Here is a 57,671-nt window from a genome sequence, read left to right as displayed (position 1 = left end):
ACTCTGGTATCCCTAAAGGAAAGGACCTTTCGGGTAAGGACACGATTACTGTTCCGATGTTACGTGTCGCAAATGTTCAAGATGGATATTTGAACTTGGACAATGTTCATGAGATAGAAATTGAACCGCATGAGCTTGTACGATACTCACTGAGGGCTGGCGACGTTTTAATGAATGAAGGTGGGGATAACGATAAGTTGGGCAGAGGGGCTGTATGGCCAGGGCAGATCATACCCTGTATACATCAGAACCATGTTTTCGCAATACGTGTTAATAATATCGAACCGGAGTGGCTTAGCTGGTTAACTAGCTCAAGTTATGCAAAGTACTACTTTTATTCCGTATCAAAGCAGAGTACAAATTTGGCCTCGATATCCTCAAGTAATGTAAAGGAAACCCCACTGGTTCTACCTCCGAAAAATGAACGAGTGGAAATAATGCGCTACTTGGATGAAAAAATAGCAAAATTATCTGGTATAGAGAGTCAAGCTGCCCTGCAAATAGAATTACTCCAAGAGCGTCGCACAGCCCTGATTTCCGCCGCTGTCACCGGCAAGATCGATCTGCGTGGCTGGACACAGCCAGCAGAAGAGGCAGCTGTATGAGTTCAATGCCGCCAACCGAGGCGACTGACGCTATCGCACCAGCCAGCAATGACGAGCAGTATCGCTGGCTGACCGAGCTGATCTTCGATAGTAAGGAGCTCGATAAGCTGGGGGGCATGGTCTCCGAGTTCAACCTGTTTGAAGCGATGGGGATGGTGCGTCAGGAGATCCGCCACTCCCATTTTCTCGGCACCCTCTTTAATCCCCGCGAGCCCCATGGTTTGGGCTCGCGCTTCTTTGAGTCGCTGCTTTCAAGGTTGCTCTATGACTTGCCGGATCGGCGAAGTGGCGATGTTTCCCTGCTTGATATCGATCTCTGCGATTACGACGACCTGCAGGTATTTCGCGAGCAAGATCGTATCGATCTGCTGCTGGTGAGCGAGCAAAACCGTCAGGTCTTTGTTATCGAGAACAAGATTGATGCCGGTGAGCACGGCAATCAGCTGGAACGGTATGAGCAGGCCGTACATCGCCGCTACCCCGAGCACCGCAAGGTCTTTGTCTTCTTGACCCTCGACGGCAGCGAGGCCAGTCGCGACGGCTGGTTAAACCTGAGCTATGCCCTGGTCATCGAATGTCTGAGTGAACTGGTCACCGATTATGGCCACCAGATCCCGCCATCAGCTCGTATCGGCATCGAGCACTACATCACCCTATTCAAGCGATATTTTATGGAAGATACCGAGATTGCGGAGCTCTGCCGCCGCATTTACAAAAAGCACCAGAAAGCCCTTGATCTGATTTTTGAGCACAGACCTGCTTATGGTGATGGCCGAACCGAGCGTCGGGATTGGGCGAAAGATGTTATCGCTCTTGTCGCAGAGCAACACGGTTGGGAGCTCGATAGTGAGACAAGAACCATGGTTCGCTACGCCCATTTGCCGTGGGATGACGGGAAGGGGATGCGTTCTTCAAACTGGACCAAAAGTGGCCGCGTTGTGCTGTTTGAAATCCAGAGCAATACCGACAAGCTGGAGCTGAAACTGCTGATTGGCCCAAGCAGTGATACTGCGTTGCGTGACCATCTGTTTGGCTGTGTTGAACAGAGTAAGGTCGCCGCTTTGTCGACGCGAAAACTGCGGCAAAGCCCGCAATGGAGCCAAGTCTACTCACTGCGTCTGCTCGATAAAAAACACACTGTCGATGAGCCTGACGAAGAAGCGTGCAAAAAACAGATCGACAAGAAGCTACAGCACTTCTGGTCACACGACTGGCCCTTGCTGAAAGTGACCATGGACAAGGCGATTGAGACGTTGCCGTGATGGGCATACAAGTTGATTAGTTGAGTAGAGAGGGATGCGATGATACGGGAGCTGGTTTGCAATCAATGCCAACAGGTAGTTCGTGAGGATGAGCTGTTTGTCCACTTGGTGACCAAACACAATTGGAAAGCCGCTCGTCGAGAGCTTTCTCCCAGTCATAGCGAACCAATACCACTCACCACTCGTGAGCCGCGGACGTTTGCCCCCCGATTAGGGCCGATGAAGCCCAGCATTAGCTCTGCTGCGTTTGTTCCAAAAAAGTGTAAGTTTTGCCAAAGACCGGTAGACCCCGCTCAGTTAGTGCAGCATCTAATGGAGTGCGAAAAGAGCCAAAAGGCGAAAGCAGCAGCGAGAAAAAGCAAGAGTTTGGCACCTATTGCGAATGACCGAATGCTTTGCCCGCACTGCAACACTGAGGTCGGCAAAAAGAACCTCAACAAACATATCAAAAAGATGCATCCCTCTATCGCAACCCAAAGTCAGAAAGAGGGGGCTGCCCCTTCGTTGTTTCAGGCTGCACCGGGCCAATGTATCTGTCCTTACTGCAAAGTCAGCGTTGGTAAAAAGAAATACAAACTGCATCTGGAACAACGCTGCCCGAAAAGACCTGTGGGTGCATCAGGCGTGAAGTTACCAAATACCTGTCACGATCCCGATATTGCAGCCTATTTCGCACGTACCGCTGCACCTGAAGAGATCGGCCGATTTGGTAAACCACAAGCCAAAATTCGGCACGGCACTTATGGTTTGTCAAACATGGAATATGACGCTTGGGGAAGGAACGAGTAAGCGATATTGGTTGACCATCTTTATTTATGACTGGAATAACAATGGATAACAAAGCACGGGAAAAGGCGTTTCAAGACCATATTATCGAGCAGCTGACAGCTTCGGGTTGGCTGGTGGGTGAGTCGTCTCACTACGACAAAGAGCGAGCACTCTATCCGGAAGACTTGATCGCCTTTGTGCAAGAGAGCCAGCCTGATGGGTGGCAGAAATTCTGCAAGACCTACGGCGAGAAGCCGGAACGCCACCTGCTGGATGGTGCGGTGCGTCAGTTGAAACGCAGTGAAGGGGGAACCCTGTGGTTGCTGCGTAACCAGATTGAAGATCGCGGCCATCGGCTCAAGGTGGCCAGCTTCAAGCCGGATCATGACTTGAATCCCGAGTTGCTGGCTCGTTATCAGGCCAACCGGCTGCGGGTGGTGCCCGAGTTGGTCTATAGCCCCCATGGCTATGATGGCCGTATCGATCTGACCCTCTTTTTGAATGGCATCCCGGTGGCGACACTGGAGCTCAAATCTTGCTTCAAGCAGTCGCTGGAGAATGCCAAGAAGCAGTATCGGGAAGATCGCTTGCCCAAGACCAATGGGCGCGATGAACCACTGCTGAGTTTTCGCCGCGGGGCGCTGGTGCACTTTGCAGTGAATCAGTTCGAGGTGGCGATGACCACCAAGCTGGCGGGCGACTCGACTTTCTTCCTGCCATTCAATCAGGGCACCCGTGAGGGGGGGGCGGGCAATGATCAGCCCTTGCCAGTGAATGGTGAGGAGGGCATTGCTACCGGTTATCTGTGGCAAGAGATCCTGCAACCGGATAACTTCCTGCGGATACTGAGCCGCTATCTGCACCTTGAGGTCAAGGTAGAAGAGGATGAGCTGGGGCGGCAGAAGAAGAAAGAGACGATGATCTTCCCTCGCTATCACCAGTGGAAAGTGGTTCAGAATTTGTTGGCCACGGTGGGGCAAGAGGGGGCTGGTCAGAAGTACCTGATCCAGCACTCGGCAGGGTCTGGCAAATCCAACTCGATTGCCTGGCTGACTCATCAGCTGGCCTCGCTATACCTGGATAAAGGGGAGAAGCTGTTCAATTCGGTGATTGTGATTACCGATAGAACGGTGCTCGACAGTCAGTTGCAAGAGACTATCGCCCAGTTTGACCATGCTGATGGGGTGGTGAGCCGCATCAACCGTGAAGAGGGAGATGGCTCCAAGTCAGCACAGCTGACCGATGCACTGGCCAGCGGCACGCCCATCATCATCGTCACCATTCAAACCTTCCCGCACGTACTCAAGGCTATTCAGGAGTCGACCACGCTGAAAGGCTCTCGCTTTGCGGTGGTTGCCGATGAGGCTCATTCAAGCCAGACCGGCAGCACGGCGCGTCAGTTGCGTGAAGTCTTGATGGCCGAGCAGCTGGATGGGGAAGAGGAACTCAGTGGCGAAGATGTGATGAACATGACGCTGGCCGCTCGTGGCGGCAGCCAGAACATCAGCTATTTCGCCTTTACGGCAACCCCGAAGGGTAAAACGCTGGAGCTGTTTGGCCGCCCAGCGAACCCGGCGATGCCGCTTGGCCCGGATAACAAGCCCAAGCCATTTCATGTTTACTCCATGCGTCAGGCGATCGAGGAGGGTTTTATCCTCGACGTGCTGAAGAACTACACCAACTATTCGCTTGCCTACAAACTCGCCATGAAGGCAGAGGAGGCAGATAAGGAAGTGGATGCCAAGAAGGCTCGCATCAGGCTATCCAAGTGGGTGCGGCTACACCCGCACAATATCGGCCAGAAAGTGGCGATCATCGTTGAGCATTTCCGCACCAACGTGGCCAATCTCCTTGGAGGGCAGGCCAAGGCGATGGTTGTGACGTCGAGTCGGCTGGAGGCGGTTCGCTACAAGCTGGCGTTCGACAAGTATGTAACAGAGCAGGGCTATGGTGCTATTCGTGCCATGGTGGCGTTCTCTGGCGACATCGAAGAGGAAGGGCAGAGCTTTAACGAGCGGAACATGAACCCCGAGCTTAATGGGCGGGACATGCGTAAGGCATTCGATACCCAGGACTATCAGGTGATGCTGGTGGCCAACAAGTTTCAGACCGGTTTCGATCAGCCCAAGCTGTGTGCCATGTATGTGGACAAGAAGCTGACAGGAGTGGATTGCATCCAGACCCTTTCTCGCCTCAACCGCACCTATCCCGGCAAGGAGAGCACCTTTGTGCTCGATTTTGTGAATGATCCGCAGGATGTGCTGGAGGAGTTCCAAAAATATTTTGAGACAGCTACCCTCGATACCGTCTCCGATCCCAATCTGGTCTATGACCTGTTCCATAAGCTGAAAGCGACGGGCATCTTTACCTGGAGCGAGGTGGAGGCGTTTAGCGATGCCTATTTCGATCCCAAGCGTGGGGCCGAAGCCTTGCCCGGTTATATCAAACCGGCTGTCGAACGGTTCACCAAACGTTACAAGCTGGCCAGTGAAGCTGTGAGGGAGTGTCGCCAGATGCTCAAACGCATCGAGCGGGAAGGCGGGTCTGCGACTGATAAGGTAAATGCCGAACGGCGGGTCAAAGAAGCGACCGAAGCCCGGGGCGAGCTCGATCTCTTCAAGAAAGATCTCAATAGCTATGTGCGGTTCTATGAGTTTGTCTCCCAGATCACCGCCTTTGATGACGAATCATTGGAACGGCTCTGCGTGTTCGCCCGCCACCTGCTGCCGATGTTGCGTCAGGAGGTGCTGGAGGAGGACGAGATTGACCTCTCCCAAGTGTTGCTTAGCCATTACAACCTCAAGGCCAAGCGAACTCAGGATCTCAAGCTCAAAGCTGATGCAAGTGGCAATGGCTTGCAGGGCATTTCGGCGCTTGGCAGTGCTAAAGCAAAAGAGGAGAAGAAAGACTTCCTCTCTCACATCCTGGAGCAGTTGAACGATCTGTTCGGCACAGAGGTGACCGATGGGGACAAGCTGGATTGGCTACAGGGGATGGCCAGCAAGATTGCGGAAAACCAGCCCTTGATGGATCAGGTGCGAAATAACCACCGCGACGCCATCATGCTGGGTGACTATCCCAAGGCGGTTGATGCGGCCGTGATCGAGCGGATGGATATCCAGAACGGCATGTCGCTGGACTACCTCTCTCGACCCGAGGCGGCCAATATCATCCAGGGTTTGATCCTGGACCTGCTGTTCAAGGGATTTGGTAAGCCATTGCAAGGGAAGCTATGAGTAGCGTGAACTGGAAAGACCTGTTGGCCCACCTCAAGGTGGTGGTGCCAGCAGGCAGCGTGACCAGCTATAAGGTGCTCTCGCGGCATTTTTATGGCCATGACCATGGTACTCAAGCTATTGCCTCCATGCTCAAGGCTGCCGTGGCAGCAGATGCTTGTCATGCTACATGGACCAACCGAGTGGTAGGGGCTGATGGAAGCGTCGTTGATGTAAACGGACAGGCGGATCAGCTGAAGGAAGAAGGTTGGCTGTTGCCACTCAAAGAGGTGAGAGAGTGAAGGGACAAGATGGCTTTTGCCTACCAAACCGAATCCATGATATCGGTTCTTTAGTGGTTCAGACCAAGGAATGGAGCTCTAAACCCTCGGTTGAAGATCTCTGGATGGCCTATCTTCTTGCTCGGGTGCCTGCAGAACGAACGAATGATGAAATTCATGCTCTACAGTCATGGTTTTATCAAGAGGTTGAGGAGCAGGGGTATGAGCTCTTGCTCATATAGCCCCTTGTTCGACTCATAAATGTCGCAGTGGCAGGAGTGCTTCGGCGCCTGCGGTTGTGATGTGTGGGGGGGGGGATTGAACTTAAAAGGCGTTATGCGCTGCGCATTTTCAGGACGAGTTTCGCATTATTTTGGAGTCGGTCAAGCAGGATGCCAAGTCGTGCTAGGCACTGTTTTAATCCAAAAAATCATGTTCTCTTCAAATAAATACGCCACTCTAATGCGATACCATGCAAGAAATTACAATTTAATTGGGTGGTTGATGAATAAAACAATTTGGGTATTGCTGATTTCATCACTGCTTATCTCAACAACTCTCCATGCTGAGAGTTGTGAGAAGAAATGGGCGAAGTATTACGCAGGTAAATCTTGGTTTGAGCCATGGTGTGACACGGAATCCTATAAAAGAAGGCATCAAGATGCTTACGCTGATGAATACATACCTAGCGCAGGTGAAATCGAAGCCATGCACGCTGAGCAGGAGGCCAAGACAGCCCAAGCAACCAAGACAACCCAAGCAGGCAAGATAGCCAAAGCAGCCAAAGAAGGAGATGCCACCGCGCAAGCCAGCCTTGGCTGGATGTTCTACAAGGGGGGGCAAGGGGTGGCCCAGAACTATGATCGGGCCGTGGTATGGTGGCGCAAGGCAGCAGAGCAAGGGGATGTTACCTCGCAGGCCAACCTCGGCATAATGTACGCTAATGGACAAGGGGTGGCGCAGGATTACAAGTTGGCTTACGTCTGGAGTTCGGTAGCTGCCGCCAATGGTGATTCTGACGCGGTCAAGACCCGTGACTTAACAGCTTCTATGTTGACTCCAACAGCATTGAGCGAAGCACAAACGTTGGCCGGCCAGTATTTTGAAAAATACCGCTCGCAGCAGTAATCATTGGATGGGGCGGGGCAGTCCAACTTTAAGGCAGGATCGTCTATTGGGGCGGGCGCAGTCCACTTTACAAAAGCGATCTGATACAGCCCTCGCTGAAGTGATCCAATGCCGCCCCAACTGATGGTGGCCAAATTCACTGCGCCACGACAATCAAGCCAATTTGGTGCCTCGGTCATAGTTGTCATAGACCCATTTGTATAAACTGCCTGCTATCTCACTGACAGGCTGGCTTTTTCCGATGATGTGCATCCATCGTCACACCTTGTTGCCACTTCCTCGTGCCGCTCGTACCCTGTGCGGCCTTGGCTGCTTGTCGGATGTTTACTGCCCATTTTGATGGCCCCTTGCTCAATGCCAAGGGTAACACCGGAGAATTGCATGGTTGATCACCCCGCCCTCTGCCAGGCCCTACTGGCCGCCATTCCCGAGGATGGCAGTAGCATCGGCAATCAGGCCCTGTATGCCGCGCTGCAAAGCCAAATCAGCGATTTGACTGAGCCCGCCTTTCAAGCAGCCCGCGATGAACTGCTGGCGCAAGGGCAACTGCGCAAGGGATGTGGCCGGGGTGATGCCGTGCTGAAGGTGTTGGAAGGGGATACGGTTGCCGATACCCTCCTCGCTTGGAAAGCCGACGGCGAGACCGCGCTGGCTTACGAGGATATGCCGGGCTTCTGCCGCAGTGTGCCGCTTAGCGAAATTGTCGAGCACGGCCATGTGCTGGCCCCGGACAGCTATGTCGGTGTTGAGGAAGTCGAGGACGACGATGAGGACTTCGCCGACACGATGAGCAGGCTCACACCTGCCGCGGCGCTCATCGATAGCGTCACTCGCTCGCAGCTTGAGCACGCTTTAGACGGGCAGCGGCGTGGCCTGAAGGTGTACGAGAGCCTGAGGAGCCTGAACGAGATCATCGGTACGCAGTACGGCGACCGCGTCCTTTTCGAGCTGCTTCAGAACGCCCATGACGCGCACGCCGTCGGCGAGAAAGGCGAGGTTGCCATTCACTTGGTGGTCGCCAACGACGACACGGGCTTACTGCTCGTTGCCAACAAGGGGCGCCCCTTCTCCGACTCGAACTTCGAGGCGATCCGCAACATCGGAACGAGCGATAAGGAAATCGGCGAAGGGATCGGAAACAAGGGCCTCGGCTTTAGAAGCGTCGAGGCGCTCACCAACGACGTCCACATCTTTTCCGCTGGCGCGCAAATACCGGCTCCCATGTTCAACGGCTACTGCTTCCGGTTCGCATCAACCGAAGAGATCGCAGAGCTCTTGGAGGAGATTGGTGCTTCTCCGGAGGTGGCCGCTAAGGTCGCTGCCGACATTCCACGCTACCTCGTCCCCGTCGCCGTTACTGAGCAGTCGGACGACGTGCGCCGCCTCGCCTCGCTGGGGTACGCGACGGTCGTCTGCCTGCCACTGGCTTCGTCGCGCGAGGTCGAACTGGCAGAGAAGCAGGTGGCCGCGCTGACCAACGCGGCCGCGCCAGTCCAGCTCTTTCTCGATCGCCTCGCGTCGCTGGAGGTCTCGATCGTTCGAGCCGGGGTCGAGGTCGAAAAGGCGACGCTGTCCCGCGCGGTTGAACCGCTCTTGCGGGACCCAATGTCGAGCATTCGAATGCAACGCGTCACACTGAGCGACGGAAGCGCATTTCTCGTTGTCAGGCAGACGCTACATAAGGACGCCGTGCTCGAGGCAGTCGCGAAGAGCATTCCGGCGGCGCCGCCACTTAAGCGCTGGCTTACCTGGAAGGGCGACGCTGTCGTTTCGATCGCCGTGTGCCTGGATAAGGCAGTCTTGCCGCGCCTGTACAACTTTCTTCCGATGGACGACCACGCAGTCTCGCCGATGGCCGGCCACATCGACGCGCCGTTCTTTGCGGACATCGACCGGCGCACCATCAAGCCCGACCTACCGCTGAACAAGCTGCTAATCGAAGCCGCGGCCGACACTGCGGCGAAGGCTTGTCTTGCGATCGTCGATGAGGGCTTAGCTGTGCCGCCAAGTGCTGTTGTCGACATGGCCGCCTGGTCGGGTCCGAGGATGGTGACGATCGTCGAAGCATTTAAGGCGCTCGGACGGCCGATCACAGACGCCGCGATTTGGCCCGCTACGTCTAGCGCAGGCGTCAAGTGGGCGTCACTGAGAAAGCTCTACGCATGGCCGGACGTCCGGACCAGGCAGATGACACCGTCGCGGCTCGAGTCGATCGCCAATGCCCATATCCTTGCCAGCGTATCCGATGCTCAGCTGTCCCGGATCAGGGCGCTCGCATCCGCCGTGTCCATGCCGCTCGAACTCCACGTGGAACGGCTGTGCGAGTGGGTCGAGGCGACGGCGGAGTATCTTTCGTCGAAGAAGAAAAAGGCCGTCGCATCGGCCTGGCGCGACTTCTACCAAGACGTGCTCTCAATCTTCGTCGCGTCGAAGATCGACCTGGCCGCGTTGGCGGGCAAGAAGGTGCTACTCGGCGACAACAACAAGCTTCTCGTTGCAACTGCGAACGGCCTGGACGACGCACCGCCCGTGTTTGCGCGGATGATGGGCACGCGCGGCAGGCGCACCCAGGGACCTCCCAACCCTCCTTCGGCCATTGCGCGCAAGTTCCGGTTTCTGAACCAGCATGTCGAGGTCCCCGAAGACGTCATCAACAAGTTCGAGAAGGCGCGCCTCCTTCGACACTACGACCCCGTCGAGGCACTTGCGGCCCTCAAGGGGGCGCTGGAGTCCGGAACGGACAACCAGCGGCAGGAAGCCCTTACGTGGGCCTTTCGTGTCTGGCTCGCCACGGGCGACAAGTCAGTCGAGACCGCGCTTCGTCAGGCCGATCTGTGCGTGCCGTGCTTAGGCGGCTGGATGCGCGCCGAAGACGCCCTAATGTCCTCGTCGTGGAGCGCCCTCGGACGAACGCTCGAGCAGTATCTCGACGAGGCCGCACCGGTTTCCCTGGACTGTAAGGAGCAGCGCAACCGACTCCTGATCGCCTTCTCCAACTGGCCGCGCGCACGTGCCGACGATAGGCGCGAGGACTGGATTCGCTTCTTGCAGATTCTCAGAGTCCCGGACGGACTGGAACCCGTAGCTGCCACCTTGCGTCATGCGGGCACGCCGAACGGCTACTGGAACTCGTTCCTCCGCGTGGGCAACCCCAAGCTAGGGTTCGATGAGACCTGGACCAAGTACGCCTCTGTGCACAAGCTGCACTACCCGCAGACCGAGTACATCATGCACGACGAGGCGTGGAGAGTGCCGGGCCAGCTCGAGCATGATCACCTCCCGAACTCCGCAAAGGAGGCGCTTTCGAACCTACTGGTCGCCTATCTGAGAACCCATGAACAGAGGCACTTCAAGTTCGACATCCGGACTTGGCGTGGGCATCAGTCCGTCATTCTTCCGACGCCCTTGTACGTCTTTCTACAACATGGCCGGTGGCTAGCGAGTGCCCGCTCTGACGAAGTCGTCTTTGCACGACCTTGCGACAGCTGGTCCACAACGGTGGCCCGTCAGCATCCCCCGCGCTTCGTGGCGCGGTTCAAGTCCGAGCCCGGCGCCCGCGAGGAGCTGCCCTCGATCCTCTTCGACCCCAAGATCGGTCTTCGTGACTGGTCTGATCAGTCTAGTGCGCCCGGCCGGTTGGCGTCGCTCGCTGCTGTGCTCCCGGATCTTTCGGCCGCGGAAAGGCGCGACCTGCGCGACCAAGTCCGCCGCGCATGGGCCGACGTCGTGGAGAGTCGCAGTACGCTGCCCGCTTCGCTTCAACTGGTAGTGGAGCGGGCGGGAAGCCTCGAACTTCTGCAGGGACGCGAGCAAGACCCGCCAGTCATCTACGTAACGAGCGAGCCTCAGGCCTTCGCCGCGCGCTCCCTGAACGACGCAGGCGAGGCGGTGCTCGACGTTGGGGGGACCGAGGCCCCTCTGATCTGCGAACTGCTCAAGGCCACCGGCCGCTTTTCTCCGCGGCTAACGGACTCCGGCGAAGTGCAGCTGGTCGTCGACGGCGCCCCGTTCGAGGCGTCGCCCGGCGCCCCCCCGCTGGTGGCCGGCGAGCTGTCCTGGCTGAGCGACGTTGCCGTCCTCGCGCACGAGCACCTTGGCGACCCTCTGGAGACGCGGACGCTGCCCTCTGACGAGCTCGACCGCCGGCTTCGCGCGATACGCGTCAGGTACTGTGGAGAATTTGCCCTCACCATCTCGGGACTCGAGATACCGGTGCGCGGCAGGGAGCGGGTGCACGCCGTACAACACGCCCGCACCCCGACGCTGCTCGTGAGGACTGATGGTCTCATCGACCTGCCGCTACTGCTCGAAGCGTCGCAGGCGCTCACCAAGCTGCTCGGGTCGCGGCGCAACACGCTCGAGCTTCTGCTGGGAAGGTTGCAGCGAGATGGCTACTGCGGCTGTGCGGCGGGGCCGTCCGAGGACATGCTGGCCAGGGCCATTGGCAGAGACGTCAGCGTCGTGCGCGAGCACTTCGCCGCGACGAAGGGCGGCGTGCAGCGCCGCGTCGACGCGGTGCTGCCGGTCGTGGCCTTCCTCAAGGACATGAAGGCCGCGGAGCGGCTTCGCGAGAGGCATGCCCAGCTCGGCCCCGCCCTGCAGCTTCGCGCCTGGCTTGTGGGTGAGCTCCAGGCAGAGTTGGTCTACCAGCTGCTCGAGGTCGTCGCCGAGACCGACGACCAGAGGGCAATCTGTCTGCGGCTTAACCTGGACTTCGCCGCCTTCGGCCGTACACTCGCCGAGCTCGGCTACCCGCCGATGAACGACGAGACGGACTTCCGCCGCCTCTTCAGCACGTACCTCGCCGAGTTGGCCCCCTTGATACGCGCTCGGCTGAGGCGAGCCTTTTTGCCCGCTTGGCGGGCCGCTGCGCCGCTCGACGAGTACGTGATCCTGCGAACGCTTGAATTCATCCAATTTGATCCGCAGTGGCTGCTGCAGTTGGAGCAGCTCGATCAAGCCCGCGTCGTCGCCTACGCGGATCTGGCGGTGGAGGCAAGGGTCGGGGCCGACGACCCCACCGTCGAGCTTGAGGCCTTGGAGGCCGTTGTAGCAGCCAACCGGAAGCTCGTGACGGCGCGCCACGCGGACCTGACGAACCTGATATGCGCCTGGTGCAGGAAGAACGGTGCCCAGCAATCGACCAACGCGGGTGCGGCCGATGCCCAGCAGCTCGTGCGCAAGCTGGACCAGGCAGGCCTGTTGGACTTCGAGGTGATCGCGCCAGGTGCCTTGCCGGCGCTGCTGCGTCGCGCCGGCTGGTGGCCAGCGAACATGCCAACCACCGAGGCCCTGCATGACCTAGGCCTGACGGCGGAGGACTTGAAGCAGGAGGAGCAGGAGGCTCGCGAACTCAGCCTGAAGGCTGAGGTGACGCGCCGTAGCATCCTTTTTGCTGGACGCTCGCTGGATACCGGAAGCCCTAGGTTCATCCAGGAGTTCGAAAACCTCGCGGACGCGGCCATCGCTCAAAGCAACGAGTGGTTCACCCGCAGTCGCGTCCGTGTCGCTCGCCTGCTTCAGCAGGAGGAAGCAGGCAAACCGTGGCTGGGATCCAGCGGAGGCGGTGGGGGTAAGGGCGGAACCTGGCGTAACCAACTGTCCGACGCAACCCGCACGTCGATGGGCATGGCGAGTGAGTGGCTGGTGTGGAAGCTGCTCTTCCGGCTCCATCCCAAGGAGATGTCTGACGAGTGCTGGGTCTCGTCAAATCGTGAAAAGTTCTGCACCGGCCCGGCAGGCGACGACTCCTTGGGCTACGACTTCCGGGTCGTGACCGCGCGCCACGAATACCTATACGAGGTCAAATCGGCGCTCGACATTGGCGGCGAGTTCGAGTTGTCGGCACGAGAGCTTGAGGTTGCTGGCAGTGCAAGAGAAGACCGAAAGCGCAGGTATCGCATCCTGTACGTACCGTTTGTATTCGACCCGACCCACTGGATGGTGATGACCCTGCCCAACCCAGTCGGCACCAAGACGCGCGACCAATTTCGCGTCGTGCGAAGCGGATCTGTTCGGTACAGATTTGAGCTGTGCTAGACCCTACTCGGCCGTTGTGGGGGGTTAAATCAGTGCAGCGCCACACGGGCATCTATAAGAACCTGTTTACGACCTCCTGAGCAGGAGAACCAGAAAGGCCGAGTGGATGAACTGCAAGCTGGTTTTGATTTTGCGCTCGCAGTTCTTCCACAACCGCCTGTTCTTTTCCAACTAGGCGGCATCACCTTGAAACTGTGCAGCTCACTGCGTTTGGCTATCTGCACCCGCAGGCTGGGTAAAGCGGGCATTGGAACAAGTGATAGCCTGGCGCGGCAAACCGGGGGTTATACGCTGTGACAATGGCCCGGAATACATCAGCGACGAGCTGAAAAAGTGGGTACAACAACAGGGATCACGCTGGGCTATATCCAACCGGGAAACCCGCAGCAGAGCATTACTATGGTTTGGCTGACCGTAATGACATGGAGCCTGTGATGTCCAAAAAAGATGATGGCGATAACCGTTCTCGTCAGTTAGACCCTGAAAATGATGCCTATTGGCAGAGTCGGGGATATGACGAACGTTCCGATGAGGACGAAGAGTAACGTAAACGCGAGGGGGTCAATGAGCCCCCGTTCTAACCGGCCAACCGTGTGGCTGCCCTTCCCAGCCAGCCATATATGACAGGTACCCCTAGTCGTGTGTGTGTGATTTTGGTGGGTAATAATGTGCAATGTGTGCAAACCAGCCTAACCCACAGCAAACCGGAGATAACTCAAACCCTCTTGATTCAAGGCTTTACGAGTCGTACTATCCTTGTGAAACCGCAGTTTCGGGATTCAAAATCCGCCGGTGAATAACCGTGTCGGTTCGAGTCCGACCCCGGGCACCATCAAATTCATGACAAAAGGCCATCAGCAATGATGGCCTTTTGTTTTTTGGCGTTCCTGCGCATTGGAGCGTTACTGTTGAGCTGGCAATACTTCCCGTTACCTCTTGGTATCCCTTCTCTTTTGCCGCTCTCCGTTATTTCCTTTCCTTGATATAGCCGCTGACGGCATCACCGCCAGCGGTCTGTTTCTATTGCGGTTTTCTTTCATTTCCTTGCTACGCAGTAGCATGGTCGCGCGCTATCCCAGCAGGGCAAACAGCAGGGTACCGAGGGTACCTGCGAGCGTCAGCGCTATGATGGCTCTGGGGGTACCGTGCAGCTTGGTCCACATAAACAGGCTGGTGAGGGCGAGCAGCAGCAGAGCCAGGGCGGCGAGGTCGCCAAACAGCTGCCAGCCGAGGCCGGTGCCCATGCCGCGGTGCAGCCGGTTGAGGCTGGCGGCAAAGTTGGCCAGTTGCAGGTCGGTACGTACCAGCAGGGTACCCTCAACATAGCTGGCAGCCACGCTCTGGCTGAGGGTGACGCCGCGCATTTCCCACTTGGCGGGCAGGATGAGCAGGCCGTTCGGGGTGGGCAGAGTCTGGGCCGGGGTGATCATGGTTCGCCCGTCGGCAAAGGTATCGGGATAGCGCTGTTGCAGCAGGCTTTTCAGCTGCTCCGGGCTGGCGAGTGGCGCCTCGAGCACTATCTCTTCACTCGATTTGTCGGTGTGGGGGCCGGGGATGGGCAACACTGCACGGTGTTGCAGCCAGAGACCGGTGATGCCGTACATCAGTATCAGGGCTAGGGTAAAAAAACCGGCCCAGGCATGGAGGCGGCGTACCCATTTGTTGTTGTGAAGGGGAACTCTTCTGTGTTTCATCGTGGTTGCTTCATAAAAAACTGGCCAGCAGGGGCTGGCCAGTCGGGGTGGTTGTCACAGAGATCAGAAGCGGTAGGTACCGGTCAGACTCAGCTGACGGGGCGTACCCGGCATGATCTGGGTGGCACTGGTGGCGCTGACAAAGTACTCGTGATCGGTCAGGTTTTCGGCGCTCAGCTCGGCTTCCCACTGCTGCCAGCGATAACCGGCGCGCGCATCGAAGCGAGCGTAACCGGGCAGTGTGGTGGTGTTGGCGTTGTCGGCGAAGCGATCGCCCACCGCCGTTACGCCGGTTTCGCCGAACCAGCCCTGCTCGCCACTCTTGTAGCCGAGATAGAACTGGCCATTCTGGCGGGAGACGTTCATCGGGCGCTTGCCCTGCAGATCCGCATCCGCCTTGACCTGCTCCGCATCCTGAATGGCGAAGCCGCCACGCAGGTAGATCTCTTCGGTCAGCTCGGCGCGCGCGCTCAGCTCGACACCCTCGGTGCGCTGCAGGCCGGTGAGGATCACCTTGGTGGGATCCAGCGGATCCTTGGTGCGCTTGTTGTACATCTCCAGTCGATAGAGGGAGAGGGTGGTCGCCAGCTTGCCGTTCAGCCAGTCACTCTTCACGCCACCTTCGTAGAGGCGGGTGTGCTGGGGTTCCAGCCCGTTGTTCTTGTCGCCCGGGGTGATGCCGATCAGCTCGCCGCCCACCGGGGTGAAGGTCTTGCTGTAGGAGGTATAGAAGGCGTGATCCTCGAGGGGATTCCACACCAGACCGAGGCGCGGGCTCAGGCTGTTGACCGAGACGCTCTCCTCCTTGTTGAGGTCGTAGCGGCGACTGGTGACGGTGAAGTCGTCACGGCGCAGCCCGCCAACCAGATGCCAGTCACCCAGGCTGAGCTGATCCTGCAGATAGAGGCCATTGCCGCGCACCTTGTGTTTGGCGTCGCTGGAGAGCTTCATGGCGCCATTGTAGGTAGGCAGTGAGCCCGGGTCGTAGAGGTTGCCGGACGGGATGGCGGTGGCGTTCTGGTAGAGCTTGGGTGTGCGCTCCTGCCAGTTCTGCTCGAAGCCGGCCAGCAGGCGATGTTCCACCGGGCCGGTCTGGAACAGACCTTCGGCCTCGGTATTGCTGATCAGGTTCTTTGCTTTCAGATCCTGCTGCCAGCGGGAGCGGGTCACCTGATCCCCCTTGACGCTGGTGACATAGGTGTTGTCGAACTGGCTGTCGAGGGTGGAGTAACCGAGCTGCTGGCGCAGTTGCCACTGATCGTTGATATCCCAGGAGAGGCGGGAACGGGTGGATTGCGCCACGTCATCGATGAAGTCACGGCTGGTATCGCTGTAAACATACTCCCGCGGCACATCGGCCGGTCGGCCATTGACCCCGGGAATGCCGCGATCCGGGGTGCGGTCATGTTCGTTGCGCTCGTACTGCACCAGCCAGTTGAGGTTGTCGCTGATCTCCCAGTTGGCGGAGGGAGCCAGCAGGGTGCGTTTGCTCTTCACGCCGTTGCGGAAGCTATCTTTGTCCTCTTGCGCCATGTTGAGGCGCAGTTGCACCTGCTCACTCGCCTCGCCATTGAGGTCGGCGGCCAGTCGCTGACTGTCAAAGCTGCCGACCCGGGCGGTGACGCTGGACTCCTGCCCTTTCTGCGGCTTCTTGCTGACCCGGTTGACGATGCCCCCCGTGCTGCCGCGGCCGTAGAGCACGGCGGCCGGGCCCTTGAGCACTTCCACCCGCTCGATGTTGCCGAGATCCCGGGTGTACTGCATGTCGTCGCGGAATCCGTCGAGATAGAAGTCGTTGCTGGCGCTGAAGCCGCGGATATTGACCCCGTCGAAGCGGGTGTCACCGCTGGCGTTGACACCGGGGATGCCGCTCAGGGCTTCACTCAGCGTCGGTTGGCCGAAGGCGGTCAGCTCGCTGGCCTTGACGCTGTCGATGGTCTGGGGAACCAGCTTGGCTGGTGTATTGGTACGGGTAGCGGTGGCAACTTCCTGATGCTGGGAGCGTTTGCCAACCACTGTCATGGTTTCATCGGCGGCCTGGGCTGTGAAGCCGGTGCCCAGCAGTGCCAGCGAGACCAGGGTTCTGCGAAAGTGAGGGTGCTGCATATTCAATATTGACTCTTTGTATGTCGACCTGACGGCTCGAACATATTGATTTAATTATAATTAGCCTGACCCGCTTAAGCGGGATGCCAATGATATTGATTTTCATTTGTCTGGCAAGGTGAAAATGGATAGGGGTATTGGAGGCGGGTTGTGCGGTCGGGGGGAGCTCGGCTGAAAAGCAGAGCCATTGCAGCAAACCGCGCGAACGAAGCGAGGGAAAAAGGGCGTAGCGGAAGAGAAAGGGACAAAACGTGAAGAGGCATCCGGCCCGATAGGACGGGCCGGATATCGGACTCAGTTGGTGCGCAGTAGTCGGCGGGTGAGGGGCTGGGCCGCCAGCAGGCGATAGGCCAGCAGAGATGCTCCCAGCAGCAGCGGCACCTTGGCAATCTCCCACGGGATGGATGCGCCCTGCGGGCCAAACACGAAGAGCCAGAGCACCAGCATCATGTGCAGGCAGTAGATCCCGAGCACTTTGGGGGCCTGACGTTCAAGCCAGCTGCCTTTGCCCCACTCGGGGTTGGCCAGCAGCAGGCCAAACAGGCCGAGGGCCCAGGGAAGGGAACCGAGCAGGAAGTCGTGGCGGGTAAGCGGTACCGCGGCAAAGTGCTGCAGCACCCAGGCTTCACAGCCATAGAGCGCCACGCCCGCCAGCAGCAATTGCCAGCCGGTGCGGGCATCCGGTTGCCACTGAAGCTGGCGCAGCAGGGCCCCGAGCGCCACAAACACCAGGGAGAAGAAGGGGCCGTTACGGGTGAGCAGTGGCCACTCGGCGCCCAGCAGCGGCTTGGCATAGGAGCCCCCCAGCAGCGCCAGCAGGTAGAGGCCAAGACCCAGCCAGAGGGCGAGCGATGGTCTGCCAAGCCGGTAGCAGAGTGCCAGCAGGGCCACCGCCATGACCAGGGCTGGCAGGAACCAGAGGTGGATCATGCCGCCCACCAGCCAGCCATTGAGGGGGTCGCCGAGCTGGAATTGCCACTGCCCGCGCAGGGAGGCCAGATAGCCTTGCTGCACGGCATCCAGCGGATTGAACGGCACCAGCAGGTAGACCAGACTCCACACCAGCCAGAGCTGCAGCAAGGGGCGGCAGTAGCGCCAGGTCACGGTCAGCGGCGCCTCGCGACTCAGTCTCGGCTGCAGAAAATAACCGGCACAGAGGAAAAATAGCGGCACGGCAAAGCCGCATAACTGGTTGATGGTGCCGCTTAGCCAGAGCCAGGATTCGCCTCCCCACAGGGCGGGATTGAAGGGGTTGTCGAAAGGGGATACATGAATGGTCATCACGGCCAGAATGGTCAGTACCCGCCCGCACTCGATACTGGAAATGCGCATGGTGGCTCGTCGTTACAGGGGTTGTGATGGCACGCTAAAATTCTCGCTGCCAGGTTACAACCAATTGATTCTATTAGTGTGATTCACGCTGTTGAGTAGTTAAGTTTTGTAACGGGATGGCGGAAGGTGTTACCTGTAGCGGGAACTGGATCCCATTTTTTGGGCGCGCTCATGTAGATAAAAAAGCGAGGCGGGCGCCTCGCTTGGTTGGGGATCTCGAGCTTACTGGTGAGTCAGCATGCTGCTCTGGTTGGCGGCAAGGGTGGTTCTGCCCGAGCTCTCCAGCCAGGTTTTGATCCGTTTGGCATCGGCGACCCGATCGTTGGTGGTCTCGGCATTGAGCAGCACCATGATCACCGGTTCGTGATTGACCTTGGTGCCCAGCACCAGACAGCGGCCCGCTTCGCGGATATAGCCGGTCTTGGAGAGGGTGAACTCCCACTGCCCCTCGCGGATCAGCCGGTTGGAGTTGAGGTAGTGCAGCTGGCGCTTGTTGGTACGCACATAGCTCTGCTCGTCGGTGGAGTACTGGCGGATTAGCGGATAGGAGGCTGCTGCTGCGGCGAGCTTGGCCAGATCCTGCGCGGTGGAGACATTGCGCGGGTTGAGCCCGGTGCTGTCGGCGTAGTGGGTATTCCACATCCCCAGCATGCGGGCTTTGGCGTTCATCGCCTCGACAAAGGCACGCTGGCCGCCGGGATAGTGGCGGGCCAGCGCCGAGGCTGCGCGGTTTTCAGAGGACATCAGGGCGATATGGAGCATTTCGGCGCGGCTGAGCTTCGAGCCAATGGCTAGGCGCGATCCGGTTCCCTTGATGCGGTCGATGTCGGCATTGGTCACGGTGAGCATTTCATTGAGGCGCAGGTTGGCATCCAGCACTACCAGCGCCGTCATCAGCTTGGTGAGAGAGGCGATGGGCATGACCCGGTTGCCGTTGCGCTCGGAGATCACCTCGCCGGTTCTGTGGTTGGCCACCACGAAAGCGGCCGAGCTGAGGTTGGGCACATCCCGTCGCTCGAGAAAGCCGCTGCTGCTCTTGCTGCTGGCGGAAAAGGGGTTGGCATGGGCACTGTCCATAGTGGCCGGCAGCATTACTGCGCCAAGCAACAGGGGAAGGAGGGAACGCATCATCATGATCAGCTCTACCGGACGAAATACAGGGATATCTCGCTAAGTTATATGTCGTGAACTGGCGCTTCACAATCATTCTCACCTTGATATTGATAATTTACGGCGTTGAGCGCGCTCTGATGGCGAGGAGAGCGTAAAAGAGGTCTCCATGGAGTCTTTTTTTGCATTGAAACTATGGGCTGGCCGTGATGGCGAGCGGAAGCCGGCGCTAAAAAAATCGGGACCAGAACGGTCCCGATTGGCATGGAGCATTGCTTATCGTTTAGTGGGCATCTTCCTGCTTTATCTTGAAGCGCATGGCGATCACCACGAACAGCAGCGGGCCAATGATGGTCCAGACGCCGGTGGAGATATCGCCGGAGATAAAGGGGGCGACCACGGTAAAGACGTTGCCGAAGGCGACCAGGATCAGGCTGATGATGGTAGCCAGCAGCACGGAACCCGCGCTCTTGAAGAAGATCAGGTCCTTGCCCAGCGCCGGGTTGTTGCGATAGCGATACCAGGCGTAGATGAGGAACATGTAGGGCAGGGTCATGCCGACGTTGGTCATGGTGATGATCAGCTCATAGAGGGCGGCGGCCCCTTCCGGGTTGATCAGGGTAAAGATGGACTTGGCGGCAATGAACAGACAGACCACCCAGGCTTGCACCTTGAGGGCTTCAATCCGCACGCCATTCTCGTTCTCGCGTTGGAAACGCTCCGGCCAGAAGTAACTCGGGGTGCCGGTGATGAACTGGCGCAGTGGCGCGTAGGAGAGGGCGATAAAGGCACCCAGATAGCTCAGGAACATGCCAAGGCCAGCAAAGCGCATGAATAGCTGCCCCAGCCACTCGCCACCGAGATGGCGCCCCAGCTCCAGCATGATGATGAAGAGGGCGGAGAGAGAGGTGATCCCCTCGGCCGGGAAGTCGCTCCAGCGCATGATTGAGCCGACCGCCAGAAAGCCGATGATGTAGCAGAGCACGATGAAGGCGCCGGAGAGGAAGATGCCGCGCTTGAGGTCGCGCTCCGGATCTTCCAGCTCGTCAGCCACCCCGGCCATCGCCTCGACCCCGCCGTAGGCGAAGATGGCGAACACCATAAAGCCGAGGAAGGGGATGATGTCGTTGAAAGCGGCATTGGGAGACGCCGTCAGCGATGCCTGGGTGAAGGGTTCCTGCAGAGTCATGCCGCTCACTGCGAAGGTGAAGACGCCACCGACCAGCAGCAACACGTTGAGTGCCACCACGGAGAGACCGCCGATGGCCGCCACTTTGGCGAAGCGGGCGCTACCCAGGGTGATGAGCTTGGTGACGGTGGCAACCAGCGCGATGGCGACCACTCCCAGAATAAAGGGGCCGAAGTCGATGCCGGTACCCAGGGTGACCGGGATGACGGTGATGTCGCGGCCAAACAGCATGAAGGAGAGGGGCACCCACATAGAGAGCGCCTTGCCAAACATCCAGATGACGTAGGAAGCGAACCACATGGTCAGACCGATAAAGGCGAATCGGGTCGAGACCGAATGGCGCATCCAGGTAAAGATGCCGCCCGCCTCTTTGCGAAAGCCGGTGCCGAATTCGATCATCATCAAAATGAACGGGATGAAGAAAAACAGACCGCCAATGACGAACATCGGAATGGCGGCATATCCCATTCGGTAAAAACCGATCCCGATATTAGTGACGCCAAATACCGATGTTAATATCATCAATATAAAGGCGCCCAATTTCAGCTTTTTTGCTGACATATTAAAAACTCCCTGATGGTGCTGGATTTAAAATAATCAAAAATTAAACAGACGAAACCGGACCCATTAATAACGCGGTAGCGCCATGCCATCTTGCTGTGGCGGGCGCGATCGGGTCATCTCTGACCGGGCTGGCTTACCCGTCAGGCGGTCAATGAACGTATGGGTGGAGCAGCATGGTCTGTGCCATGCGCGGTATTGGTCAGCGTTGCCGAAAATTAACTGTGAACGATTTTATCATTAATGCTGCTGGGCAGGTAAGTTTCCCGAATGAAGCTGTGGTTGAAATAAACAGACCTGCCAGTTAATTGATACGTTGCGGATGTAAACATTTACGCCCGGGCCGACACTTATTTCCATTATTGGTATTCGGCATATTTGGCGGAGTGAATTACGCCATCCTGCCTGATAAATACGCACCAATGGCGACAGCGCTTATCCTCCCAGCCGGGTCAGCAGCACGCCGCCAGTGATAATGGCCGCCGCCGTCAGCCGCATGCGCCCGAGCGGCTCTTTCAGCAGCCAGACCGAGAGCAGCATGGCAAACAGCACACTGCTTTCGCGCAGAGCCGCGACCACGCCAATGGGGGCTTGGGTCATGGCCCAGATAACAATCCCGTAGGCGAGTAGTGACATGGCACCTCCTGCCATTCCCGCCATCGCATGGCGACGGATCTGGCGCCATGCGTTGCGTTTCTGGTGGACGATCAGCACCAGCAGCATCGCCAGCCCGGTACAGGCAAAGAGCCAGAGGGTGTAGCGTACCGGTTCACCCCCTGCGCGGGCGCCGGCCCCATCCGAGAGGGTATAGGTCGCCGTGAACATGGCCGTGATCAGTGCCGCCCGAACCGCTTTGCTGGCAAGGCGCTGCTGCCCGCCTCGCCAGGCCATCAGCAAGACCCCCATGATCAGCACGCAGGCGCCGACGATGCCGCCGTAACCGGGGTAGTCCCCCAGCAGCAGGGCACTTAGCGCCATGGCGAGCAGCGGGGCACTGCCACGGGCCAGCGGATAGATCTGGCCAAAATCGCCCTGATTGTAGGCATGGCTGAGAAACAGGCAGTAACCGATATGGAGCAGGACTGAGAGGCCGAGCCAGGGCAGCTCGGCAGCAGAGGGAAGCCCCATGGGCAGCAGCGCGACGGCGGCGATAAGCCCGGAGAAGATCGCCACCAGGGACACGCCCACCAGCCGCTCTTCGCCAATTTTGACCAGTGCATTCCAGCTGGCGTGAAGCAGGGCGGCCAGCAGAACGGCAAAAAAGACGGTGGTGCTCATGGGAAAGGGCTCTCGGGCGATGGGGGCCAACAGCATACCCGCCTGGAGCCTGATTGGCCGAGATCTTTATCAAGGCTTCGGTTTCTCGGGGTTCTTCTCTTGCTTGGTGGTGCTGCCCAGTTGCCCCAGCACCAGTTTGGGGTGGGGATCGGTCTGCAGCGGAATATCCTGCAACTGCGTTCCCTGCTGGTGGCGATGGATGATTACTGCGGCCATCTTGCCCAGCGCCTCGTAGCTGCTGATGGTGCCAACGCTGCAGCCGTGCTCTACGAACAGCTCGGCACTGCAGATGGTAGGGATGGCCGCTGCGTTGAGTGCATTCAGCAAACGGGGAGCGATGGAGAGCAGATAGCTGTCTGCGGCCAGAAAGACGATGTCGTTTTTGGCATCCTGTTGCAGTCGCTTCAACTCGGTCTCCAGTCGCTTTGGATCTGGTGCAATGCGCCAGGTTGCGACTTGCCACTGGTAACCTTTGGCCGCGTTGATCAGCATGTCGGCCACCAGCAGGGTGTTCTGCTCCCGCGGATTGAATGGGAGCAACAGCCGTTTATTCGATGGAAGGTACTTGCTGGCATTGGCCAGTTGCAGCGCCATGGGTACCATGTTGCTTACTCCGGCGACCATGCTGTTCTGAGTTTTGTCCTCAGAGAGAAAGCCTGCCCCTACAGGATCTGAAACCACGTTGAAGATCATGGGTTTTCGATTGGCTATCAGACTCTTTGCCATGGTGGTGGCCGTGGTACCGAAGGTGTAGATGTAGTCGTACTCCGCCAGTTTCGGCAGCATCTGCTGACGCAGCATGGTCGCCAGCGCAGTGCGATCCTGATCGGCATTGTAGATGGTGATGGTGGTCTGGTAGCCAAGTCGGGTCAGCTCGGCCCGAAAGCCCGCCTCGGCGGCGGTTTCGCCACGCCACAGCACCATGGCGATATTGAGGGCGTGAGCGGGAAGAGCCAGCAGCAACAGCAGGACGAAAAGCAGCCTGACCATGATCATCTCTCCGGCGATACATCTACTCTTGAGCCTAGGCCAGTTTGTGGTTTTCTGAGCAACAGCGACGAAAAAGCGCGATGGCAAGCCATCGCGCTTTGGGTATCAGAAAACCTCGATTAGAAGTCGTAGCGAGCAGCCAGCTGGAAGTCATCCTTGTTGGCGGTCGCTTTGCCGGCAACGCTGTCCAGATTGTTGATGCGGTACTCGCCAATCACCCGCAGGTTCTTGTTGAACTTGTACTGGGCTCCCAGGGTGTAGTAATCCACATTGTCTTTCTTGGTGCCAGCCTTGTCCTGCTCCTGTTTGTTCCACAGCGCCATCAGACCGAAGCCATTCTCGAAGTTGTAGCCCAGCGCGGCTTCCCAACCGGTGTGATCGGTGCCGGTCGCCAGGAAGTCGCTGCCATCGGCATAACTCAGGGCGGCGTAGGCGGCCTTGTTGTCAAACTTGGCGGAGATCAGCCACAGTTTTGCATCTTCTTCACCGCTCTTGTCGCGCAGGCCGACGTTATAGGCGGTACCCAGCGACAGGTTGAAAGGGAAGGTATAGGCCACGGCTGCTCCGTAGGCCGCGTCGCTATCCTTGCTGGTAGTCTCTTCGGTGTCACCACCGTCGAACTTGTAGCTGGTGTCGAGCTGGAAGCCATTGAACAGGCCGGAGTATTTCAGTACGGAACCGGCGCGGTTGGTGGCGAAGGTGTCGGTTTTTGCACCCAGCGCTTCGTTACCGTAGCCGTCGGAGAGGGAGACATCAGTCCAGTCCGCCAGGAAACCCGGGGCACCTTTCTGGCGGCCGAAGGTCACTGTACCCCAGTCAGCGCCCACACCGGCAAAGGCCAGACGGGTACGCAGGTTGTCGGAGCTCTCGCTGATGGTCTTCTCGCTGTCGTTGATGTACATCTGCACTTCGTACTGGGCCAGCGCCTTCAGACCGCTCTGGATCTGGGTCTCGGCCTTGGCACCGAAGCGGACAAACTGGTTGGCCCCTTGCTTGGCGCTGTAATCCTTGGTGCCATTCGGGTTGGCGGTATCGACGTTTTCTTTCTTGTCGCCGAAGAATTGACCGGCGTAGATGCGTCCATACAGGTCCAGCATGGCGGTATCATTTTTATATACTTCAACGGCTTGTGCCTGGAAGGCGGCAGTCAGAGCCAGTGCCACTACAGTCAGCTTTTTCATCTTAATCCCTTGTGTTGCAAGCTTTTGTTTTGAAGACGGGGCCATCCTAGGGAGGAGGCATGACAGCGGGGTGACAACTGGATGAAGAGTCGATGGCAATTGGGTTGCAATTGGATGAATTGGCTACATTTATGCCCCTGGCAGCTACTTTTGTGCGCAAAGGTTTGCCCTTGTGGTAGAATGCCGCCCGTTTTCGAGCTCCATAGGTTGGATATGCGATGAGACGTGAACTGGCAATCGAGTTTTCCCGAGTGACGGAAGCGGCAGCACTGGCTGGCTACAAGTGGCTCGGACGTGGTGACAAGAATATCGCCGACGGGGCAGCCGTGGCTGCCATGCGTCACATTCTCAACCAGATCGAGATCGATGGTGAGATTGTGATCGGCGAAGGTGAAATTGATGAAGCGCCGATGCTTTATATCGGCGAGAAGGTCGGTACCGGACACGGAGACGGCGTCGATATCGCGGTCGATCCCATCGAGGGTACCCGCATGACCGCCATGGGCCAGGCCAATGCGCTGGCCGTGCTGGCGGTGGGCGACAAGGGCTCCTTCCTGAAAGCGCCTGACATGTACATGGAAAAGCTGATCGTCGGTCCCAAAGCCAAAGGGGCCATCGACCTGGATCAGGCTCTCGAGCTCAACCTGAAGTCTGTGGCCAAGGCGCTGGGCAAGCCGCTCTCCCGCCTGACCGTCATTACCCTGGCCAAGCCGCGTCATGACAAGGCAATCAAGGAGATGCAGGGTCTGGGCGTGCGGGTGTTCGCCATTCCTGATGGTGACGTTGCCGCCTCCATCCTCACCTGTCTACCGGACAGCGAAGTCGACATGCTGTATGGCATCGGCGGCGCTCCGGAAGGGGTGATCTCCGCTGCGGTGATCCGCGCGCTGGATGGCGACATGCAAGCTCGTCTGGTGCCGCGCCACCGCGTCAAGGGTGACAGCCCGGAAGTGCGTGAGCTGGGCGAGCAGGAAATTGCCCGCTGCGAAGCACTCGGCATCGACGTCAACAAGGTGCTCAAGCTGGAAGACATGGCGAAGAATGACAACGTCATCTTCTCCGCCACCGGCATCACCAAGGGTGACCTGCTGGATGGCATCACCAGCGATGGCGTGATGGCGACCACTGAGACTCTGCTGATCCGTGGTAAATCCCGTACCATCCGCCGTATCAAGTCGATCCATTATCTGGAGCGCAAAGACAGCGTGGTTCGCGACATCATCCTGTGATGATGGCTCTGCCCGCCATGCGGTAGTGAATCAAGCCCGATCGCCTCGCGGTCGGGCTTTTTGCTGCCTTCCCTCTACGTTTGTGGGCTTGCCTGGGCTATGGTGGCAGAGAGTCCGACAGTGCAGGTTGATCCTGTGACAGGAGTGGGTTGTATGGAGTGTCGTTCCAGTTGCGGTGCCTGTTGCATCGCTCCCAGTATCAGCAGTGCCATCCCCGGCATGCCCGATGGCAAACCGGCTGGTGTCCCCTGCATCCAGCTTGATGCGCGCCTTGGCTGCAAGATCTTCGGTCAACCGGAGCGGCCGGCGGTGTGCGGCGGTTTTCGCCCCATGATGGATGTGTGCGGCAGCCATCGCGCCGAGGCTATCTGGCTGATCGGCGAGCTGGAACGGCTCACCACCTGACGAGGGCAGGGCGAAGAGATAAAAAAGAGGCCGCATCATGCGGCCTCTCACGTTTCTGTTCGCCGGGGATCAGATCCCCGCCAGCTCCAGCGCCTGACGGTAGTACTCGTTGGCCTTGTTGGTAAGGCGACGCTTGTCCATCACCTGACCGAGGGCGTGGTAGGCGGCGGCGCTCGGCGCCCGCTCCACCTCCTGCTCCAGCAGCTTCTGGGCATCGTCCAGTTGACCTGCCAGCAGATAAAGCTGGGCCAGTGCGGTGTCCACCTCCGGCTGCCCCTGCTGTTTTTGCAGCAGCGCCAAGAGCGGCTGATAGCTGTCGAGTTTCAGCTTGGGTAGGCGAGCCAGCAGCTGCGGCATCGGCTGTTTGCGCAGCGCCTCCTGCCACAGGGTGGCGGCCTCGCCGTCGGCGCCCAGCTGGCGCAGCAGATCGCCGTAGCAGGCCAGCAGCTCTGGCTCAAGGCGCAGCTTGCGCGGCAGATCCTGCCACACCGCCTTGAGGGTTTCGAGGCTGCTGGCAGCCTGTTGCAGGCGACCACACCAGGCCTGTTGCAGCAGCTCTTCTTCCTGTTTCGGGGTCAGCTTGCCTACCTTGTGCAGTGCCGGGATCAGGTCGCACAGAGCGCTCCAGTCCTGACGGGCCAGATGCACCTGGCGCAGCTGATCCAGCACCATGGGGTGGCGCGGGTTGAGGGCGTAGACCGACTCCAGCATCGCCAGCGCCGTGTCGTACTGGCCCTGCTCGATCTGCAGCTGGGTCTGGGTCAGGGTGAGCGCCAGCTCGGCCTTGGGATTCTCCTCCTGCGCTTTTTGCAGGTATTGATCCCGGCGTGCGTCGTCACCACGGGCCTGTGCCGCCTTGGCGGCGCTCAGGTAGTTGAGCAGCGGGGTGTCGCTGTTGCTGGCCCCCTTGATCATCAGCTTTTCAGCCTGACTGTAGTGCCCTTCGGCCATCGCCAGGGTGGCGGCGACGGTCTGTTGATTGGCCTTGCGGCGGCGGCGCGAGCCGTACCAGCCGAGGGTCTTGCGGCGCAGGCCGAATACCCGACCCAGCAGCCACTCGACGATCAGCAGGGCGCCGTAGAACAGCACGGCCAGGATCACCGCGCTGGTGACGGAAGATTCGATGGTGTAATTGCCCAGGGCAATCAGCACATAGCCCTTGTTACCGGAGGCTTGCGGGCCAAAGATCAGCCCTGCGACCATCACGGCAACCAGAATGATTATACGGATCATGGTGCCCTCCTCAGCTGCTGGCCAGAATGCGTTGCAGGCGTTCGGTCAGCACCTGCTCCAGCATGGCCTGGGTCTTGAACTGGGCCGGATAGTCGATCTGGATCTGCTCACCCTTTAGCTTGTCGATCTCGCCCTGCATGTAGCGGGTGGCGCTGTTGTCGGTGTCGAAATATTGGGTCAGCCAGCGCTGGGCCTTGTCCAAGCTGTCTTCGTAGAGCGCCTGCTGCTCGCGATAGACGGAGAGCTGGGCCTGCAACAGCTTGGTTTTGAGGTTTTCACGCAGGAAGATCTCCTGCTGCGGTGAGAGCAGCGCCTCGACCGCGCCATCGCGGCGACGGATGGTGACGAAGTTCTCGGTGAACTTGACCCAGTTCTTCTTCAGATTGCTCTCCCACTCATCTGGATTGGTGCTGACCGCTTGATCCGGCTCGGCCTTGGCTTCCGGCATGCTGACGGTGGAGAGGGGCAGCAGCTCGATCTGGTCGGACAGTGCCGCCAGCTTGAGGGTCAGTCCCTCGCGGTCGATGCGCGGCATCCCCTTGAGCTTGGCGATATCCTCGGCCAGCGCCTTGCGGATCGGCATCAGGCTGGGGTCGTTGAGGGCGGCGATCCGCTCGTCGGCATTGCCGAGCAATGTGATGGCGGAGACGAGGTCATGCTCCAGCCACAGTTTGCGACCCGCCATCCGAACCAGATACTCGGATTCGGCCAGCATCCAGTCGTTGGGGCGTTTATCGTTGAGATCCAGTACCCGGTTCTGCAGACCCTGCATCTCCCCTTGCAGCCGCTGCTGGGTTTGATCCAGCGCGGCCAGCTGCTCGGCATCCTTGCTGCTGGTCTGGTCGATCTTGCTCAGGGCGCTCGCCAGCTGCTGCTTGAGCTGGGCCAGTTCGGCTTGCTGGGCCACGGCATTCTTGTGACCGTGCAGATAGAGACCGCCGGTCAGGCCAAGGGCCAGCAGGATGGCGACCCCTCCCAGTACGGCACCGGAGCGGCTCTTGCTGCCATTGACCGCAGCGGTCGGCTGGGGTTTGACCTGGGATTCTTGTTGTTCTGTCATTCCATCTTCCTCAGTTCCAGTGCGGCCGTCAGGGCCTGGTTGGATGCACCTTGGGCAATCGTGATATGGATAAAGCCCGCAGCACTGGCCATCTCGGCCACGCGCGGGCTGGGGACCACCAGCAGGCGGTCAAAAAGCCAGGGCCGCTGGTGGTCGGGAACCAGCTCCAGCAGCCGTTGCAGCAGTTCACCACTGGTAATAAGCAGGCTGTCCAGCCCCGCTGCCTGCCAGTGGTGGGTCAATCTGTCCCCGTCTAGCTCGGGGTAGTGGCGTTCATAGGCCGCACAATAGTGCACCAGAGCACCGCGTGAGGCCAGCGTGCTGGCGATGAGATCCCGCCCGCCATTACCGCGCAGGATCAGTACCCGTTTGCCTGCTACCTGCTGCAGGGCGGGCAGGGCCAGCAGCCCTTCGCTGCGCGGGTCATCCGGGCAGCTTGCCGTGATGCCGATGGTGGCAAACGCATCTGCGCTGGCCTGACCCACCGCAAAGTACTCAATATGTGGCCAGGTCTGACCAGTTTGCAACAGAAAATCGTGTGCAAAATGAACGGCATGGATGCTGACGGCGATAACCACGTCGGCACTGCGCAGCAGGTCGGGCAGGAGAGGGAGTTCACTGCCCGCCACGGTTTCCAACAGCGGGCAGCAGAGTGGTGCATGGCCGTGCTGGCGCAGCAACTGCACCAGCTCGGCGGCCTGAATGGCCGGACGCACCACCAGCGGGGTCATGCGCGGTAGACCTCGGCGAGGATCTCGTCGGCACCGGCGGCCAGCAGGCGCTGGGCCAGTTGTTCGCCGAGGGCCTCACCATCGGCCAGCGGACCGCGGATCTCGTCACGGATCACCTGGTTGCCATCGGGACTGCCCACCAGACCGCGCAGCCAGATCTGCTCGCCTTCGACTAGTGCGTAAGCACCGATGGGGACCTGACATCCCCCTTGCAGAGCGCGGTTCATGGCGCGCTCGGTCAGCACCCTGGCGCGGGTCTCGGCGTGCTCCAGCGGCGCCAGCAGAGCGTGCAGCTCAGTATCGTCGAGGCGGCATTCGATGCCGACGGCGCCTTGACCGTTGGCGGGCAGGCTCTGTTCCGGCTCGATAAAAGCGGTGATGCGATGCGCCATCTCCAGTCGTTTCAGACCGGCGGCGGCGAGGATGATGGCGTCGTACTCACCGGCATCCAGCTTGGCGAGGCGAGTGTTGACGTTGCCGCGCAGGTCGCGGATCACCAGATCCGGGCGGGCGGCGCGCAGCTGGCACTGGCGGCGCAGGCTCGAGGTGCCGACCACGGCCCCTTGCGGCAGTTCGGCAATGGTTTTGAAGCGGTTGGAGACAAAGGCGTCGCGGGGATCTTCCCGCTCGCAGATAGTGTGCAGACCGAGCCCCTCGGGGAACTCCACCGGCACGTCTTTCATGGAGTGAACAGCGATATCGGCCCGTCCTTCCAGCATGGCGGTCTCCAGCTCCTTGACGAACAACCCCTTGCCACCGACCTTGGCCAACGGGGTATCGAGGATCTTGTCACCCTGAGTGCTCATGGGTACCAGTTCGACCTGCAACTGTGGGTGCAGGGCTTCGAGCCGGTCTTTGACAAAGTTGGCCTGCCACAGGGCCAGCGGGCTCTTGCGAGTGGCAATTTTCAGGGTTCGGGCTGCCATATCAATCAGTTGTTTCATTTTTAGAAGGAAATCGATATTACCACCCTTTGCCCGGGCTTTCATGGCAGAGCCCGCAAAAGCGGGGGCAAGCTCAAAAATGCATGCTGAAAATGATTTTCATTAAGCAATTGCTATTGATTAATTCATTGAATATATTGAAATTTAATGATTTCCCCTGATACTTGATGTGGTCATACCAGAAATAATCTGGCGTTTAGCTGTAGGCTTGTTTACCACCGCTGTTTGCATTGTTAACATGATCACACTTTTTTGACGTATCCCCCTTTTGGTGCGTCATTTTCACCTAGGTGATAGGCAGGGCATTGCAGGAACACATCGATACGCTGGTTGCGCGTTATGACGACATTACCCGTCTCAAGACGCAACGGGCGTTAGGCCTCATGAGTCGCTATGGGCAGCAGGTATTCCAACTGCTGCCTGTCATGCTGCACTTCAATCACCCCCTGCTGCCCGGTTATGTCTCCGGCGATGTCCCTCATGGCATCTGGAGCTTCAGCGCCACCGCCGAGCAGCAAGCCTTTATCGATGACCTTTGTCGCAATGCCAACTGTCAGAGTGGTCTGGCAACCCATGATCGGGCCATTCAGGGGCTCTATTCCATGGGCAGCACCTCCTCCATCGGCCAGTGCTGTCATTCCGATCTCGATATCTGGGTCTGCCACGTGGCCGGTTTGTCGCAAGAGCGGCTCGCCTTGCTGGAACAGAAGTGCCGGATGCTCTCCAAGTGGGCGGAGCAGCGCGGGGTCGATCTCAATTTCTTCCTGATCCCCGAAGACAAGTTTCGCCAGACCAACGATGCCGAGATGCAGGGAGAGAGCTGTGGCAGCGCCCAGCATCTGCTGCTGCTTGACGAGTTCTACCGCAGTGCCATGCGCATCGCCGGTAAGCGACTCATCTGGTATCTGGTTCCTGTCGAGTGTGATGATCACTACGACGACTATGTGAACGGGTTGTTTGAGAGTGGCAAGCTCAAACAGGATGATTGGCTTGATCTCGGCAGTTTTGACCGTATTCCGGCGGAGGAGTATTTCGGCTCTGCCCTGTGGCAGCTCTACAAGGGGATCGACTCTCCCTATAAGGCGGTGCTCAAGTCTGTGTTGATGGAGGCTTACTCCCACGAGTACCCCAACACCCGTTTGCTCTCGATGATCAGCCGTGACTGGTTTCAGCACAACGAGGGGATGCACTACCGGCTCGACAACTACTGCCTGATGCTGGACAAGGTCACCAACTACCTCAAGTCCATCGGCGATATGGCGCGACTCGATCTGGTGCGCCGCTGCTTCTACCTCAAGGTGTGCGACGGCCTCAGTCATCCCAAGGATGATCACTCCCCCGAGTGGCGCCGCGAGCAGATGAGCCAGCTGGTCTCCTACTGGGGTTGGAGCCAGGACAAGCTGTACCACCTCGATCACCGCCACGAGTGGAAGGTCGAGGAGGTGAAGATCGCCCATGCCGAGTTGCTGGAGGCTCTGATGCAGAGCTACCGCAATCTGATCCAGTTCGCCCGTCGCAACAACATCAGCGAGTCGATCAACCCGGAAGATATCGGCATCCTGTCGCGCAAACTCTATGCCGCATTCGAGAGCCTGCCAGGCAAGGTGCAGAGGGTGAACCTCAAGATCGCACCGGATCTGAGCGAGCCTGATCTCAGCTTCGTGCAGGTGCCGCACGGTCGCCTCAACCGTGCCGGCTGGTATCTCTACAAACATTCGCTGGAGCCGGTGGACATCATTGGCCGGGCGCCGCTCGAGTTCAACGGTTACATCAGCAAGCTGGTCTCCTGGGCCTACTTCAACGATCTGCTGACCCCCCAGTCGCGGGTGCACCTGTTCAATCAGGGCTCGGATCTGCACATCGACAATCTGCACCAGTTCTGTCGCGATCTCTCCGGCTGCTTCCCCGAGAAGTACCCGCTTGCCACCAACCTGGCCCTCAGCCGCCCGTGCGAGATCCGCCAGCTCTCCATCTTCCTCAATCTGGAGATGGACCCGACCAGCCATTGGGTCGGTCAGGTGATCGAGTTCGACGCCAACACCGTGGATGTTTTCTCGTTCGGTCGCAATCAGGAGTGTCTGGTTGGCTCGGTGGATCTGGTCTACCGCAACTCCTGGAGCGAGATCCGCACCCTGCACTTCCAGGGGGATGAAGCTGTGGTCGATGCCCTCACCACCATCCTAGGCAAGATGCATCAGGATGCCGCTGCCCCCGAGATGATCGAGGTGTTCTGCTATAGCCAGCACTTCCGTTCTCTGGTGCGCTCCCGCTTCCAGACCCTGGTGGCGGAGTGTATCAATCTGCGCCTGGCCCGCGACAAGCAGCAGCTGGTCAAGACCATGGCGCTCGGCCGTGAAAAGTACGGCATCTTCTTCGAGCGGCGCGGGGTGTCGGTGAAGAAGCTGGAAAACGCCATCGATTTTTACCGCCACATCTCCCACAACAAGCTGGATCATCTGCCGCTGCGGCTCGACAAGACCCACAGCCAGCATCTGCCGAGCATCGTCGATGCCTACGCCAGCGAAGGGCTGGTGCAGTTCTTCTTCGATACCCGTGATGCGGGCACCAACATCTATATCCTCGATGAGGCGAACCGGGTGGAGATCTACCAGCACTTTGCCGGCAACAAGGATGAGCTGGTGGCGGGGGTCAACCGCTTCTATACCTCCAATCACGAGCGGTTCAGCGATGATGGGCAGTTCATCAACTTCAACCTGCCCCAGTACTACGAGATAGTACAGGTGAATGGCGAGCTGGATGTGATCCCCTATCGCAGTCAGGGCACCCTGCGCGAACAGGTGCCGCCCGCTCGAGAAGTGGGCTGACCCGTCAGTTGGAATCGCTATAAAAAACGGCCTGCAGATGCAGGCCGTTTGCTTTACCGGAAGGGCTCACGCGCCGAGGCGGGCCAGCAGCCAGCTGCGAATGTCGCCGAGCTGCGGACGGCAGATCTCGTGGCGCATCGGGTACTCGTGCCACTCGGGGGCGAGCCCGGCAGCTTCAAGCCGGTTCTTGGCATCCCAACCGAGCGACGGGCTCACCACATCGTCGTAGATGCCGTGCATGTAGCAGATGGGCAGGGTGCGAGCAGCCTCGCTCATCTCGCCGAGCAGCTTGTCGGGGGAAGCCAGATAGGTGGACATGCAGAGCAGGCCCGCCAGCGTTGCCTGATAGCGCAGCGCGGTGAAGGAGGCAATCACTCCGCCCTGAGAGAAACCTGCCAGCACGATGCGCTCGGGGGCAAACCCGTCGGCCACCAGCTGATCGAGCAATGTGGCAATTTGGTCGGCTGATTCCCGCACATGGGATTCCACGGCCCGCTCGTCGGGATCCTCGAAGCTCCTGATGTCGTACCAGCCCCGCATCTTGTAGCCCATATTGATGGTGATGGGGCGCTCCGGCGCATCCGGCAGCAGGTGACGCACCGGTAGCTCGGCGGGCAGGTCCAGCGCGTCCACCAGCGGGGCGAGACCTGCACCGGAATCACCCAGCCCGTGCAGCCAGATCACCGCGTGGCGGGCGCCCTGCGGGTGCAGGTCGATCATGGGAACACCACCTCTTCGCCAGCCTGGGCGGTGCAGGATTTACTCAGCAGCGCCTTGAGCTCGTGGCCGAAACGGTTGTCGATCCAGGTGTCACCCTGCAGTTCGAAGTGGAAGCCGTTCTCGCGGGTGGCGACCCAAATCTGGTGCAGTGGTTCCTGCTTGTTGATGATGACCTTGGTCTTGTTCTCGAAAGAGAGGGTCAATACGCCGCCGTTGCGTTCGCAGTCGATATCCGGATACCCCTCGTCGAGGGTGTCTTCCACATATTGGAAAAAGGCGTCGGTCAGGGCGTGATACTCGTGATCCTTCATCGGTTTATCCTGTTGCTTTTAACAATGTGAGTGCGATTATAGAGGGCCAAAAATTTTTTCGCAGCGAACCATTATGATCACCCAGTTCACCAAGTGTCTGCTTGCCACTCTTCTGTCCCTCGGGTTGGCCGCGTGCGGTCTGAAGGGGCCGCTCTATATGCCGCCCCCCGAGCAGCCACAGAGCCAGAGTACACCGCAAGCAGCACTGCCTGCGACCTCCGAGGCTGCCACCGAGGCCACGCCGCACTAATGCCGCACCCATTCTAGGAAGGAACCGCCCCCTTGGATCACTTTAACTACGACGCCGACGGCCAGCTTCAGGCCGAGCAAACCTCGCTGCAACAGCTCGCCGAGCAGTACGGTACCCCGCTTTACGTCTACTCCCGGGCGACTCTCGAGCGCCACTGGCACGCCTTCGACAAGGCCGCTGGCGACATTCCCCATCTGATCTGCTATGCGGTGAAGGCCAACTCCAACCTGGCGCTGCTCAACCTGCTGGCCCGTCTGGGCTCGGGGTTTGACATCGTCTCCGGTGGCGAGCTGTCGCGGGTACTGGCGGCGGGCGGTGATCCGCGCAAAGTGGTCTTCTCCGGGGTGGCCAAGAGTGAGGCCGAGATGCGCCTCGCGCTGGAAAAAGAGATCCTCTGTTTCAATCTGGAGTCGGAAGCAGAGCTGGAGCGCCTCAATCGGGTTGCGGGCAGCATGGGCAAGAAGGCTCGCGTCTCGGTTCGGGTCAATCCGGATATCGATGCCGGTACTCACCCCTATATCTCCACTGGCCTCAAGCAGAACAAGTTCGGCATTCCCATCGAGCTGGCACCTGCCATCTATCGCAAGGCGGCCGCGATGGCGAACATCGAGATCGTCGGGGTGGATTGCCATATCGGCTCGCAACTCACTGAATTGAATCCCTTTATGGAAGCGGCTGACAAGCTGCTGCGGCTGATCGACGGTCTGGCTGCAGAAGGCATTCATATCCATCATCTGGACGTGGGGGGCGGCCTTGGGGTCAACTACGGTTCCGAGCAGCCACCCCATCCGACCGAGTATGCCGAAGCGCTGAAGCAGAAGCTGGCGGGCCGGGATCTGACCCTGCTGTTCGAGCCGGGCCGCGCCATCGTCGCCAATGCCGGCGTGCTGCTGACCCGGGTCGAGTACCTGAAGCCGGGCGAAACCCGCAACTTCGCGCTGATCGATGCCGGCATGAACGACATGCTGCGCCCCTCGCTCTACGGCGCCTGGATGAACATCATCGAGGTGGATAGCCGCGCCGGTCATGCTCCCGCGATCTATGACGTGGTGGGCCCGGTGTGCGAGACCGGCGACTTCCTTGGCAAGGAGCGCACCCTGGCCATTGCCGAGGGTTCCCTGCTGGCAGTGCGTTCGGCCGGTGCCTACGGCTTTACCATGTCATCCAACTACAACACCCGTCCGCGGGCGGCCGAAGTGCTGGTGGATGGTGCAGAGGCGCACCTGATCCGTGAGCGGGAGCAGTTGGCCGATCTCTGGCGCGGTGAGCACCTGCTGCCCTGATGCAGTAGATAGAGACGACAGAATTTTACAGCCCTGACAGTACAGGAATGCACGATGTGGATAGATTGTTCCAGGATGCATGGGGCTGTGGACAACGACTTCATAGTGGTTGACGGTGAGTTTTTACAGCCCTAACAGCACAGGAATGCACGATGTTGATAGATTTTTCCAAGATGCATGGCTTGGGCAACGACTTCATGGTGGTGGATGGCGTCACCCAGAAGGTATTTTTCAGCAATGACGTCATCAAGAAGCTGGCAGATCGCCACTTCGGGATCGGCTTTGACCAGCTGCTGCTGGTGGAGCCGCCCTATGACCCTGAACTCGACTTTCACTACCGCATTTTCAATGCCGATGGCAGTGAGGTGGAGCAGTGCGGCAACGGCGCCCGCTGTTTTGCCCGTTTCGTGCGTCTCAAGGGGCTGATCAACCGGGATCGCATCGCGGTCAGTACCGCCCGGGGTCGCATCGTGTTGCAGCTGGAGGGGGAGAATCAGGTCACGGTCAACATGGGAGTGCCCCAGTTCGAGCCGGGCAAGATCCCGTTTCGGGCCCAGAAGGCAGAGAAGACCTATCTGCTGCGGGCGCAGGAACATACCGTGATGTGCGGTGCCGTCTCCATGGGCAACCCCCACTGCGTCATCGAGGTACCGTCGGTGGCCGATGCGCCGGTGGCGACACTGGGGCCCATCATGGAGCGTCACGAGCGTTTTCCCGAGCGGGTCAACGTCGGCTTCATGGAGATGGTCAACGCCACCGAGATCAAGCTGCGGGTGTTCGAGCGTGGGGTGGGGGAGACGCTCGCCTGCGGTACCGGCGCCTGTGCGGCGGCGGTGATTGGCATCAGTCAGGGCAAGCTCAAGGAGCGGGTCACCGTCAGTCTGCCGGGCGGCAAGCTGACCATCGCCTGGAAGGGGCCGGGCCAGCCGGTCTATATGACAGGCCCCGCCGAGCATGTGTTTGACGGCCAGATAGAGGTTTAGCCGATAAAGGTTCAGGTGCGGGGGGCGTTGGCCCCCTTTGCCCATGATGTCGGGGCAGCGAGCCCCATTTCTCTGATGGATCAACCAATTTATGAGCGAACTCAAACGGCAGGAGCAATCGGTGGATGAAGCCACTGTGCTGGAGTACCTGGCCCGTTATCCCGAGTTTTTCCAACGCCATGCCGCCGTGCTGGACCGGATCCGCATTCCCCATGAACGCAAAGGGTCGGTCTCGCTGGTCGAGCGCCAGCTGGAGCGTCAGCGCGAGCGGATCGAACAGCTGGAGCAGGAGATCACCGAATTGATGGGGATCGCCAGCGAGAACGAGCGGATCTTCCGGGTCTATGCCGATCTCTACGGCGAGCTGTACGGTTGCCAGACCCTGTTCGAGGTGAGTGCCGTGATGGGCAAGGCCTTTGTCCAGCGGCTGCGCCTGACCGGGTTGCGGCTCTGGCTCAATCCCAAGAAGTTTGCCCTGAGCGGGCCCGAGCAGCGCTTTCTGGCACAGGGCAAGCAGCTCGAATCCCTGCTGGGTCAGCGTCTGCCGGGGCAGGATTACTACTTTGGCCGCCTGAGCCAGAGCGAGAAGCAGGCGCTGTTTGGCCACGATGTGCTGGTCAACTCGGTGGCCCTGATGCGGCTCGGCGATCTCGGTGTGCTGGCCTTCGCCAGCTCGGATCCCGGCCACTTTACTCCCCACAACGACACCCTGCTGCTGGGCCAACTGGGGCGCCTGCTGCAACTGCGTCTGCCCGAATTGACTCATGGCTAGAACACCGGCCAGGGCGCCAGCCAAAGCACCCGTCGTCGCACCGCCACTGCCTGCAGCACTGGCGGACGAGCTGGCGGCCTTTATCGAATACCTGAGGGTCGAGCGTCAGCTCAGCCCTCATACCCGCAATAACTATCAAGCCCATCTGGAGGCGATGACCGCCGAGCTGGTGGCTCTGGGGCTCACTGACTGGGGTCGGCTCGAGGCGAGTCAGGTGCGCACTCTGGTGACCCGGATGCACAAGGGGGGACTTGCTCCTCGTTCCCTTTCCACCAAGGTCTCGGCCCTGCGCAGCTTTTGCGACTGGCAGGTGCGGCAGGGGCGGCTGACCGCCAATCCGGCCCGTGGCATCGTCACCCCCAAACAGGGGCGGCCGCTGCCGAAAAACCTCGATGTGGACGAGATGCACCAGCTGCTCAACATCACCGACGAGCAGGATCCGCTGGCGGTGCGGGATCGCGCCATCATGGAGCTGATGTACTCTTCAGGGCTGCGTCTGGCCGAGCTGGTGGGGATCAATCTGGTGGATCTGAAGCTCGACGACCGCCAGCTTAAGGTGATCGGCAAGGGCTCGCGGGAGCGGGTGCTGCCCATCGGCCGGATGGCGGTCGAGTGGCTGCAGAAGTGGCTCAAGGTGCGCCCGCTGCTGGCCGGGGACGAGAGCGAGGCGCTGTTTGTCTCCAGCCGCAAGCAGCGGCTGTCGGCCCGCTCGGTGCAGGCCCGCCTTGATGGCTGGGGCAACAAGCAGGCGCTCAACGCCCACGTCCATCCCCACAAGCTGCGCCACAGCTTCGCCACCCATATGCTGGAGTCCTCCGGCGATCTGCGGGCGGTGCAGGAGCTGCTGGGACATGCCGACCTCTCTACCACCCAGATCTATACCCACCTCGACTTCCAGCATCTGGCCAAGGTTTACGACAGCGCCCACCCCAGGGCCAAGCGTGACCCGGATGCGCAGGACGATGAATAACGGGCCCTGAGCCCCGTTGCAGAGGAGAGTCCATGCACTTCTATCGCCGCTGGCAGCCGGTTGCTGCCATCTCGTTTGACCTCGATGACACCCTCTATGACAACGGCCCCGCCATCGTGCGCGCCGAGCAGTGGATGCTGAACCATCTGCGCAGCGAATATCTTGCCACCGCCATGCTCGACAAGCCGCGCTGGCTGGAGCTAAAACGCGCTGTGCTGATGGCACGGCCCGAGCTGCGCCACGATGTCAGCCTGGCGCGCCAGCAGACCATCCGTACCGCCATGGTGGAGGGGGGGATGGCCGACCAGCAGGCCAGTCGTGAGGCGGAGCAGGTGTTTGCTGCGTTTCTGGCAGAGCGCTCGAAGATCGAGGTGAGCGAGTCCACTCATCAGCTGCTGGTCAGACTGGCCGAACGCTATCCGCTGGTGGTCATAACTAACGGCAATCTGGATCTGGCTCAGGCAGGGCTGGATCGCTACTTCACGCTGGTCTGCAAGGCGGGGGCGGGCGCCAGGATGAAACCGGCGCCGGATATGTTTGAGCAGACCCGCAGTGTCCTCAAGCTGCCAGCAGAGCGGATCCTCCATGTGGGGGATCATCCCGAGACCGATGTACTGGGTGCCCGTCTGCATGGCTTTCGCGCCGCCTGGTTCAACGAACGGCAGCAACCGTGGCAACAGCTGCAACTGTTGCCGGACGTGGAGCTGACAGCACTGGAGGAACTGGCCGAACTGCTGCTCTGATGGCGCTGGCGGGTGGCCCGGCTCAGGCGGTAATGGCTGTCAGCGAATAGCGATATATGGCAAGGGGTTACGACCGCTATTTGCGGCAAATCAGCCCGAGCAGGGTGTAGCGGTCGCGCTGGTTGACGCGGCAGTAACTGATGCCGACGGGCAGCGCCTGCTGCAGAGTGATGGCGCTGTTCTGATAGCGGCAGACCAGATAGAGCGGGCGCAGGCTGCTATCGAGCTGGCTCCAGTAGTGGAGCTCGTCGCTGTCGCCATTATCCGGTTTGAGTTGGGCCAGCTCGGCAGGATCTCCGTCGAACAGGGCCAGATTATCGAGCCGGTGGCTGAGGGTTTCGTCCGGTTTGCCATCGTCATTGCGGGTGAACGCCTGCCAGCCCTGCTGCGGGGTCAGCAGCTGCTGGCGAGTCTCGATGGTGGTGGGACAATCAAATTGCAGGCTGGCGGCAAGGGCCAGGGTGGTCAGTAACATGGCTGCGGTTCTCTCTTCATGTCCTCAATACGATGCCATGCTACGTCATCTTCCGCCGAACAGCTTCATCAGTTTATCAAGCAGATCAAGCTGTTGTGGTGGTTGCTTCATGGCTTCCGCCTCCCGCTCCAGCAGCGCCCGCTGCTCCTGCTGGCGGTCGCTCAGCACCCGGTAGAGGGGCTCGACCAGCGACTCGCGCTGCATCACCAACTCCTGAAACATTGCCTGATTGATGCGATAGGTTTCGACGGTGGCCACCGCCCGCACCGTGAAGGAGCTGGGCTCGCCGGTGAGCAGGCTCAGTTCGCCAAAAAAGTCTCCCGCGTTGAGCGTACCGAGTTTCAGCTCTCGCCCTTCGACATTGACCACCATCTCGGCCTCCCCTTTGACCAGCACGAACAGCCAGCTGGAGACATCCCCCTGCTCCAGCATGATGTCGCCGCTGACGAAGGGGGCGAACTTCACCTGATCGGCCAGCTGGAGCAGCTCGTTCTCCTGCAACATGGCAAACAGCGGCAGCTTGCGCAGGGTATCGGTTCGTTCGGCGGTGTGGCGCTTGTGGCGGGCATCCAGATGCTGCTTCTCCTTGGCCATAAAGACGTTGAAGATCGGCGGGGTGAGGCGGCGATCGTTGCGGCGCAGGGCGGCATCGATCAGGCTGCGCACCATGGAGTCGGTCGGATCGTCGCGAGCCAGATCGGTCAACCAGTAGCGCACTGCATAGCGGGCGATGCCACCTTCGACGTTCATCAGCAAGCAGTCCGGTTGCGGGTGCTTGGCGACACAGGGCAGTTTGGTCTCCCGCAGGGATTTCTCGATCAGCGCGATGATCTGGGTCGGCAGGGTATCCAGGGTCAGATCGAACCAGACCCAGCGCCGCCACTGCAAGGGTTCGCCACGGCGGCGCCCGAGCACGGTGAAGCGCTGTTTAAGCAGGTGGCTGTTGGGGATGACGACAGTCTCCCAGTTGCGGGTCTCGATGGTGGTGGCACGCCAGTTGATCTCCACCACCCGGCCCTGGGTGGTGTCGACTTGCAGCCAGTCACCGATGGCGATGGAGTTGTCGAGCTGAATGGAGACCCCGGCCAGCAGGTTGCCCAGGGTGTCCTGCATGGCGAAGGCGATGACCGCGGTGATCACCGCCGAGGTGGTGACTATCTCCCCGAGCGCCATGCCGGAGGCGTAGAGGCGAAACAGACCCCAGCCGATATAGCCGATGGTGATGACGATATCGGCGATGATCCGCGGGATCCGCACATGGCAGAGGGGGAGCAGAAACTCGAACAGCAGGATCCCCCATATCTTGACCAGTATCAGGCCAGCCAGCAGGGTGGAGATCTCGATCAGCAATTGATGGGGCAGCGGCAGTTTGAACCAGCCCCCTTCCAGCTGGATCAGCAGGATCACCACCGCGCTTATCATCACGAAACTGAGCTCGGAGAGCAGCTCCCGTCGCTGTCCCGGACGGCGCCAGAAGTGGATCAGCATCAGGGAGAGGGTGAGCAGGGTCCAGAACGGGTGTTCGCCAATCCAGATCAGCGTCGGTAGCGCGGTGAGGTTTTCGCCAGCCATAGCAGCACCTTATTGTGGTTTTATTTCCAGCATAGCTGCTGCGGTGCGGGGAAATGGTGCGTTGGGGCGGCAATTTATTTATCCTGTGCAGAACCGGGCAAAGGAGTGCGATTGAGTGAAATTTTCAAAGAAAATCATCTGTTTGATGGCCCTGTTGCCATTGGCGGGCTGCGACCTGCTGGCCGAGAAGTATCGGGTCGAATTCCGGGATGGCTCCTGGCGTGAAATAGCCATTACCCCCTTCTCCAGCGAGGCGCGCTGGCGCGAGGGGTGTGCCACCGGCGAGGTGCTGAGCGACATGAAGGTGCCCATCAAGCGGGGTGACACGGTTAATGGCCGCGAGCAGTTGCTGATTGGCGGCGAGAAGTTCGAGCTGGATGACAACAACCTCTACCGCAGCAACGGCATGGTGTTTGGCCATTCGCCTGATCATATCCAGCGCGGGCTCAAGGGGATGGATATCTGCCGCACCTTGCGCCCCGAGCGGGGCGGACTGCCCAAGCTCAAGGCGCGCGGGTTTGGCGACTGAATCGATGAGGGGTTAACTCGCTGCCATCAATGCACTGCGTTGGCGGCAGGCATCGCCAAAGGCTTGAAAGATCTTGATGGAGTGGGGGTTTTCATTGGCCTTCCACTCCGGATGCCACTGCACTGCCAGCAAAAAGGGTGACAGTGCGGGGGCATGAAGTGCCTCGATCAGCCCATCTTCTGCATGGGCCAACGGCTCCAGACCCTTCCCCAACCGGTTGATGCCCTGTCCATGCAGGGAGTTGACCGGTATCTGTTCAGCCCCCATCAGTTCGGCAAACCAGCTGCCTGGCAGCAGCTCAATCTGATGGCTTGGCCCATACTGTTCGTCGACCGGGTCGTCGGCATCTTCCCGATGATCGTCATAACCCGGTTCGGTGTAGACCTTCTGGTGGATATCGCCACCCAGTGCCACGTTGATCTCCTGCATGCCGCGACAGATCCCGAGGATCGGCAAGCCACGGGCGAGCGCTCCCTTGATGAGGGGCAGATCGAACAGGTCGCGATCCCTGTCCTGCTGTTTCTCCGGGGTGAGGTTCTCCTGCCCGTAAAGCGCCGGATCGATGTTGGAGCCGGCGCCGCTCAGATAGATGCCGTCAGCCAGATCCAGATATTGCTCCAGATCGGCGGTGCCGCAGCAGGTGGGTACCAGCAGCGGGACGCAGCCGCTGATCTCTACCAGCGGCATGATGTATTTGTGGGTCATTACCTGATAGGCGTGGCCGTTACGGGGCTGGGTCCCCATGGTCATCAGCACGACGGGTTTACGGCTGGTGGCGAGTACGGAATTTGGCATAGGACACCCTGATTATCCCTGGCGTTAAAGTCTCATCCTGCACCTTGGGCAGACCCTTGCACATCGGCTGGGCAAGGGCATGCCTCAAGGCATGGTCATGGGATCCCGCGTCGTACCGGGTGGCAGAATCGTCAGTCATCTTGGGCAGCGACAGCCTGGATCCTCTCCCCAGTCTGCCAAGGCCGTTCAATATGTCAAACAAAATGATGCTGAATTGTTAACGATTTTGTTTGTGATGATTCTTGAGTGGCGATTTTACTGGAGAAACTGGATAGAGATGTACAGCAGGAGCACCATGGTGGTGGATATATTAAACGCGCAGGGTGGTGGAGGTGGGAAGGCGTAAATGCATCAAGATAAACACGCCTCCGCGAGGGGAGGCGTGCTTCGGGGATCACAACAGGTCTTCGATCTCGCCGCGCAGATACTGGTATATCTCGCGATAGGCAACCGGCGGCTTGTTCAGCTCCCGCTCCTTGTTGGCGTTGCGGATCAGCTGGCGCAGCTTCTGGCGATCCAGCTCGTGGAACTGGGACATCAGCTCGTTGAGGGCGCTGTCACCTTCGGTGATCAGGCGTTCGCGCCACTGCTCCAGGCGGTGCAGACGGGCATTCACGGTGGAGTGACGGTTCTTGATGATGGAGAGCGCTTCGGCAATCGGCTCGATATCGCGGCTGCGCATCAGGCGGCCGATGAACTGCAGATGGCGACGGAAGGACTCATCCTTCTTCGGCTTGAGCTTGCGACCCAGCTCGACAGCTTCTGCAAGCTCTTCATCCAACGGGATTTTTTCCAGCTCGCTGTGGCTGAGGGAGACGATCTCTTCCCCCATTTTCTGCAATGCTTCGGCATCGCGCTTGAGCTGGCTCTTGCTGGGGCCCCAGTCTTCGAACTCGTTGTCGTCTTGATATTGACTCATCGGTCTCTTGATTCCTGTCATTCACGTTTGGTGGATATGTTACCAGCTTCTCCCGCTGGGCGCAGGGGTCTGATATGCTTACCCCCCCTTTCCTTCTTTCATACAGATGTGAGTTATGGATCAGCAAGACCAAATCCGCCAGGATCAAGCCCATCTCGAGGCCGTGGTTGCCGAAGCCCTGGAGATAGCCAAAGGACTGGGCGCCTCGCTGGCCGAAGTCTCCATCAGCAAGCAGACCGGGTTGTCGGTGAACACCCGGGGTTGTGAACTGGAAAGCATTGAATTCAATAAGGATGGCGCCCTCGGCATCGCCGTCTATCGCGATGGTTGCAAGGGATCTTCCTCGACCACCGATCTGAGCAAACCCGCCATTCGTGCCGCCGTTGAAGCGGCCATCGAGATTGCCCGCCACACCTCGGCGGATGATTGCGCCGGTCTGGCGGACGCCGAGCTGCTGGCCTGGGATGCCCCCGACCTGCAACTGTGTCACCAAATCGAGCTGGATCCCCAGCGCGGCATCGATCTGGCCATCGAGTGCGAACGACTCGCTCTGGGTCGCGATGTCCGTATCAAGCACTCCGACGGTGCCGGTTTCTCCAGCCATCTCGGCATCAAGGTCTATGGTAACAGCCACGGCTTCGTCAAAGGCTACGCGGCGTCGCGTAACTCCCTTAGCTGCGTGCTGATCGGCGAGCAGGATGGCGACATGCAGCGGGATTACGGCTACTCCTCCAGCCGTTCCCTCGACGGGCTCTGGAGCGCGCAGCGCATCGCCGACGAGGCGGTGGAGCGTACCGTCTCCCGTCTCGGCGCCCGCAAGATTTCTACCCGCCATGCCCCTGTGCTGTTCCACCCCGATACTGCCTCCGGCCTGTGGGGCCATCTGGTGATGGCCATCAGCGGTGGCAACCTCTATCGCAAGTCGAGCTTCCTGCTCGACAAATTGGGCAAGCAGATCCTGCCAGAGTGGCTCACCATTCAGGAGTTCCCCCACCTGCTGGGCGGGCTCGCCAGTACCCCGTTCGATGGCGAAGGGGTGCGTACCCGCGACATGGATATCATCCGTAACGGCGAGCTGATGAGCTGGCTGCTTACCTCCTACTCTGCGCGCAAGCTGGGGCTGACCACTACGGGTCATGCCGGTGGCATCCACAACTGGCAGGTCTCCAATACCGGCCAGGATTTTCAGGGCATGCTGAAAGAGATGGGTACCGGTCTGCTGGTGACCGAGCTGATGGGGCAGGGGGTCAATATCGTCAATGGCGACTACTCCCGCGGCGCTGCCGGTTTCTGGGTCGAGAATGGCGAAATAGCCTATCCGGTCGAGGAGATCACCATCGCCGGCAATCTGGCCGAGATGTTCAGTCATATCGTGGCGGTGGGCCGTGACGAGGATGAGCGCTCCAGTCTCAAGACCGGCTCGGTGCTGGTAGAGAATATGAAGCTGGCGGGTCACTGATCGCCGCTGCAGCGAGATCGATATCCATAAAAAGAGGGCCGCAATCGTGGCCCTCTGTCTTATTTGCCTGGCGGATTAACCAGCCTTGACGCTGCGGCGACGCTGCAGCCAGACGATCACCCCGAACAGCAGGAAGCCCGGGATCCACATCCACTCCTTGGTCCAGCGCTCGGTCGGCGCCTTGACGGTGAGGATCTCCTGATCGAACTCCAGCCCCATGGTGGCGGCCGGGCTACCAAAGGCGACGTTGTCGATCAGCGTCTTGCCATCCTGCTCATAGAGGCTCAGCCCCAGATTGGCCAGCCGCTCTTCGCCATTTGCCCCATCCGGTACGGCGACCAGCAGGGTGAACTTGCGTGGCTTGCCCACTGCATCTTCACCGAGGATCCGCAGCCGCAGGGTGCTCTCTGCTTCCACTTCACCCATGGTTTGGGCCAGCTGTGCAGGCGGGGTCTCGCGATAGGGGTCGTGCACCATGTCCATCCAGAAACCCGGGCGGAACAGGGTAAAGGCGACCAGCAACAGCAGCACGCTCTCGTACCAGCGGCTCTTCACCAGGAACCACCCCTGAGTGGCGGCGGCGAAGATCAGCATGGCGATGGTCGCCACGATGAAGATCAGCACGCCGTGGGCGAAGTCCACGTCGATCAGCAGCAGATCGGTGTTGAAGATAAACAGGAACGGCAGCGCTGCGGTACGCAGGCTGTAGTAGAAGGCGGTGATCCCGGTCTTGATGGGATCGCCCTTGGAGACAGCGGCTGCCGCGAAGGAGGCCAGCCCCACCGGTGGCGTCACATCCGCCATGATGCCGAAGTAGAAGACGAACAGGTGCACCGCGATCAGCGGCACGATCAGCCCGTTTTGCTGCCCCAGCGTCACTACCACCGGTGCCAGCAGGCTGGAGACGACGATGTAGTTGGCAGTGGTGGGCAGCCCCATGCCGAGGATCAGGCTCAGCAGTGCGGTGAGCAGCAGCATCAGCAGCAGGTTGCCCATGGAGAGGAACTCCACCAGATCCGCCAGCACCAGACCAACCCCGGTCTGGGAGACCGCACCCACGATAATCCCCGCGGTGGCGGTGGCAATGCCGATACCGATCATGTTGCGGGCACCGGCGACCAGCCCTTCCCGTAGATCCACCACGCCGTCAGCGACGGTGCCGTAGTCGTGCTTGCCGTCCTTGCGCAGCCAGTTGAGCAGCGGGCGCTGGGTCAGCAGGATGATCACCAGCATCACGGTACCCCAGAAGGCCGACAGCCCCGGCGAGAGGCGCTCCACCATCAGGCACCATACCAGTACCACCACCGGCAGCAGGAAGTGCAGGCCGGAGAGCAGCACGGCGCGGGTGTTGGGCAACTCGGTGAGCGGCTTGTCGGGATCTTCGGCAGGCAGCGGTTCATTGCTGGCGGCGATCTTCAACAGAGCCACATAGGTGGCAGCCAGCAGTACCGAGATCCCCGGCAGTGCGTAGTCACCCAGTGCAGGCTTGAGCCAGCCGAGGCCATAGTAGACCGCCAGTGACAGGCCGCTGATGAGGGCCGCGCCAAAGGCAAAGCCGGTCAGGCGGCGCAGCCAGGGCTTGGGTTGATGGTTGCCGATGGGCTGCATGCCCAGTTTCAGCGCCTCCAGATGGACGATGTAGAGCAGCGCTATATAGGAGATGGCGGCAGGCAGGAAGGCGTGCTTGATGATCTCCACATAGGGGATACCCACGTATTCGACCATCAGGAAAGCCGCAGCCCCCATCACTGGTGGCATGATCTGGCCGTTGACCGAGGAGGCCACTTCGACCGCCCCCGCTTTCTCTGAACTGAAGCCCACCTTCTTCATCATCGGGATGGTGAAGGTGCCGGTGGTCACCACGTTGGCAATCGACGAGCCGGAAATCAGACCGGTCAGGCCGGAGGCGACCACTGCTGCCTTGGCCGGGCCGCCGCGCAGGTGACCGAGCAGGCTGAAGGCGAGCTGGATAAAGTAGTGACCGGCACCGGCACGCTCCAGCAGGGCGCCAAACAGCACGAACAGGAACACGAAGCTGGTGGAGACGCCAAGGGCGATGCCGAACACCCCTTCGGTGGTGATCCACTGGTGGTTGGCCAGCGCGGTGAAACCTACCCCGCGATGTGCCAGCAGTCCCGGCATCCAGGGGCCCGCCAGGCTGTAGATCAGAAAGACGATGGCGATGACCGCCAGTGCCGGCCCCAGGGCGCGGCGCGCCGCTTCCAGCAGCAGCGGAATGCCGATGCAGGCGGTCACCAGATCGGCGGTGGTGAGGGTGCCGGGGCGCAGCGCCAGCGCTTCATACATCACGAACAGGTAAGACGCGGCGCCAGCGGCGATCAGACCGAGGGCGATATCACCGAGGGGAACTCGATCCCGCGGCGAGGAGCGAAACGCCGGGAACACCAGAAAAGCGAGCAACAGGGCAAAGGTGAGGTGAATGGAGCGGGTTTCGGTGTCATTGAGTACGCCAAACCCCACCATGAAGGGGAGTGGCGAGGCGATCCAGAGCTGGAACAGGGACCAGGCCAGCGCCAGAGCTGTGATGAGCCAGCCCATGATGCCCAGCGGCAGGCGAGCGCCCACATCCTGGGCGATCAGTTCCTCGGTAGAGAGTTGTTTATCTTGCATAGGGTTAACTTGTGCCAACGAGTACAACAAGAGCGACACCCGCCCCCGCAATCAGGCGGCAGACGGGTGTCGAAGAGAGTGACAAAGGCCCCGGGGCCTTCAATCAGAGCCAGCCGCGCTCTTTGTAGTAGCGGGCAGCCCCTTCATGCAGCGGTGCAGAGAGACCCACCTTGATCATGTCGGCCTCTTTCAGGTCGGCAAAGGCAGGGTGCAGGCGCTTGAAGCGATCCAAGTTGTCGAACACCGACTTGACCAGCTGATAGACCACTTCCGGATCGGTTTTGGCGCTGGTGGAGAGCACCGCTTTGCCACCGATGGAGGGGGTCGGCTTGTCGCTGCCCTTGTAGATGCCGCCCGGGATCTCGGCCTTGCTGTAGTAGCTCTTCTCAGCCAGCAGCTTGTCGATGTCGGCGCCAGTCACAGGTACCAGAACTGCATCTGTGGTGGTGGAGGCTTCCTGAATGGCGCCGTTCGGGTGACCCACGAAGTAGCTCATGGCATCGATGTTGTTGTCACCGAGGGCGGAGGCTTGTTCGGCCGGTTTCAGCTCGGAGACCAGACCGAAGTCACCCTTCTTCCAGCCTTTGACCGCCATGATCTCTTCCATGGTGTCACGCTGGCCGGAGCCCGGGTTGCCGATGTTGACGCGCTTGCCCTTCAGATCGTCGAAGCTGGCGATCTTGGCATCGCGGCGAGCCAGGATGGTGAACACCTCGCTCTGCAGGGAGAAGACGGCGCGCATGTCGTCCATGGCCCCTTCGGCCTGGAACGGTGGCAGTCCCTTCATCGCCTTGAACTGGTGGTCGGATTGCATGATGCCGAAGTTGAATTCACCGCTGCGGATGCCGTTGACGTTGGCAACACCACCGCCACTTGCCGGGGCGTTGCACTTGATCTGGTGATCGGCGGCGCCGCGATTGAGGAAGCGGCAGATGGACTGGCCAGCGACATAGTAGACGCCGGTCTGACCGCCGGTGCCTATGGTCACGAAGCGCTCCTGCGCTTGTACCGGACCACCGAATGAAACACCGACCAGAGCCGCCGACAGGGCGCATGCCAAAGTTAATCCTTTCATTTTTTCTCCCTTTTCTTTGATTTTGTTTATCCGATCCCCGGATAAATTGATGGCAATCCCGTTCTGCGCCGGGCTTGCCCGCTCTTCTCGTTGCGCGAAAGCGGGGGAGTTAATAACCCCCTTTCCGGCAGTCACCCTCATCCTGTGGTGAGGCTACCGACCTCCTGTCGGTCGAAGATAAATTGGCCCCTGAGGGGCCAAATAAAAAGTTGCAAGCACTCCGATTAAGCACATTCACCCAACATAAATCAAACGAAATGGCAAAATAGCGGAGTTAAATCTTGAGAAACATGACCTCGATCATTCATTTTCTTGCCGAAGATTAATTTGATATGGAGGGAAATGGAAGAGGGAAAAACTACGAGAGGATTCTTATGCGGCCCTTGAATGACAAGGGCCGGAGTCATGAGAGATCAGTTGGCCGGGGTGGCCAGATCCAGGATAAAGGCGTATTCCAGCGCGATATCCTCGTAGGCTTTGAAGCGGCCCGACTTGCCGCCGTGGCCGGCGTCCATGTCGGTGTTCAGTAACAACTTGTTATCATCCGTCTTCAGTTCGCGCAGCTTGGCGACCCACTTGGCGGGCTCCCAATACTGCACTTGCGAGTCGTGCAGTCCGGTGGTGACCAGCAGGTTGGGGTAGGCTTGCGCCTTCACCTGATCGTAGGGGCTGTAGCTCTTCATGTAGTCGTAGTAGCGCTTCTGGTTCGGGTTGCCCCACTCGTCATACTCCCCGGTGGTGAGGGGAATGGACTCGTCCAGCATGGTGGTGACCACATCGACGAACGGCACCTGCGCCACCACGCCGCGATAGAGTTCAGGCGCCTGATTGATGACGGCCCCCATCAGCAGGCCGCCGGCGCTGCCGCCCATGGCGTAGACCTGATCCCTGGCCCCGTAGCCTTGCTCAACCAGCGCCTTGGTGACATCGATAAAGTCATTGAAGGTGTTCTGCTTTTTCAGCAACTTGCCATCTTCGTACCAGTGACGGCCCAGCTCTTCGCCACCCCGGATATGGGCGATGGCGTAGACGAAGCCTCTGTCCAGCAGGCTCAGGCGCGAGCTGCTGAAGTCGGGATCCATGCTGGCGCCGTAGGAGCCGTAGCCATAGACCAGCAGCGGATTCTTGGGCGCATCAGCCAGCTCTTTCTTGAACTTGTCTTTGCGATAGACCAGCGACACCGGCACCGATACGCCGTCGCGGACGGTCACCCAGAGTCGCTCGCTGGCGTACTGGTCGGCCTTGAAGCCGGCCACCGGTTGCTGCTTGAGCAGGGTGCGCTTGCCGCTCGCCATATCCAGCTCATAGGTGGAGGCGGGGGTGGTCATGGAGGAGTAGCCATAGCGCAGGGCGCTGGTATCCGGCTCCGGGTTGTAGGCGAGCCAGGTGACGTAGGCGGGATCGTCGAAGGCGATCTCCTTCTCGTCACCGCTCTGCCAGTTGATCTGGCGCAGTCGGGTCAGCCCCTTGTTGCGCTCTTCCAGTACCAGCCAATCCTTGAACAGGGCGTAGCTCTCCAGCAGCACGTCCGGATTGGGGACAATCACCGCCTTCCAGCGATCGACCGGGCTCTCCTTGGTCTCGTAGAGGCCGAAGTTCTTGCCGTCCTTGTTGGAGCGCACATAGAAGCGGCCGCGGTAGTGATCCAGGCTGTATTCGTGATCCACCTGACGGGGCAGGAACAGGCGGGGGGCGTGCTCCGGCTGGTTGGCATCGATCAGCCGTGCTTCGCCGGTGGTGGTGCTGGAGAGGGCGATGACGATGAAATCTTCCGAGGTGGTGGCGTAGAGGCTGATGTAGAAGGAGTCATCCTTCTCCTCGTAGACCAGCTTGTCCGTGGCCGGATCCGTCCCTAGCGTATGGCGATAGACCTGATAGGGCAGCAGGGTTTGCGGGTGCTTGCGCACATAGAAGACGGTCTTGTTGTCGTTGGCCCACACCAGATTGCCGGAGGTATTTTCCAGTTTGTCGGTGGCCCACTGGCCGCTCTCCAGATCGAGGAACTGGATCTGGTACTGACGACGGGAGAGGAAGTCTTCCGCCACCGCCAGCCAGCGGTTGTTGCGGCTCACCTCAAGGGCGCCGAGGGCATAGAACTCGTGCCCTTCAGCCCGCAGGTTGCTGTCGAGCAGCAGGTTTGCCTGCTCCTCTCCCAGCCTGATGCGGGAGTAGATGGCGTACTCCTTGCCCGGTTCATAGCGGGTCTGGTAGCGGTAGCCATTCTTCACATAGGGCACCGACTCATCCTGCTGGGGGATGCGGGCGACCATCTCTTTGTAAAGCTGTTCGCGCAGGGGTTGGGTCGGCTTGAGGATGGCCTCGGTATAGGCGTTCTCGGCCTTGAGATAGTCCAACACCTCGGGCTTCTGCCGCTCGTCGTCACGCAGCCAGTAGTAGTTGTCGATGCGGGTATCCCCGTGTTTTTTCAGAGTGCGGGGATGTTTGGCGGCCACGGGCGGCTGGATTGGATGTTCGCTTGTCAGCATGGCGGGCTCTTCATTGGCATAAGTGGGGGGGAGAACTGTCAGAAAGGCTAGCAGCAGAACTCCTCGGGAAAAGGTAAACATGTCGCATCCTTGGCGCTGGAAAGGGTTGGTAGACCTGAGCATCGGCTCCATGAATTGGCGTTAAATCTGCCCCTTGTTGCCGGTGGTTGCAAGCAATCCCTTGTTATTGCAGGAAATGTAATCAAAAAAAGCCGCTATCTCGCGATAGCGGCCCTCTTTCTGGCCATGAGCGGCAAGAGTCCGCTCAGGTGTGCCTCACATGATATGGGAGTGCCCTCTCATGACCAGTTTTCGTCAGCCTGGGTAGCTCGACCAGCGGTTGGTCGCGCCCTCGTTGCTGATACTCAGTACCTCATAGGGATGGCCCGGAATATCCATGCCCGGCGCACTCTGGGGCATGCCCGGAATGGTCAGGCCACGGATCGCCGGTTTTTCCCTGAGCAGCTTCTGCACATCGGCGGCCGGTACATGCCCCTCGATCACATAGCCATTTACGATACCGGTATGGCAAGAAGCCAGTTCCGGCGCGATACCGTATTGCTGCTTCACTGCGCCGAGCTGTTCGGTTTCGATGACGTCCAGTTCGAAGCCATTCTGCTCCATGTGCTCGTTCCAGCTTTGGCAGCAACCACAATATTTGGATTTGTAGACGGTCATCTTCTCGGCCGCGAGAGCCGAAAAGCTGACGGTACCGGCCAGCATGGCCAGTAACAGGGGTTTGTACATCACTCACCTCAGATTGAAAGAAAAGATGCCCGATACGGGATGCGTTTCAGATCCGGGTGCGTGGGGGACGTTCGAGCCGCTCGCACGGAGCGTCCGGCATAAAGAGAGAGGGGGAGGCGAAGTCGGGGGTATCCGGTTCCAGCACGGCGACCGTCAGGCTGTCGCTGCCTACCAGTGTCATCGAGAGGGCGGTGGTAAAGCTGCCGCAGGGCATTGCTTTTTCCAGGATGCGCTCGCTCTGGCTGCAGTGGGTGGTCAGGGTACAGAGGTCGGTTGCGGCCCGGCTGCCAAACGACATCAACACCAGCACCAGACTCCACAAGGGGAGCCAGCGACGGGCGTGAGCGAGTTGGCGACGGGTGAGAACCATGGAATGACTCGAAAATAACAAGGGGCACATGGTAACCCTGTGCCCCGGGGGAGGGTCAAGCCCTCCGCATGGTGTCAGTCAGTCAGGATTAAGGTTGCTGACGGGTCGCCGCCAGTACGATCTCGCGCACGCAGACGTTGGCAGGCTGGTTCCAGGCGTAGAGCACGGCATCGGCGATCACTTCCGGCGCAATGACGCCACCCATCTGATCTTTCCAGTCGTGGTAACCGGCCTTGATGCTCTCGTCAGTGGTATGGCTGAGCAGCTCGGTCTCGACCGCACCCGGGGCAATGGTCACCATCCGTACGCCCACATCGGCCACCTCTTCGCGGATGTTCTCGGTCAGGGCGTGCACGGCGAACTTGGTGGCGCAGTAGGCAGCATGGTTCGGGAAGGTCTTGCGACCGGCGATGGAGCTGATGTTGATGATGGTGCCGCTGCGGCGCTCCTTCATGCCTGCCAGCACTGCGTGGACGCCGTTCAGCACCCCCATCACGTTGATGTTGAGCATCTGCTGCCACTCGGCGGGATCCTGCACATCGGCCTGACCCAGCAGCATGACGCCGGCGTTGTTGACCATGCAGCCGACCGGGCCAAATTTGGCTTCTGCCTGCTGGACGGCGGCCTTCATGGCGGCGGTGTCGGTTACATCGACCCCGATGCAGAGGGTATCGGGCAGGTTCAGTGCCTGCATCGGCTCGACCCGGCGGGCCAGCAGTAGCAGCGGATGACCGGCGGCAGAGAAGGCACGGGCGATGGCGGCACCGATCCCGGCGGAGGCACCGGTGATCACGACGAGAGATTTGGACATGGGTCTTTCCTTCTGATTCAAGAGTCGGTTTGAGCAAACAGGTGGCGGGCCAGCACGGAACCCAATCACTATAGTCACTGTATCTATAAGTGATAAATATTGTTTTCCGCTGGTTATCATCTGAAAAAACTATGGTTGGTTTATGCTGGACTTGAGATTGCTGCGTTTCTTCATCGCCATCTATGAAGAGAAGAACATCACGGCGGCGGCCGAGCGCTGCCACGTCAGCCAGCCCTCCCTCTCGGCGGGACTGCGCCAGCTGGAAGAGGCGCTCGGTGACAGCCTGTTTGTCCGGGGCAAGAAGGGGGTGGTGGCGAAAGCTCCGGCCCACTATCTCTATCCCCACGCGGTCAAGCTGGTGGAGGAGGCGCGCCGTCTGCCGGAGCTGTTTCGCCAGAAAGCGACGCGTGCGAGGCTCAATATCGCCATCATGCCGGACTTGAGTCGCCGCCGAGTGGCCGGGCTGCTGCAGCAAGTACAGCGCGTGTTGCCGCAGCTGGATCTCACCCTCTCCGACTACACCACACCCGCCGACTGCCGCTTGACGCTGGATGCCTTGCGCCGGGAGGACGAGATCTTCCTGCCGCTGTGGGAGGAGGATTACGTGCTCTGCGTGCCGGTCGACCATCCCCTGGCCAGTTGCGAAAGGATCGAGCTGGCCGAGCTGCAACATTATGATTTTATTGAGTGCCCGCCCTGCGAAGCGCACCAGCAGACTATCGGCCTGCTGGCCTGTGACCGGCTCACCCTCAATCTGGTGGCCAAGGCCGAGAGCAAGGGGCTGGTGATGGCGCTGGTGCTGGCGGGGGTCGGCATCAGTTTTCTGCCGGACGGGCTGGTGGAGGATGAGGCAGGGCTCTGTACCTTGCCGGTGAGCGGGCCGCGGATGTTTCGCCGGATCGGGCTCTGCTATCCCGCCCACCAGACCCTCAATCCGGCGCTGCGGGAGCTGATCCCCGAGTTGGCAGGTTATGGCGCTTCCTGATAAGGTCGCTTTCCTGTGCACCTTTACGATGCAGCTCCCCAGACTCCCCTTTTCTGTTTACCGTGCCTTGCACTGCAAGGCTTTGTTCGGGTGATGTGGTCATGAAACGCATTCTGGTAATTTTTTCCCATCCCGCTCTGCAGAGCTCGCGGGCCAACAAGCAGCTGTTGCAGGCGATTGAGGGGCTGGAGGGGGTCACGGTTCACGACCTCTATCAGCACTATCCCGACATGTTCATCGATGTGAAGCGGGAGCAGGCGCTGCTCTGTGAGCACGATATCATCGTCTTCCAGCACCCGTTTTACTGGTACTCCTGTCCGGCCATCATGAAGGAGTGGATGGATCTGGTGCTGGAGTATGGCTACGCCTACGGCCCCGAAGCCCACGCCCTCAAGGGCAAGCAGTGGCTGAGCGCCATCACCACCGGCGGGGCGCCGGAGTCCTACTGCAGCGAGGGTTACAACAGCCGACCGCTGCTCGATTTTCTGCTGCCATTTCAGCAGGCGGCCACCTTGTGCGGCATGAACTGGCTGCCGCCTTTTGTGCTGCACTCCTTTCACAAGATCAAGGATCCCGCCGCCCTGCGCCGCTGTGGTCAGGACTATCGCCAGCTGCTTTGCGCCCTGCGTGACGATCAGCTGACCCCGGAGCAACTGGCCGGGCGCCCTTATCTGCGCGACTTGCTGGAGGTGCTCTGATGAAACACGGGCAGCTTGTTGGCCGAGCTTATGAGCCGGATCAGACGTTCATGTGGAGGGCTGACTGATGGGCCACGGGATCCTGTTTGATGCCTTTATCTATCTCTCCGCCGCCGTCATCGCGGTGCCGCTGGCCAAACGCTGGGGGTTGGGCTCGGTGCTCGGCTACCTGCTGGCGGGAATCATCATAGGCCCCTTTCTGCTGGGGCTGGTGGGGGAGCAGAAGGATGTGATGCACTTCGCCGAGTTTGGCGTGGTGCTGATGCTGTTTCTGGTCGGTCTTGAATTGCGTCCGGCCCTCTTGTGGCAGTTGAAGGGGCCGATCCTCGGCACCGGCGGCCTGCAGGTGCTGCTTACCACGGCTGCGCTGACCGGCGTGGCGCACCTGATCGGTCTGCCGCTGCAACAGGGGTTGGCCATCGGCCTCATTTTGGCGCTCTCCTCCACCGCCATCGTTCTGCAGAGCCTGCAGGAGCGCAAGCTGATGCAGAGCGAGAGCGGTCGCTCCGCCTTTGCGGTGCTGCTGTTTCAGGATATTGCGGTCATTCCGATCCTGGCGCTGCTGCCGCTGCTGGCCATGGCGCCGGTCGCCAGCAATGGCGGCTCCGAGCTGGCGGGGTGGCAGCATGGTCTGCTGGTAGTCGCGGCCATCTCCGGCATCGTGCTGGGTGGCCACTACCTGATGCGGCCGGTATTTCGTGCCATCGCCCAGTCCCATATGCGGGAGATCTTCGTCGCCGCCGCTCTGCTGCTGGTGATCGCCATCGCGGTGCTGATGGAGTCGGTGGGGCTCTCGCCCGCTCTCGGCTCCTTCCTCGCCGGTGTGGTTCTGGCCGACAGCGAATATCGCCATGAGCTGGAGGCGGACATTGAGCCGTTCAAGGGCTTGCTGCTCGGCCTCTTCTTTATGTCGGTGGGGGCGGGGATCGACTTCGGGCTGTTTGCCGAACACCCTTTCCTCATCCCGACGCTGGTGGTTGGCCTGATGGTGCTCAAATGGCTGGTGTTGATGGCGCTCGGCTTTATCATCCGTATCTCGCCGAGTCAACGCTGGACCTTCGCGCTGGCGCTCGCACAGGGCGGCGAGTTTGCCTTCGTGCTCTTCTCGTTTGCCGCCCAGAACCGGGTGCTGCCCGGCGAGACCATCTCGCTGCTGACGCTGGTGGTGGCGCTCTCGATGGCGCTCACCCCGCTGCTGCTGATCCTCAACGATCGGGTGATCCAGCCCTGGTTCGATTACCGTAACCAGAGCGACGCACCGCAGCATGAGCAACCTGAGCTGGTGGAGCATCCGGTGATCATCGCGGGCTTCGGCCGCTTCGGTCAGATCGTGGGGCGTCTGCTGCACGGTCACGGCATCGGTACCACCATCCTCGAGCAGGATGCTAGCCAGATAGAGACCCTGCGCAAGTATGGCTATCAGGTCTTCTATGGCGATGCCAGCCGGATCGATCTGCTCCATGCCGCAGGGGCGCACAAGGCGAAGCTGCTGGTGCTCTCCATCAACGATCCAGCTACCTCGCTGGCGGTGATCGAGATGGTGCAGAAGCACTTCCCGCACCTGAAGATCCTGGCGCGAGCGCTGGATCGACCCCATGCCCACGAGATCCTGCGCCACGGGGTCGAGAGCGTGCACCGGGAAACCCTGGGCTCGGCGGTCGATCTGGGGGTGGAAGCCCTGACCCAGCTCGGTTTTCGGGCCAACCAGGCCTGGCGGGCGGGGCAGACCTTCAAGCAGCACGATAACTGGCTGTTGCGTGAGCAGGTCAACTATCTGGACGACGAACACACTTATATCAACAAGAGCCTGCAATACCGGGAGATCCTCTCCGATCTGTTGCAAGACGACGAGGAGGGGCAGGAGCGTATCCATGCCCACAACTGGAACAGCGGGCTACCCGACGACGACAAGGAAGCAAAATGATTGCCTATTATCCCATGTTCAAACACCTGCATATGACGCTGGCGCTGGTCAGTCTGCTGCTCTTTATCTATCGCTGGAGTCTGGCGCTGGCCGGCAGCGATCGGTTGCAGCAGAAGTGGCTGAAGATCCTGCCCCATATCAACGACACCTTCCTGCTGCTGTTTGGCGTGCTGCTGGCGGTGACCTTGCAGCTGAGCCCCGGCCAGCAGCCCTGGCTGATGGCCAAGCTGATTGCACTGGTGCTCTATATCGGTCTGGGTGTCATGGCACTCAAGCGCCCGGCCCGCGGTCAGAAGCTGGTGGCCGGTGTGGCGGCGCTGGCGGTGTTTGGCTACATGGTCGGTGCGGCCATCACCAAGTCAGCCTGGTCGTGGCTGATGTGATTGAGCTTGGAGGGAGGATTGCCTCCCTCCGGCTATTTCAAAAGAACAGATTCAGAAAAATCCTATTCCCCTTGATGTTAGCCTGCCTCTCCACTTAGTTTTCTTCGTGATGGTTAGCTTGTCTTAAAGTGTTAAGTTTGCCGTGCTAAGTGATTTTTATATTATAAATCATGTACATGAGTTGCTTTGTATGAAAATGGCGACAGTTGTCGCCGCAAAACTTGCGACATAGACTGTCGCAAGTTGCGACTAGGATACGATCAACGCTAAACCAGTGAAGGCATGCACCATGAGTAAGAAGCTGTTACGACAACTGACCTTGGCGCGTTGCATCCCGCACCGCCCTTACAAGCTGACCGCCAGCCAACTTCAGGTAAAACTGGAAGAGGAAGGCATCCACGTCAGTCTGCGTACCGTGCAACGGGACCTGGAGGAGATGTCCGGCATGGGACTGTTCGACCTCACCTCGGACGAGCGCAGTAAACCCCATGGCTGGTGCTTCGAGCGCCACGGCCTCAATGACTTTGCCAATATCATGCCCCTCTCGCTGGCAGTGGCCCTGAAAACCTGGAGTGATCAGGCGAGCCAACTGTTACCGGCGAGTGTATTGACCG

General features: G+C 59.7%; 47 protein-coding genes and 2 pseudogenes (2 of these 49 cut by a window edge). 24 read left to right on the top strand and 25 right to left on the bottom strand.

The genetic code is table 11. From position 1 onward, the window contains the following. The 7 genes from G5154_RS09190 to G5154_RS09160 all read left to right on the top strand — a co-directional run. On the top strand, positions 1 to 605 hold the 3' portion of the coding sequence (locus tag G5154_RS09190) for a restriction endonuclease subunit S (RefSeq protein WP_421263925.1). Its footprint begins 796 nt before the window's first position; 605 of the gene's 1,401 nt are visible here — the last part of the coding sequence; its start codon lies beyond the left edge, outside the window; it ends in the stop codon at positions 603 to 605. Beyond that, complete coding sequence (locus tag G5154_RS09185; RefSeq protein ID WP_421263924.1) at positions 602 to 1,867, top strand: PD-(D/E)XK nuclease family protein; 1,266 nt, start codon at positions 602 to 604, stop codon at positions 1,865 to 1,867. The genes G5154_RS09190 and G5154_RS09185 overlap by 4 nt, the downstream gene beginning before the upstream one ends. A 312-nt stretch (positions 1,868 to 2,179) precedes the next feature. Beyond that, the gene (locus G5154_RS09180; protein WP_421263923.1) at positions 2,180 to 2,656 is read left to right on the top strand and encodes a hypothetical protein; all 477 of its coding nucleotides are present in this window, start codon (positions 2,180 to 2,182) and stop codon (positions 2,654 to 2,656) included. 41 nt (positions 2,657 to 2,697) lie between these two features. Beyond that, a complete protein-coding gene (locus G5154_RS09175) occupies positions 2,698 to 5,871 on the top strand; it encodes a type I restriction endonuclease subunit R (RefSeq protein WP_265776144.1) in 3,174 nt (1,057 codons plus the stop codon). Continuing rightward, a complete protein-coding gene (locus G5154_RS09170; protein ID WP_110303973.1) occupies positions 5,868 to 6,152 on the top strand; it encodes a hypothetical protein in 285 nt (94 codons plus the stop codon). The genes G5154_RS09175 and G5154_RS09170 overlap by 4 nt, the downstream gene beginning before the upstream one ends. Positions 6,153 to 6,533: 381 nt before the next feature. Continuing rightward, positions 6,534 to 7,259, top strand: a complete 726-nt coding sequence (locus G5154_RS09165) for a tetratricopeptide repeat protein (protein WP_168769950.1) — start codon at positions 6,534 to 6,536, stop codon at positions 7,257 to 7,259. A gap of 381 nt (positions 7,260 to 7,640) precedes the next feature. Continuing rightward, the gene (locus G5154_RS09160) at positions 7,641 to 13,298 is read left to right on the top strand and encodes a sacsin N-terminal ATP-binding-like domain-containing protein (RefSeq protein ID WP_265776145.1); all 5,658 of its coding nucleotides are present in this window, start codon (positions 7,641 to 7,643) and stop codon (positions 13,296 to 13,298) included. 66 nt (positions 13,299 to 13,364) lie between these two features. On the opposite strand, the pseudogene G5154_RS09155 reads toward G5154_RS09160, so the two are convergent. After that, positions 13,365 to 13,522 (bottom strand): annotated as a pseudogene (locus tag G5154_RS09155) (IS5/IS1182 family transposase); the annotation flags it as partial. Here G5154_RS09155 and G5154_RS09150 point away from each other — a divergent pair. Then, a pseudogene (locus G5154_RS09150) lies at positions 13,516 to 13,691 on the top strand (DDE-type integrase/transposase/recombinase); the annotation flags it as partial. The pseudogenes G5154_RS09155 and G5154_RS09150 overlap by 7 nt on opposite strands. Before the next feature lie 677 nt (positions 13,692 to 14,368). On the opposite strand, the gene G5154_RS09145 reads toward G5154_RS09150, so the two are convergent. The 8 genes from G5154_RS09145 to G5154_RS09110 all read right to left on the bottom strand — a co-directional run bounded on the left by G5154_RS09145 (position 14,369) and on the right by G5154_RS09110 (position 24,739). Continuing rightward, positions 14,369 to 14,992 (bottom strand): PepSY-associated TM helix domain-containing protein, encoded by a 624-nt coding sequence (locus G5154_RS09145; protein ID WP_421250856.1) that lies wholly within the window; start codon positions 14,990 to 14,992, stop codon positions 14,369 to 14,371. 63 nt (positions 14,993 to 15,055) lie between these two features. Next, positions 15,056 to 17,098 carry a TonB-dependent receptor gene (locus G5154_RS09140; protein WP_421250855.1) on the bottom strand — a complete coding sequence of 681 codons (2,043 nt, stop codon included), beginning with the start codon at positions 17,096 to 17,098 and terminating at the stop codon, positions 15,056 to 15,058. Positions 17,099 to 17,392: 294 nt separating this feature from the next. Then, on the bottom strand, positions 17,393 to 18,430 hold the full coding sequence (locus G5154_RS09135) for an acyltransferase (RefSeq protein ID WP_421263922.1): 1,038 nt from the start codon (positions 18,428 to 18,430) through the stop codon (positions 17,393 to 17,395). Between the two features lie 222 nt (positions 18,431 to 18,652). Then, the gene (gene pbpG / locus G5154_RS09130; RefSeq protein WP_005342802.1) at positions 18,653 to 19,564 is read right to left on the bottom strand and encodes a D-alanyl-D-alanine endopeptidase; all 912 of its coding nucleotides are present in this window, start codon (positions 19,562 to 19,564) and stop codon (positions 18,653 to 18,655) included. A gap of 259 nt (positions 19,565 to 19,823) precedes the next feature. Continuing rightward, a complete protein-coding gene (yjeM, locus tag G5154_RS09125) occupies positions 19,824 to 21,290 on the bottom strand; it encodes a glutamate/gamma-aminobutyrate family transporter YjeM (protein WP_279490100.1) in 1,467 nt (488 codons plus the stop codon). 435 nt (positions 21,291 to 21,725) lie between these two features. Then, a complete protein-coding gene (locus tag G5154_RS09120; RefSeq protein WP_321537283.1) occupies positions 21,726 to 22,604 on the bottom strand; it encodes an EamA family transporter in 879 nt (292 codons plus the stop codon). 33 nt (positions 22,605 to 22,637) lie between these two features. Next, positions 22,638 to 23,558 (bottom strand): ABC transporter substrate-binding protein, encoded by a 921-nt coding sequence (locus G5154_RS09115; protein WP_337073090.1) that lies wholly within the window; start codon positions 23,556 to 23,558, stop codon positions 22,638 to 22,640. A 119-nt stretch (positions 23,559 to 23,677) separates the two neighbouring features. After that, the gene (locus tag G5154_RS09110) at positions 23,678 to 24,739 is read right to left on the bottom strand and encodes a porin (RefSeq protein ID WP_216952723.1); all 1,062 of its coding nucleotides are present in this window, start codon (positions 24,737 to 24,739) and stop codon (positions 23,678 to 23,680) included. Positions 24,740 to 24,957: 218 nt separating this feature from the next. On the opposite strand from G5154_RS09110, the gene glpX reads away from it, so the two are divergent. Then, a complete protein-coding gene (gene glpX, locus G5154_RS09105) occupies positions 24,958 to 25,968 on the top strand; it encodes a class II fructose-bisphosphatase (RefSeq protein WP_005342808.1) in 1,011 nt (336 codons plus the stop codon). A 153-nt stretch (positions 25,969 to 26,121) separates the two neighbouring features. Then, positions 26,122 to 26,373: a YkgJ family cysteine cluster protein gene (locus tag G5154_RS09100; protein ID WP_421205642.1), complete on the top strand. Its 252-nt coding sequence runs from the start codon at positions 26,122 to 26,124 to the stop codon at positions 26,371 to 26,373. Between the two features lie 69 nt (positions 26,374 to 26,442). Here G5154_RS09100 and G5154_RS09095 read toward each other — a convergent pair whose 3' ends face one another. From G5154_RS09095 to hemC, 4 genes are read right to left on the bottom strand one after another with little or no spacing between them, the layout of a single operon-like run. Next, positions 26,443 to 27,606 carry a heme biosynthesis HemY N-terminal domain-containing protein gene (locus tag G5154_RS09095; RefSeq protein WP_337073091.1) on the bottom strand — a complete coding sequence of 388 codons (1,164 nt, stop codon included), beginning with the start codon at positions 27,604 to 27,606 and terminating at the stop codon, positions 26,443 to 26,445. Positions 27,607 to 27,616: 10 nt separating this feature from the next. Then, positions 27,617 to 28,666 (bottom strand): uroporphyrinogen-III C-methyltransferase, encoded by a 1,050-nt coding sequence (locus G5154_RS09090; protein ID WP_005336380.1) that lies wholly within the window; start codon positions 28,664 to 28,666, stop codon positions 27,617 to 27,619. Continuing rightward, positions 28,663 to 29,397, bottom strand: coding sequence for a uroporphyrinogen-III synthase (locus tag G5154_RS09085; RefSeq protein ID WP_421205640.1), 735 nt, complete (start codon positions 29,395 to 29,397; stop codon positions 28,663 to 28,665). Before G5154_RS09085 ends, G5154_RS09090 begins: the two co-directional genes overlap by 4 nt. Then, positions 29,394 to 30,323, bottom strand: a complete 930-nt coding sequence (hemC, locus tag G5154_RS09080) for a hydroxymethylbilane synthase (RefSeq protein ID WP_216980241.1) — start codon at positions 30,321 to 30,323, stop codon at positions 29,394 to 29,396. Before hemC ends, G5154_RS09085 begins: the two co-directional genes overlap by 4 nt. A 323-nt stretch (positions 30,324 to 30,646) precedes the next feature. Between hemC and G5154_RS09075 the strand changes: the two genes are divergently transcribed. After that, a complete protein-coding gene (locus G5154_RS09075; protein WP_421250853.1) occupies positions 30,647 to 33,166 on the top strand; it encodes a class I adenylate cyclase in 2,520 nt (839 codons plus the stop codon). A 66-nt stretch (positions 33,167 to 33,232) separates the two neighbouring features. On the opposite strand, the gene G5154_RS09070 is transcribed toward G5154_RS09075, so the two are convergent. Beyond that, entirely contained in the window at positions 33,233 to 33,886 is a 654-nt protein-coding gene (locus G5154_RS09070) for an alpha/beta hydrolase (protein WP_421250852.1), read from the bottom strand. Next, a complete protein-coding gene (gene cyaY, locus G5154_RS09065; RefSeq protein ID WP_216979650.1) occupies positions 33,883 to 34,197 on the bottom strand; it encodes an iron donor protein CyaY in 315 nt (104 codons plus the stop codon). The genes G5154_RS09070 and cyaY overlap by 4 nt, the downstream gene beginning before the upstream one ends. A gap of 73 nt (positions 34,198 to 34,270) precedes the next feature. On the opposite strand from cyaY, the gene lptM reads away from it, so the two are divergent. The 6 genes from lptM (at position 34,271) to G5154_RS09035 (ending at position 39,198) form a co-directional block, all read left to right on the top strand. Then, a complete protein-coding gene (gene lptM / locus G5154_RS09060; RefSeq protein ID WP_421250851.1) occupies positions 34,271 to 34,447 on the top strand; it encodes an LPS translocon maturation chaperone LptM in 177 nt (58 codons plus the stop codon). A gap of 32 nt (positions 34,448 to 34,479) precedes the next feature. Further along, a complete protein-coding gene (gene lysA / locus G5154_RS09055; RefSeq protein WP_421250850.1) occupies positions 34,480 to 35,730 on the top strand; it encodes a diaminopimelate decarboxylase in 1,251 nt (416 codons plus the stop codon). A gap of 152 nt (positions 35,731 to 35,882) precedes the next feature. Then, positions 35,883 to 36,713, top strand: coding sequence for a diaminopimelate epimerase (gene dapF / locus G5154_RS09050; RefSeq protein ID WP_421244876.1), 831 nt, complete (start codon positions 35,883 to 35,885; stop codon positions 36,711 to 36,713). 91 nt (positions 36,714 to 36,804) lie between these two features. Continuing rightward, complete coding sequence (locus tag G5154_RS09045; RefSeq protein WP_005336370.1) at positions 36,805 to 37,485, top strand: DUF484 family protein; 681 nt, start codon at positions 36,805 to 36,807, stop codon at positions 37,483 to 37,485. Next, entirely contained in the window at positions 37,478 to 38,455 is a 978-nt protein-coding gene (gene xerC / locus G5154_RS09040; RefSeq protein ID WP_040068803.1) for a tyrosine recombinase XerC, read from the top strand. Before G5154_RS09045 ends, xerC begins: the two co-directional genes overlap by 8 nt. 32 nt (positions 38,456 to 38,487) lie before the next feature. Continuing rightward, positions 38,488 to 39,198: an HAD-IA family hydrolase gene (locus G5154_RS09035; protein WP_268011551.1), complete on the top strand. Its 711-nt coding sequence runs from the start codon at positions 38,488 to 38,490 to the stop codon at positions 39,196 to 39,198. A 76-nt stretch (positions 39,199 to 39,274) separates the two neighbouring features. Here the strand turns inward: G5154_RS09035 and G5154_RS09030 are convergent, their stop codons facing one another. Continuing rightward, the gene (locus G5154_RS09030) at positions 39,275 to 39,673 is read right to left on the bottom strand and encodes an STY0301 family protein (RefSeq protein ID WP_421250848.1); all 399 of its coding nucleotides are present in this window, start codon (positions 39,671 to 39,673) and stop codon (positions 39,275 to 39,277) included. A gap of 45 nt (positions 39,674 to 39,718) precedes the next feature. After that, a complete protein-coding gene (locus tag G5154_RS09025; RefSeq protein ID WP_021231830.1) occupies positions 39,719 to 41,245 on the bottom strand; it encodes a cyclic nucleotide-binding domain-containing protein in 1,527 nt (508 codons plus the stop codon). 145 nt (positions 41,246 to 41,390) lie between these two features. On the opposite strand from G5154_RS09025, the gene G5154_RS09020 reads away from it, so the two are divergent. Next, entirely contained in the window at positions 41,391 to 41,774 is a 384-nt protein-coding gene (locus G5154_RS09020) for a hypothetical protein (protein WP_040069030.1), read from the top strand. 12 nt (positions 41,775 to 41,786) lie between these two features. Here the strand turns inward: G5154_RS09020 and G5154_RS09015 are convergent, their stop codons facing one another. Both G5154_RS09015 and yjgA read right to left on the bottom strand, forming a co-directional pair. Next, positions 41,787 to 42,569: a gamma-glutamyl-gamma-aminobutyrate hydrolase family protein gene (locus tag G5154_RS09015; protein WP_421250847.1), complete on the bottom strand. Its 783-nt coding sequence runs from the start codon at positions 42,567 to 42,569 to the stop codon at positions 41,787 to 41,789. Positions 42,570 to 42,963: 394 nt separating this feature from the next. Further along, entirely contained in the window at positions 42,964 to 43,488 is a 525-nt protein-coding gene (gene yjgA / locus G5154_RS09010) for a ribosome biogenesis factor YjgA (RefSeq protein ID WP_421250846.1), read from the bottom strand. Between the two features lie 115 nt (positions 43,489 to 43,603). Here yjgA and pmbA point away from each other — a divergent pair, with 115 nt between their 5' ends. Further along, on the top strand, positions 43,604 to 44,947 hold the full coding sequence (gene pmbA, locus G5154_RS09005) for a metalloprotease PmbA (protein WP_421250845.1): 1,344 nt from the start codon (positions 43,604 to 43,606) through the stop codon (positions 44,945 to 44,947). 75 nt (positions 44,948 to 45,022) lie between these two features. Here pmbA and G5154_RS09000 read toward each other — a convergent pair whose 3' ends face one another. The 6 genes from G5154_RS09000 to G5154_RS08975 form a co-directional block, all read right to left on the bottom strand. Beyond that, the gene (locus G5154_RS09000; RefSeq protein ID WP_019444684.1) at positions 45,023 to 47,578 is read right to left on the bottom strand and encodes a TRAP transporter permease; all 2,556 of its coding nucleotides are present in this window, start codon (positions 47,576 to 47,578) and stop codon (positions 45,023 to 45,025) included. 103 nt (positions 47,579 to 47,681) lie between these two features. After that, positions 47,682 to 48,653 (bottom strand): TAXI family TRAP transporter solute-binding subunit, encoded by a 972-nt coding sequence (locus G5154_RS08995; RefSeq protein ID WP_005339950.1) that lies wholly within the window; start codon positions 48,651 to 48,653, stop codon positions 47,682 to 47,684. 413 nt (positions 48,654 to 49,066) lie between these two features. After that, positions 49,067 to 51,220 (bottom strand): S9 family peptidase, encoded by a 2,154-nt coding sequence (locus G5154_RS08990; protein ID WP_421250843.1) that lies wholly within the window; start codon positions 51,218 to 51,220, stop codon positions 49,067 to 49,069. 234 nt (positions 51,221 to 51,454) lie between these two features. Then, complete coding sequence (locus G5154_RS08985; protein ID WP_005348551.1) at positions 51,455 to 51,886, bottom strand: DUF411 domain-containing protein; 432 nt, start codon at positions 51,884 to 51,886, stop codon at positions 51,455 to 51,457. 46 nt (positions 51,887 to 51,932) lie between these two features. Beyond that, positions 51,933 to 52,256 (bottom strand): hypothetical protein, encoded by a 324-nt coding sequence (locus G5154_RS08980; RefSeq protein ID WP_421250842.1) that lies wholly within the window; start codon positions 52,254 to 52,256, stop codon positions 51,933 to 51,935. An 88-nt stretch (positions 52,257 to 52,344) separates the two neighbouring features. Further along, the gene (locus G5154_RS08975; RefSeq protein WP_005348556.1) at positions 52,345 to 53,067 is read right to left on the bottom strand and encodes an SDR family oxidoreductase; all 723 of its coding nucleotides are present in this window, start codon (positions 53,065 to 53,067) and stop codon (positions 52,345 to 52,347) included. 142 nt (positions 53,068 to 53,209) lie between these two features. Between G5154_RS08975 and G5154_RS08970 the strand changes: the two genes are divergently transcribed. The 5 genes from G5154_RS08970 to G5154_RS08950 all read left to right on the top strand — a co-directional run. Then, a complete protein-coding gene (locus tag G5154_RS08970) occupies positions 53,210 to 54,052 on the top strand; it encodes a LysR family transcriptional regulator (RefSeq protein WP_421250841.1) in 843 nt (280 codons plus the stop codon). A gap of 101 nt (positions 54,053 to 54,153) precedes the next feature. After that, positions 54,154 to 54,750 carry an NAD(P)H-dependent oxidoreductase gene (locus G5154_RS08965; RefSeq protein ID WP_005339958.1) on the top strand — a complete coding sequence of 199 codons (597 nt, stop codon included), beginning with the start codon at positions 54,154 to 54,156 and terminating at the stop codon, positions 54,748 to 54,750. Positions 54,751 to 54,817: 67 nt separating this feature from the next. Continuing rightward, positions 54,818 to 56,674: a monovalent cation:proton antiporter-2 (CPA2) family protein gene (locus tag G5154_RS08960; RefSeq protein ID WP_005357666.1), complete on the top strand. Its 1,857-nt coding sequence runs from the start codon at positions 54,818 to 54,820 to the stop codon at positions 56,672 to 56,674. Next, complete coding sequence (locus tag G5154_RS08955) at positions 56,671 to 57,057, top strand: SirB2 family protein (RefSeq protein WP_005342850.1); 387 nt, start codon at positions 56,671 to 56,673, stop codon at positions 57,055 to 57,057. Before G5154_RS08960 ends, G5154_RS08955 begins: the two co-directional genes overlap by 4 nt. Positions 57,058 to 57,346: 289 nt before the next feature. After that, positions 57,347 to 57,671: the beginning of a helix-turn-helix transcriptional regulator gene (locus G5154_RS08950; RefSeq protein WP_005342851.1), read on the top strand. Its footprint extends 662 nt past the window's final position; 325 of the gene's 987 nt are visible here — the first part of the coding sequence; it begins with the start codon at positions 57,347 to 57,349; its stop codon lies beyond the right edge, outside the window.

Origin of the sequence: Aeromonas sp. 600527 (genome assembly GCF_049175415.1) — a bacterium.
In the GTDB taxonomy this organism is placed as follows: domain Bacteria; phylum Pseudomonadota; class Gammaproteobacteria; order Enterobacterales; family Aeromonadaceae; genus Aeromonas; species Aeromonas veronii_A.
The sequence above is the reverse complement of the archived record's forward strand: the minus strand, read 5'-3'. Positions and strand labels throughout refer to the sequence as shown.

Coding starts and splice junctions, on each gene's coding strand:
- G5154_RS09185 (WP_421263924.1), top strand. CDS start 602: ATGAGTTCAATGCCGCCAACCGAGGCGACTGACGCTATCGCACCAGCC.
- G5154_RS09180 (WP_421263923.1), top strand. CDS start 2,180: ATGGAGTGCGAAAAGAGCCAAAAGGCGAAAGCAGCAGCGAGAAAAAGC.
- G5154_RS09175 (WP_265776144.1), top strand. CDS start 2,698: ATGGATAACAAAGCACGGGAAAAGGCGTTTCAAGACCATATTATCGAG.
- G5154_RS09170 (WP_110303973.1), top strand. CDS start 5,868: ATGAGTAGCGTGAACTGGAAAGACCTGTTGGCCCACCTCAAGGTGGTG.
- G5154_RS09160 (WP_265776145.1), top strand. CDS start 7,641: ATGGTTGATCACCCCGCCCTCTGCCAGGCCCTACTGGCCGCCATTCCC.
- G5154_RS09145 (WP_421250856.1), bottom strand. CDS start 14,992: ATGAAACACAGAAGAGTTCCCCTTCACAACAACAAATGGGTACGCCGC.
- G5154_RS09140 (WP_421250855.1), bottom strand. CDS start 17,098: ATGCAGCACCCTCACTTTCGCAGAACCCTGGTCTCGCTGGCACTGCTG.
- G5154_RS09135 (WP_421263922.1), bottom strand. CDS start 18,430: ATGCGCATTTCCAGTATCGAGTGCGGGCGGGTACTGACCATTCTGGCC.
- pbpG (WP_005342802.1), bottom strand. CDS start 19,564: ATGATGATGCGTTCCCTCCTTCCCCTGTTGCTTGGCGCAGTAATGCTG.
- yjeM (WP_279490100.1), bottom strand. CDS start 21,290: ATGTCAGCAAAAAAGCTGAAATTGGGCGCCTTTATATTGATGATATTA.
- G5154_RS09120 (WP_321537283.1), bottom strand. CDS start 22,604: ATGCTGTTGGCCCCCATCGCCCGAGAGCCCTTTCCCATGAGCACCACC.
- G5154_RS09115 (WP_337073090.1), bottom strand. CDS start 23,558: ATGGTCAGGCTGCTTTTCGTCCTGCTGTTGCTGCTGGCTCTTCCCGCT.
- G5154_RS09110 (WP_216952723.1), bottom strand. CDS start 24,739: ATGAAAAAGCTGACTGTAGTGGCACTGGCTCTGACTGCCGCCTTCCAG.
- glpX (WP_005342808.1), top strand. CDS start 24,958: ATGAGACGTGAACTGGCAATCGAGTTTTCCCGAGTGACGGAAGCGGCA.
- G5154_RS09100 (WP_421205642.1), top strand. CDS start 26,122: ATGGAGTGTCGTTCCAGTTGCGGTGCCTGTTGCATCGCTCCCAGTATC.
- G5154_RS09095 (WP_337073091.1), bottom strand. CDS start 27,606: ATGATCCGTATAATCATTCTGGTTGCCGTGATGGTCGCAGGGCTGATC.
- G5154_RS09090 (WP_005336380.1), bottom strand. CDS start 28,666: ATGACAGAACAACAAGAATCCCAGGTCAAACCCCAGCCGACCGCTGCG.
- G5154_RS09085 (WP_421205640.1), bottom strand. CDS start 29,397: ATGACCCCGCTGGTGGTGCGTCCGGCCATTCAGGCCGCCGAGCTGGTG.
- hemC (WP_216980241.1), bottom strand. CDS start 30,323: ATGGCAGCCCGAACCCTGAAAATTGCCACTCGCAAGAGCCCGCTGGCC.
- G5154_RS09070 (WP_421250852.1), bottom strand. CDS start 33,886: ATGATCGACCTGCACCCGCAGGGCGCCCGCCACGCGGTGATCTGGCTG.
- cyaY (WP_216979650.1), bottom strand. CDS start 34,197: ATGAAGGATCACGAGTATCACGCCCTGACCGACGCCTTTTTCCAATAT.
- lptM (WP_421250851.1), top strand. CDS start 34,271: ATGATCACCCAGTTCACCAAGTGTCTGCTTGCCACTCTTCTGTCCCTC.
- dapF (WP_421244876.1), top strand. CDS start 35,883: ATGTTGATAGATTTTTCCAAGATGCATGGCTTGGGCAACGACTTCATG.
- G5154_RS09045 (WP_005336370.1), top strand. CDS start 36,805: ATGAGCGAACTCAAACGGCAGGAGCAATCGGTGGATGAAGCCACTGTG.
- xerC (WP_040068803.1), top strand. CDS start 37,478: ATGGCTAGAACACCGGCCAGGGCGCCAGCCAAAGCACCCGTCGTCGCA.
- G5154_RS09035 (WP_268011551.1), top strand. CDS start 38,488: ATGCACTTCTATCGCCGCTGGCAGCCGGTTGCTGCCATCTCGTTTGAC.
- G5154_RS09030 (WP_421250848.1), bottom strand. CDS start 39,673: ATGTTACTGACCACCCTGGCCCTTGCCGCCAGCCTGCAATTTGATTGT.
- G5154_RS09025 (WP_021231830.1), bottom strand. CDS start 41,245: ATGGCTGGCGAAAACCTCACCGCGCTACCGACGCTGATCTGGATTGGC.
- G5154_RS09020 (WP_040069030.1), top strand. CDS start 41,391: ATGGCCCTGTTGCCATTGGCGGGCTGCGACCTGCTGGCCGAGAAGTAT.
- G5154_RS09015 (WP_421250847.1), bottom strand. CDS start 42,569: ATGCCAAATTCCGTACTCGCCACCAGCCGTAAACCCGTCGTGCTGATG.
- yjgA (WP_421250846.1), bottom strand. CDS start 43,488: ATGAGTCAATATCAAGACGACAACGAGTTCGAAGACTGGGGCCCCAGC.
- pmbA (WP_421250845.1), top strand. CDS start 43,604: ATGGATCAGCAAGACCAAATCCGCCAGGATCAAGCCCATCTCGAGGCC.
- G5154_RS09000 (WP_019444684.1), bottom strand. CDS start 47,578: ATGCAAGATAAACAACTCTCTACCGAGGAACTGATCGCCCAGGATGTG.
- G5154_RS08995 (WP_005339950.1), bottom strand. CDS start 48,653: ATGAAAGGATTAACTTTGGCATGCGCCCTGTCGGCGGCTCTGGTCGGT.
- G5154_RS08990 (WP_421250843.1), bottom strand. CDS start 51,220: ATGTTTACCTTTTCCCGAGGAGTTCTGCTGCTAGCCTTTCTGACAGTT.
- G5154_RS08985 (WP_005348551.1), bottom strand. CDS start 51,886: ATGTACAAACCCCTGTTACTGGCCATGCTGGCCGGTACCGTCAGCTTT.
- G5154_RS08980 (WP_421250842.1), bottom strand. CDS start 52,256: ATGGTTCTCACCCGTCGCCAACTCGCTCACGCCCGTCGCTGGCTCCCC.
- G5154_RS08975 (WP_005348556.1), bottom strand. CDS start 53,067: ATGTCCAAATCTCTCGTCGTGATCACCGGTGCCTCCGCCGGGATCGGT.
- G5154_RS08970 (WP_421250841.1), top strand. CDS start 53,210: ATGCTGGACTTGAGATTGCTGCGTTTCTTCATCGCCATCTATGAAGAG.
- G5154_RS08965 (WP_005339958.1), top strand. CDS start 54,154: ATGAAACGCATTCTGGTAATTTTTTCCCATCCCGCTCTGCAGAGCTCG.
- G5154_RS08960 (WP_005357666.1), top strand. CDS start 54,818: ATGGGCCACGGGATCCTGTTTGATGCCTTTATCTATCTCTCCGCCGCC.
- G5154_RS08955 (WP_005342850.1), top strand. CDS start 56,671: ATGATTGCCTATTATCCCATGTTCAAACACCTGCATATGACGCTGGCG.